Genomic DNA, 56,980 nt, shown 5'->3' on the forward strand with positions numbered 1-56,980 from the left:
TGGACGATCGCGCCGTCTGACGCTGAACTACCGGACCACAGCGCAGAATCTGCGCTTCGCTGTCGGCGTGCTCTCCGGCGCCGACTACACCGACCTCGAACAGGGGGCGGAGAAAACCAGCGACTACCGGTCGGCCCGCAACGGCCCCGTGCCGGAACTCGTCGCCTGCGAAAACCAGACCGCCGAGTTGGACACTGTGGCCGCGAAGATCAAAGCCTGGCTCGCTGAGGGCGACGTTGAGCCGGAGAGCATCGCCATTTTGACGCGCAGCCAAGACGATCGGGATCGCTTCGTCCGCGGCTTGGGGGAACGGGGTGTCACAGTCCGGGCTCTGGACAAGAATGCCGCATCTTCCGGGTACCCGCTGGTGCTGACCATGCACCGCGCCAAAGGCATGGAGTTCTCCAGGGTCATCTTGTCGGGAGCCGATGATAAGCATGTCCCGTCGCCGGCCACCTTCAGGAATGTGCCTGATGAGGAGCGGGCGGAGGCGCTCCTGCGGGAGCGATCGCTGCTTTATGTCGCCAGCAGCCGCGCACGCGACGCGCTGGTGGTGACGTGGAGCGGAAAACGGACTGAGCTTTTGGGGGCAGGGGAGTAAGGGGGCGAAGCGTGTCGAACGATGAACCGGAGAATCTGCCGGTCCGGCGTTCGGGTGAGCTTGTCATCGCAGTCAGCGAGGCCGGCTTGCTCGTTGATGGTGATCCCGGGGCCGTCGAGAGCTTCATAGACAGGATCCAGTCGGCGGCGGGACATGTTGTGGATACGGCCGGTGTTACCAAGGGCGCGGTGGGAAACCTCGCCGGCGGCCTGGCGGTCGGAGCTGCGTCGGCCTTCGCTCAGAGTGGACAATTCGTGCAGTTGTCAGCCAAGAGCATGGAGGCGATCCGCACCGGAAATCTGATTCCAGGGGACCCAGGTTTTTTCCGCATGACCACGGTGGGCAGTGGCGGACAGTTCCTCCAACAGCTGCAGTGGCGTCCTGTTTCGCTTGGGCCAACCCAGATGATGTCCGTCCAGATGATCGCGATCCAGATGGCCTTGAAGATGGCGATTGCCGAAGTCAACGAGTCCATCAAGCGGGTCGAAGGCAAGGTCGAATCTGTCCTCAAGCTGGCTGAAGCCGACCGAATCGGCGATGTCAGAGGGCAGTACGCGACCGTGGTTCGGATGACTCGAAATCTGGACCGCACCGGCGTGCTGCCGGCCACCGACTGGCAATCGGTTGCAGCACTCGGACCTGATCTGATCATCGTGGTCGAGAAGTTACGGGCCCACGTCGAAAGAACGCTGGATGACTTCGACGCGTCAAAACCCGTGCAGGAACGAGCCGATGTCTTGAAGCGAGCGGTTGAAGAAAAGAGCATCGGCGAGACGCTCAACCTTTTGGTCCTCGCGGAAGAGTCTCTGAACAACTGGCAACGCTTGCGGATCGCGCGGGTCCAGGACGTCGAACCGGAGCATCGCCAGCACGTGGTCGACGATGCTTTCGACTTATTGGCTACCCAGGTCGCACAAGACGGCGCCTTGTACCAGCGGGCCACCGAGGTGTTGGAGACATATCGGAAAACCAAGGCGATTGACGGATTCCGCTATTGGTCCGTGCGTGACATTGCCAAGCACAGCAAGACCCTCAAGGAAGACCTTGACGCTTTCGCCCGCGCACGGCGGCATCAACTCGAAGAGTGGCAGGAACTAGCTGTGCCGAGTATTGGGGATGCCGCCTCGCACGTGCTCGGAGTAGCAAGCGATCAAACCGATCGGGCGATCGAAGCTGCGGGCCAGAGTATTTCGAAGGCTTACAACTATTTCGCCGGCGATGGAACCGAGAAGACGCGGGAAGCCATCCGGCGTCGAATCGCCCGCGAGCGTGCTCAAAGCGACGAGAAGCAAGCCGAAGACGGGAAGTCCAAGGCACATGATGACTGAAGATGAATTCCTCGACTCGTGTGAGCGGCAATGGCGTGCCCGCGCAGAGCTGGTTTCGCTTGCTGCGGAGACGCTCGACGAAATCCCGACGGAAAAGCGCGAAGAGGCCCTCGCCGTACTCGGAAAAAAGTTCGGCCGGCTTTGGCCGGGCCTCGCTGCGGAGCGCGTTCTGTGGCGCTGGCCGGCAATTCATGTTCTGACGACAGCGGGTGTCGCAGCGGACCACTATTCAAAGGGCACATTTTGGCCCAAGTTGGCTCGTGTGCTCGACGTAAGGAACAGCCCTCAGTTCCAAACCGCCTGGGGCGACGCCTTCCTCCGAAACCTGGAGAAACTCAACCTTCCGACTTTCGAGCGCGATGGCGACGCAGGCGCGAGGTACGTCGGCCGGATCCTGCTCCACTCGGGGATGCCAACCTACTGCCTGGCTGATTTTTTCAGAATCATTTCGTGGAAACGCAGCCAGGTTCCAGGACTCACGCCTGCGGACTTTGTCGCCTGGGCTACAAACAAGATCGAAGGCTCCGGGTTCGCCAACGTGGACATGCCGGTCCAACGATTCATCCGCTACGGCGACGAATTCGCACTCGACGTTGCGGACCGGTCATTTGAACTTCTCGATGCCGTTGCGGCAGGCGCCTCGGAGGATGATGGTTTGTTACCGCGGCGGTTTTGGGCCGCGGCGCAGGAGCTTCACAACAAGAGAGGTATTGAGCGAGTCGCCGACGACGGGTCGCACCACGCCGGCGGCACAGTCGTCCGACCGCGGCTGGTAATCGACCCCTTCGGGCAAGGCTTACTTCTGCGGCTACCGCCGGTCGGTGATGCGCCCGACGGCAAGGCGGTGTGGGTGGTGACTCTCGACGAGGACGTCCAGCGGGTCGCGACCGATTCCCTGTGGCCGGGCTCCACAGAGCCAGCGCCGCAGACTGATATCGCAATCGGTCGACCGGTACGTGCCGCGTCAATTGCGTTGGCGGGTAGAGAACATCTGCAATTTCCGATGATGGTCATCGATGACCAAGATCCCCTGCTTGCGTTCGGCGAGGACGGTGAACTGATCGCACCCGGTTTACCCATGCCCGCCGCCAAGACGTGGCTGCTGTTTCCCGGTGAACCCGAAAAGCTGGAGGTGACGGGTTCCCTTGAGATTGTGGCGGAGAGCCCGCTGCCCCCTGGATGGACTGGCTTCTGTCTAATCCAAGCCGACCTCTCCAATGCGACGGCCGTAACCGTCCGCGGTGCTTGTCGGTCAGTGCGTAAATTCGAATCCGCGCGCATCGAGACCGAAGCCTCGGTTCCTGGGGTTCGCACCGCAAGCGGGCTTCCTGTCTTCGCTAAAATCCCCCGCGTCGTCGTGCCCGCGACCATGGAGAACGCCACCTGGGATGTGACCTTGCACGACAGCGAAGGAATAGTGATATCCCGTCGTCGCACAAGCGGTAGCGAAGACCCGAATACGCTGTGGGACAACATCTCTCGCCCGTTGGTGGGAACCTATTCGATCAAGGTACGAGGCCCCTGGGGCCGTGGTGCCACAAGGTCGCTGGCAATCGTCGAAGGTCTCTCGGTGTCATTTACACCGAACTGGCGCCGCTTCATCCCTGGAGGTCTCCAGCCCTGCCAAGCGAAAGTACGGGTCGCCGTGGGCGTGGACATAGCACGTTCTCAGGTCGACTTCGGCGAGCGGGATCGCGAACACACATTGCGGGCCACGGCCCACTCCCGATCTTGTTCGTTGGCAGTATCGCCGCCGCATATGACGGTCGCCTACCAGTCCAATGATTCGTCCATCAGCCCATCGGTGAGACCCCTCGCGCTCAGTTGCGAAGACATCATCGAATCCGCGGGTGAGCTCATTCTCGACGTGGGCGCGGCGGCGGAGCCGGTGTTGCACGTCATTTCGCGGGAACGCTCGGTTCAGACCATCGCCCCCCGTCTGGGTCGAGCCGGCGTCTATCGGTTCGACCTCGCGCAATTGGTCGACACGCTCAGGGAACAACCCCAGGTCGCCTTGGCGCTGAGCAACGAGGGCGAACTCGTCATAGCGACCATCAGACCTCGATCGTTGTTCAAGGGAATCACCCTCGACGGCGATGCGCTCCACTTCGGGGATTGCGTCGAAGCCGAGGGGCTGACCGCATACTTGTTTGCGCTGCGTGCTCCCTGGCGCGCCCCGGCATCAGTCCCGATCGTCGCCGGGAAGGCGCAGCTACCGGACTGGCTGATGGATGCCGGTCCAATCCGCGTGATTGCGCGCATCGAAGATCCGTGGATTCCACTGCCGCCACCCGACTGGTCGGATGTCGTCAGGTCAACGGTCCTTGAGAACGACGGTTGGATCATAGGCAGCGACGACGAAGAAAGCGCTGTCTCCATGTTCCTTGCCGGACATCGAACGATACCGGCCGAAGTCAAAAATTTTGCGCGACTTTGGACGGCCAGAGCTCTACTCCAGTTGCTCTGCCTTGGCTCACGAATTGAGCCTGCTGCCAAGGCGATTGACGAGATAATCTACTCGCGCCCTGCTGCCGCCCTCTCAGCACTGGCCAACTCGGAAGTGCCTGTCGATTTGATTCCTACCTTGATGGTGCGCTCCGGCCTCGCGTGGGCGAACCTCGCTGATGCCCACGCCAATACCGCTCCGCCATGGACGGTCCGAGGAGCACTGCCGGCCGCTCTGCTGTCCGCCGCCGATTCGCTGTGGTCAAATGAGGAAATCGAAGCGGCCGAAGTGATCTGCGGCGATTCCGTTAGTGGCATCCTCGACGGTCGCGACCCCTGCGCCTCATCGGGCTGCCTCGACGAGTCCGCCGACCTTCTGGACAGCAACCCAGCTCTCCGCGAGCAATGGGTCAGGACCGCCGGACTGATTCCGCAAGGCATCCTGTCTGCTGACTCGCGCGTCCTGGCCGCGATGGCATTTGTCGAGAAACGTCGCCATCCGCGACTTGAATGGCTCGTGAAACACGCCCGCAGCGTGCTGAAAGAGTCCGAGAGGCTGATGCGAATGATCGGCGACCGAGCTACCCAAGACGCATTCACGGCCCGTCTGCACCGAACACGTACCGGCGACTGGCATGTGGTGCCGGCTCTATCGATGGCTTTCGCTTTGGCCGCTCGTCACGCGTCTCGTGGCAACGCTGATGCACTGAGGTGGGTGATCAGAGAGCAGCGGCCATGGGAAGACCTGGCCCAAGTTGCGCCCGAGCTTGTCACTATCGACTTGATCATCGCCGAGTTGACTGTGGGCCGACGGGTAGAGGGAAAGACAGGAGCTCAGGGGTGACACCAACCAGCATCGATGCAGTCGCGACCTCGGAGGGGATCAAGGCTACCTACCGCCGATATTTGTCCTCACTGTTGGCGGTTCGCGACCCGAGAATTGATGCCGCACTTCGTAAGGCAATCGACAGCACCGACATGCTCGATCGCGGCCCCTACCTCGAGGCGACACCGCCGTACGCGCCCGGCAAGTCGCTGCAGGAGCTAATTTCCGAAGGCGTTCTGTCCCCGAAGTTCCCCGGGATAGTCAGCGATGCGCTGCCTTTGGACCGTCCGTTGTATATCCACCAGGAGGAGTCGATCCGTAAGGCGGCCGCGGGCCGAAACGTCGTCGTTGCCACCGGCACCGGTTCAGGCAAGACCGAGTCGTTCCTCATCCCCATTCTTGACAGCCTCATTCGTGAACATGAGGCCGGCACACTTGGACCCGGTGTTCGGGCTCTCCTGCTGTACCCAATGAATGCTCTTGCCAACGACCAGATGAAACGACTCCGTCAACTGCTGGCCGGCTACTCCGAAATCACATTTGGTCGCTACACCGGAGAGACTGAAGACGACCCACGCAAGGCACGGGAAATGTTCGCCGAACTGAATATCGGCGAGCCGCGAATCGAGAACGAGATTCTCAGCCGCGAGGAGATGCAGACTCAACCGCCGCACTTGCTGCTCACCAACTACGCCATGCTCGAGTATCTGCTTCTGCGGCCGCTCGACATGAAGCTCTTTGCGACGGGAGCCGATTCCAAATGGCGATTCATCGTCGTCGATGAGGCACACGTCTACGACGGAAGCCAGGGCGCTGAGATCGCAATGCTCCTTCGGCGCGTACGGGATAGGGTCGCGCCGGAACGCTCGATCCAGTGCATCGCGACTTCAGCAACAGTAGGCGGCGACACTGATCCCGCCGCTGTGACCCGGTTCGCATCTAATCTGTTCGGACAGCCCTTCAACTGGAACCCTCACGACAGGTCCCAGCAAGACGTCATCATGGCGCGCAGGGTGGGTTCGCCATCCGGGCCCTTCTGGGGCCCGCTCTCCGCCGCCGATTACGAGGAACTGCTGCGAACTGACGACCGCGAGGCCGCTGTGCTAAGGGCCGCAGGCCAAGCAGGATGGCCGGGAACCGGGGGTGGAACCCCAACCGCTGCAACAGCACTGTCACATGAGAAATCGCTCGCCACTATGCGGCAAACCCTCGCCGCAGGGCCTCAGCCCTTCAACAAAGTGGCAGCAGCGACTTTCGGCGACAACCCCTCCGGCACAGCCGGACTAGCCGCAATGGTGGAGCTCGCCAGCTCATTGAAGGAGCCCGACGGCACAACTCCCTTATCCGCCCGCTACCACCTATTTCTCCGCGCGACAGAGGGAGCCTTCACCTGCCTTTCAGCCCGCGGACCACATGTCCACCTGGCCCGCCACAACGTTTGTCCGGACTGTGAATCCCCTGTCTTCGAAATTGGATCCTGCAAGCGATGTGGTGCTGTCCACGTCTACGGCACCCCGTTGAACGAAGGTGGTGTCCTTTACCTGCGACCCCGCAAGGCAGCGAGCAAAGGCCACTGGCTTGTTCTCGGCGACCATGACGGACTTGAAGACGAGGACGAACTGGCCGCCGTTGACGGCGGCGACGAAGTATCCGGAGATCAGGCGAAACTCTGCACGCGGTGCGGCGCCCTTCTCAAACCGGACTCCCGCGAGTGCAAAGGGTGTGGCAACTCCGAACTGCGGCTCGTTCGCCGCCTCAAACAGCGCGGCGAGGAGATCGCCGGATGTCTGGTCTGCGGCGCCCGCGGGTCCGCCACTGTCCGGACCTTCGAGACGGGCCCCGACGCCAGCGGTGCAGTGATCACTACTGCCCTCTATCAGAACCTCCCGATCGCCGACGACCCACACGGTGCCTTGCTCCCCGGTCAGGGGCGCAAGCTGTTGGCTTTTAGCGACAGCCGGCAAGCAGCGGCGTATTTCGCGCCATACCTCGAGGACTCGTATTCCAGGTTGCAGCGACGGCGATTGATCTCCGAAGGCATGCTTGCGGCTCGGGCCGATGAGGAATCGATCGCTATCGACGACCTGGTCTTCCGGACGCAGAAGCAGGCGGTCAAAGTCAAGAACTTCCCGGCCCGCATGACCTCGCAACAGGCGGCACGCGTGGTCGCTCCGTGGGTGATGGCCGAAGTGCTGGCCACTGATGACCGACAGTCTCTGGAAGGCCTAGGCCTAATAAGCATCAGCCTTTACCGCGAGCCCAGCTGGGGGGCACCGGCTCCGCTCTTGCAGCTGGGTCTGTCAGAGGAAGAGGCTTGGGCGTTCTTGGAGGAGCTCGTCCGCACGCTGCGACAGCAGGGCGCGGTCACCATGCCAGAGGATGTCGCGCCGAACGACGAGATCTTCGCTCCCCGCCTCGGGCCGATCCGAGTAAGAGGCGAGGCACCTGAAGCCGTGAGGAAAGTCTTGTCGTGGATGCCTGGCCGGGGCACCAACCGCCGCGTCGACTACACCCGCCGGGTTCTCGCGGCATTGAACAGCGACGCCGATGCAGAAGCTTTCCTCAAGAAGATCTGGGGGTACCTCACCCACTCGCAGACGCCCGTCGACTGGCTGAAGTCCTCCGCTGAGGCAGGCCTAGGGCAGGTCTACCAGGTAAATCACGAATGTCTGCGGCTGCGATGGGTCAATGAAGAGGCGCCGGTGTATCAGTGCACTGTCTGCCGTCGAACAGCTCCTGCATCCGTCCGTCGCGTCTGCCCAGCGCTCGGCTGCGAGGGTGAACTCGAGCGCTTTGTCCCGCCAGTCGGAAACGCAGACCGGGATCACTACCGAACGATCTACCGATCGATGAACGCGGTACCGATGAAGGCCAAAGAGCATACGGCTCAATGGGTTAACACCGAAGCAGCGGCAATTCAGAACAAGTTCGTTCAGGGCGAGATTAATGCACTTTCCTGCTCGACAACATTTGAACTCGGCGTCGACGTGGGTGAGTTGCAAGCTGTGATGTTGCGGAACATGCCGCCCAGCACCGCGAACTATCTTCAGCGGGCGGGGCGTGCCGGTCGGCGAACAGGGTCTGCAGCCCTGGTCGTCACATATGCGCAGCGGCGTTCTCACGACCTGACGAGGTTCAACGAGCCCGAAGTCATGATCTCCGGTCAGGTTCGAGCGCCCTACGTGCCGTTGACCAACGTCCGTATCGACCGGAGGCATGCGCACTCGGTGGCGCTTGCAGCCTTCTTCCGATGGAACTTCGAGATGACCGGCCGTATCGATCGCAAAGCGGGCGAGTTCTTCCTGCCTCAGGACGGTAACGATCCCTCCGTCGATTTGGTCAAACCCTTCCTGACCCCGGTTCCCGATCAGATCCGTGAGGCACTGTCAAGGGTGTTGCCGCCAAACGTCGCGACGGAAATTGATCTTGCCGGCGGTCATTGGGCTCTTGCCCTGATTGAGTTGCTGGAGACCGTTCGCGACGAGCTTCGCAACGAAGTCGACACCATGAACGAGCTTGAACAGACTGCTTCCGCAAGTGGCAAACACGACTTGGCTTCTCGCTATCAGCGAGTGGGCAACACGCTGAGGCGGCGCGATCTACTCGGGTTTCTCGCCAACAGAAATGTTCTGCCCAAGTACGGCTTTCCCGTCGACTCGGTCGAACTCCGCACTAACTTCGGCATCGGCAAATCCGAAGGGGCGTTGCTGGACCTCAGCCGAGATCTGTCACAGGCGATCTACGAATATGCTCCAGACGCTGAAGTCGTTGCCGGAGGCAGTCTTTGGATCTCCCGAGGGATCTATCGCGTCCCGGGTAGAGACCTGCAAGAGTTCAAGTATCACGTATGTAGGCGCTGCGGAGGCTTCCGGTACGGAATCGAAGTCGTCGACGAAAAGTGCCAGTTCTGTGGCGAAGTCTCCCAGTCGGCGCCTAGAACGCTCACGATTCCTGAGTTCGGATTCGTAGCCGCCCCCGAGCCAAAGCGGCCGGGCCCCCGACCGCCGCGGCGGTCATGGGGCGGTGCTGTTCATGTCCTCGCCCAGCCTCCCGAGGCCCGGACGTACGAGGTTCCGATGAACGGTGGTTCGCTTGAGGTTTCCGTTGGTCCCCGAGGCCGGCTCGTGTCGCTAGCTGACGGTCCCAGCGGAATGGGTTACTGGATCTGCGAGTGGTGTGGGTACGGCTCTCCTCGCGTCAAGAGCCCGACCAAGCCGCCGAAGCATAATCACCTGCTAAAGAATCGAAGCTGCAGTGGTCGCCAACACATCCTTGATCTCGGCCATGCTTACGAGACGGACCTGCTGTCGATAAACGCCAACGTTTCGGGCATCCGAGTCTCGTACGCCAGCTGGCTGTCGCTGATGTACGCGATTGTCGAGGCCGCTTCGGAAATACTCGAGATAGCCCGTGAGGACATCGGCGGTACTCTCAACCCTGTTGGTGAGGACCGCTGGTCGATCATTCTCTTCGATGCCGTCCCGGGCGGCGCCGGACACGTCATCCAGGTCGAAGAAAATCTAGATCGAGTTCTGCGAGCGGCACTACGTCGGGTCAGTGATTGCGAATGCGGCCCGGAGACATCCTGTTACGGCTGCCTGCGGAGTTATCAGAACCAACGTGACCACGACTATCTCTCTCGCGGGACGGCCGAGCAGATTCTGCGGCGATTGATAGACAACGAGCTTGCCGAGCAATTCGAAATTTCGGAACCGGAAGAGACGCCAATTCCGGACTCAATACCGGAGGAGTGGAAAGATTTGTACCGCAACGCCTTCGGAGTTGAAAGAGAGCTGTTGACTGCACTGGCGGAGAGAGGAGCGCCGCGACCTGAAGTGGGAATTGAGAGCGGTGGAGGTACTCCGATTTCGATCGCCTGGCCCGATCGTCTGTTAGCACTGGACATCGGCCTTGAAGACGACGATAGACGCGACCTCAAGGCTGAGGGGTGGACCGTCCTAACACTCGAGAAGCTGTTGAAAACACTCAGTGGCTGAGAACCGTCCAACGGTGGCAACAGAAATCGATCCGCTGATCTTGGGACAGCGAGTTGTCGCTATCCTCGAAACCGGTCAACGTGATGCGACCTACAAGCTCGCGACGTTGACAGCGCTCATCGACCACTGCATCGAGAACCTGCCATCGAACCCCCGAGATGCTCTGTTCGTTCCACTCCCCGAGCTGGCACACCGGGTCCTCGCCCTGTATTGGCCTCAAGTCCGTCCCTTTCAAGGCCAGGACCTGCGGCAGCGGCGTACGGGGTCGATCGCGCGTATCACCGATGCGGCGCGCTCGCTGAGGGAAGCCGCAGGCGCGGGGGATAGCGGACTTTCGTTAGAGGTTGCAGTGCTGCGCGCACCGGCCGAATATCGTCGAGCCATAGCCAAGATCAACCTGGCCCTGGCCAAGCAGCCGCTGCCGCGACTGCAGAAGCTGCCAGGCTCCCCGGTGAGCGACCCGTTCTTGTACGACGATTCCTTCCTCGGTGAGAACATTTCGATGCGTCAACTTGAGGCGTGCGGAAATGCGATCACGCTACGGCCGGGAGTTGCGTTCGCGCTCGCCCGTCTGGCGGGATTGCTGAAGCCGGCGTTGGAGATCATGTGGGTCGACGATGTCCGTCAGATGAACAAGTTTCTGGACGACGAGGTACCCGACGTTGCAGGCCACCTGTTCGGCCGGGAGCGCATCCCACTCACACCCGTTCGCGACGCGTTCCGCGAGGCATTCGGGCCGCATTGCTTCTACTGCCGCGCCCATTTGCCCACCGGTAATCCGGTCGATCATGTGCTTCCGTGGTCTCTGGTGGGGATCGACGGTCTGGCCAACTTGGTCCTGGCCTGCGTGCGATGCAACGTTGACAAAAGCAGCGCTCTGCCGGCTGTCCAGATTGTTGACCAGGTGCTCGAGCGGGATCAGCAAGTACTCGAGGAGATCGGCCGCGACATCGAGTGGCCGAATCAGCGCGCTCGGGTGGTGGCAGCGGCCAGGGGTGTATTCCGCGCCCAACCCGGGGGAGCGGCAACCTGGGCGGGCTACCGTCGGACTATCCGATTTGATATCGCTTTCGCACCAGAGTGGATGCGTGCTGCTCAGGGCTGAGGGCCGCCGATCAGCTGTAGGACGATCGGGTGGCTAGAGCGGACGACGACGTCGGTGAACTGTGCCAACAGCGCCACGACGAAAGCAGAGCGCTTGACGTTGAGGTCGCCAAGCAACTCAGCGTGGGTCAAGACACCCTTCTGCTGCAGTTGCCGCCATCCAGCGACGATCATCCATGCCGGCACCAACTGTGGGCCAGATCGGCGGCGATCCGAGCGCAAGGTTTCGACCCAGATGCCATCAGGGCCGATCGCCGCAATAACGTTGGGGCGCTTGGTTGTCAGGGTTGAGATCTCGTCACCCGGTTGGACCACGGCGTGAATCCGTTGCAGGAGATCATCCTCCAACTCGACGTTGCGCGCCGCCCTCCCTATCTCTAGTCACAATTGCCGCACACGCCAGTAAGCGACTTCTGCTCACCGCATCGGTCACAGAAATCTGCTTCGCGCTGCACCTTGCGAGTGCGCTTTTCTCTGTGCTGAACACGGTTCTCTGGGTGGCTCACGTACCACGTACCCTTCAGCTTGCTACTGGGACCAACCGTGGCGCCTGTCCCGCCGACTCGGGTGGCTTCTTCCTCGGTGGTGAAGCCGGTCGTGTAACCCCAGTAGATGTGCAATTCGCGCAGGCCGTGCCTGCGGGTGGCGATGATGTAGGGCTCGGCGTTCGAAACGTGAGATCTCGACGGCCTCAACGATCCGACGGATGAACGCGTGGTTCTCCGAGGTGATGCGCGCCTTCTCCAGCGCCGATACCAGGGAATCAGTGTGGGTCGCTCGTCCCATGGCTCGAGCATAGGGATGCCGGTCTGGCAACAGGGGTAATCGTGTCCAGACAGTTCCATATCGAAGACCGAGCGCGTGGACGAATAGTCGCCACTGGCGAGATCGATGACAACGGCCTGGTGGTGTGGGATGGGACCGAGGACAGCGTGAACGGTGAACTCGCCGAACTGGCAGATCAGATCCAGCAGGATGTCGCAGCCGAGTAGTCAAGATGGGGGAGTAACTAGATCGCAGCAATCCCGCGACTGAACTTTGGTCGCCCAGTGGAAAAAAAGCCCGCGCAATCGCGGCGTGCCGAGCAGCCCTCGCATTCCTCCACGTAGGCGTTCTTCCAATCCGAGATCGATTGCACCGCGAAGGGTCGGATGCTGGGGTCAAGCACGCAGAGCGGCAGGTTGTAGATCGAGACGTTCACCCCAGCAGTCGAGAGCACGTCGATGCTGGCCTTCAATGGCTCCTTGTAGTCGAGTGGGTCGATCCACAACTTGTCGTCGTTCGCGATCGCAAAGCCGGTGTGTTCCATACCCATTAGGGCCACGTGATCCACGAACGGTAAGTTCCGGGCGATCCATGTGCAGGTCTCGCGTAGGCGTGGCGCGGTGACGGCGTGGAGCACGACACGAATTTCGACTCTTTGACCGCGGTCCTTGAGCCGCAGCACACCGAGCACCGTCTCGTCGAACGCGCCCTTCGCCTGAACCACGTAGTCGTGGATACTATCGACGGCCGCATAGAGCGGTATGCCAGCCGAAAGGTTCGGATCGTCAACTGCCGCCCAAGCATTCGTGACCTCGGGAGTGGCGAAGGCACGCCCATTGGTAAGCACGTGAACCGCCGTGTCGGGGAGCAGATCACGTGTCAGCTCGAGCAGACCGATGAATCGGCGCCATTCCGTCAGCGGTTCGCCGCCGGTGAACGTGAGAGCGGGCGTCGCTGGATCGACTAGTGGAAGCGCCTCCGCGATCAGGTCGATCAACCAACCGTCGTCGGCCTTCTTCGGCGGTTGCGAGCACATTAAGCAGTAGTTGTTGCAGCGTTCCGTTACGAGAAAGAAGTTGTGTCTGGAGGACCGACGGTAGAGCACCCACACCCGACCGGAGTGAGGTTCGATTGCCAGGACGTCGCCTTCACCCAGTTCGGCAAACCCTGCCGGCAAGCGGACGTAGCTCAACGTCATGCCATCCGGACGCGCATCGCGGCCGACAGCGAGCTGGAAACCACCTGCACGCGCCAGCTCCCAATCGTCGTGGCCCGCGATCAACGCGGCATCGCGAACACCCGGCCGGAAGCTGGTGGGGGAGCGAAGTCGCCAACACCGCTGCCTTCCAGTCGAGTCGGCGAGGTCGGTAGCCGGCGAAAGTCCGCTTAGCATAAGCGGTTTCACGACGACCACATCCGGAGAATGGCGGCGTCTTCGGGGAAATGTTCCAACAGTTCAAACAGGTGCGTAATGACGCCCTTTTGTCGTTCACAAAACTCCGACAACGGCTTGATACCCAACACGTCGTTCTGGGTTGCGTGGTGATACACGGGATCTGCGCCGCAGTTGGGTTCAAAAACACACGTCGAGCACTGTGGTGCCGTTTGCGTCAACGAATCCGCAACTGCCGAAACCAATGTGTCGGACAGCACCAGCTCTCGGTAACCGTGTTCGCGCACGTTGCCCAGTTCGAAGCTGCGGTCACCCATCTCCGCGAGCATTCTTGCCTCGTCGGACGCGAACACGGCGCCGTCGTAGTTGTAGACGAGCGCCCCAAGCCCAATCCCCGCCGGGCTTCTAAGATCGACGTAACCGATGGGCTCGTCACTCAGCATCCGGCGAAGGATCAGGGCCGAGTAGAACTCTGGGAAGCGGCGGCCGGACTTATTGATTTCGAGGATGTAGCGGAGACCACGTTTCCAGAATTGGAGCCATTCCCGGGCGCCGTACTTGTGAAACTGCTTGGTCTTGATCGCGAATCCGTAGGGGGAGAGTGGTCGAAGGAAGATGCCGTCAAGGCCCTGCCTCACGTACTCGTCGACGATCCCCTCGACTCGATCCAGGCTCGCCTCCGTGGTGGTCATCAAGGCGCCGACCTTGTCTGGACCGAGGCGTTCTTTGATACGAGCGATGCCCGCTACAGCGAGTTCATAACTGTTTTGGCCGCGACGCGGTCGATTCTTGTTGTGAAGGTCGCGAGGCCCGTCCAACGATGTACTGAAATGAACGTCGTGCTCGGCGCAAAAATCGAGCACCTCGTCGTTCAAGAGGGCTAGGTTCGTTGCGATCACGAACTGAAGGCGCTTCCCGATTGGGATGGCCCGCTCCTTCGCGGCCACAACGATCCATCGGATAAGTTCGAAATTCAGGAGCGGCTCGCCGCCTTGAAACTCAATCTTGATCAGCGGAGCCGGTGCTGAAAGGGCTATATCCAGTGCCTTCGAAGCCGTGGCCTGGTCCATGTCGTAGCGGACGCGGTCCTTGCTTTGACGGGATACTTGGCAATACGGACAGGAGTGCTCGCACCGTAGAGTGACCACGAAAAGGTGGAGTGGCGTAGCCGCTCGCAAAAAACTCAGACGGCTACGCAAGCGAAGCGCCAGGAGCTGCGGCTGTGCGCGCTGATCGGCCGACATGACGAAAAGCTTCTCGAATGCGCGCTCGCAGAGGCCGTCGCCGGGCGTGAGATCAAGCGCGCAAAGACGGTCCAATTCGATCGCCGTCATCTCCGCCATGTCGCCAACCATGTTCCCGACAAGGAATCGGTCCGGGCCAAGCCGTTCGAAGCGGATGGGAAGGAGTTGAAGCCCAGACGTTTCGGGAGAGAAGGCATCTGCTGAAGCGAAGCCGGCTATAGGGTCACGACTCCTCGGCCAAAGACCCAAACGCCAAGGCGACAATGACGTCTCGGAGTCGGTCAGTTTCGCCGCGCACTTTCGCGCGGAGGTTTTCATCTGTAACCAGATTCAAGAAATAGGAACGCAACTCGTCGCCTTGAAGCTGCGGCTGCGACGGTGAAAGTCGGCAAACGTATCGCCCATCCGCTTCGTCAATCTGGCAAGCAGCTTGTCCAATCAGGCGATAGGCGGCCTCCTGTAGCGCGCCGAGTTCTTGCAGCGTCGCACTGAAGTCAACGACAACGTCGGACGTTGAAAGTTCACTCATCGGCGCCGTCTGCCGGTATCGCACGACGTAGCAACGGTAATCCCTGTCGGTGCTCTTAGCGCTGATGGAAGCAACTTCATTGGTCAGTTACCAACCTGGCGAGGCCGGCGGAGAAGTCCTCGGCGTGGTGGTGGGTGTCGTCAGCGGTGTTGTGGGCGTCGTGGCTGTCGTGGCTGTCGTGGCTGTCGTGGCTGTCGTGGGCGTCGTCGGTGTTGTGGTTGTCGGTGTTGTGGTCGTGGTGGTCGGCGTCGTGGTCGTCGTGGTCGTCGTGGTCGTCGTGGTGGTCGGTGCGTACGTCGGATAAGGCAAATCTGGCACGTTCGGCATATTCGGCACGCCACCCGACACATGCGACACATGCGATACGTGGGACACGTGAGATCCATGCTGGGCGAGCATCATGCCGTCGCTTGTCTGGTGCACCGTGAAGCTCATCAGATCCGCCTCGGCCGGCAGCCCAATATCGGCCTCCGCCTGGATCGCCTCCTCGGTTTCCCCGAAGATCTGAGCCTCACCGGAGCCTGCTGCGTCCGTGATCGGCGGCGCGGCCGCCGGGCCTGCCAGGGCGGCAAGCGCCGAAGCCAGGCTCACGATTTTTGGACGGTCACCCATTTCCACCTCGGGGAACTAGTCCTCGAACCATTCCCTACCCCCAAGCGAGTCGCGTACGTCTAGATTCCCGACTGAGCAAAGGCTATCAATCAGTCTGTCTTGGCTGAAGGAAATCAATCCCGCAATACCCATGACAAGGAAGCAGCGCGAGCGCCGCTTCGCCCTCGTCGTGATAGCGCTTGACCAGTTGTTGGACCCAGTAGCGGGAGACGTGATATTCCCGCGCGACTTCGCTTTTGCTACGTCCTTCCAGCACGACGGCGGTGATGACGAGTTGCGCTATCGACATGGCTGACCTCCCGACCTGCAGAGGTGTCAACTATGTCGCGAGACAGCTGCCAACTATGTCGTGAAACCAGACACCGTCCCCGCTACAGCTGTCCCCGCTACAGCGGAAATGGCCCTCAAGGCGCAAGTCCGCAGGCCATTTTCATGCTCGTGAAGGCGCGGGGGAGCGCCGCGCTAGCGCTTGGACGGCCCATACCCCCGGTTGTGCCAAGAGTGTGCCAAGACGCGCTGGCACAGCCCAAACCTCTGTGGACAGAGTGGACGAAAATCCACCGCTGAACTGGGCATTCCCAGACTTCATGGCACCGCGTGAAACGCGGCGGACAGTTTGGCTCGGTTTTACACACCAGCGGTCGGCGGTTCGATACCGTCCGCGCCCACTTTTCACGTGGCGAACAGACGCAAAATCACCCATTTCGGGCCGAAATGAGGTGATTTTGCGCCTGCTCGCGCGGGTCAGGGGCGCCCGCGCGCTATCGGCACGCTCGGGCGGCGTGTTCCCGCGATCGGCGTCGGACGTAATGTCCGGTAGGACGCGATCTGTCTAAAGGAGCCCGATGACCGCACGCCACGATCTCGCCGGTGCCGCCCTTGAACAGCAGTGTTTCCGTGCCGAGTGCTCGCCGCAGAACTGGGAAGCGCTGGGCGCCTGGCTGCGTGGCGGCGGGATGGTGCTCGACGCCGTTGAGCCGCGTCAGTTCGCCAACGGTCTGGCCAATCTGAACTACCTGATCTCGGTGGACGGCCAACCCGTGGTGTTGCGCCGGCCGCCGGGCGGACAGCTGGCCGAGGGCGCCAGCGATATGGCGCGAGAATTCCGGGTGCTGAGTCGCCTGCACGCGCACTACCGCCGCGCGCCGCGGGCAGTGGCCTTCTGTGACGATGCCTCGGTACTCGGAGGACCCTTTCAGCTGATCGAATACCGCCCCGGCACCGTCGTGTCGGACACGATTCCCGAGCAACTCGCCGCCATCCCCAGCGCCAGGCTCGCCGACGAATTCGTGACGGCCCTGGCGGACCTGCATGCGATCGACCTCGACACCCACCCCGAGCTCGCCGAGCTCGGGCGGCCCCAAGGCTTCATCGCGCGACAGATCGCCGGCTGGAACCGGCGGGCACACAACGCGTTCGACGGATCACCGCCGACGTCGGTCGAGCACATCGTGACGTGGCTGGGCGCCGCTGCACCCGACCCGTCGATCAAACCCACTGTGCTGCACAACGATTTCAAGTTTGACAACGTCATCTTCGATGCCACCGGCGCGGCTGCCGCGGTGATCGATTGGGACATGTCGACGCTGGGCGATCCGCTCTTCGATCTCGGCGTCACGCTGTCCTATTGGGCGCAGGCCGACGACGCGGACGTCATTCGCGACCTCGGATTGGCCCCGTCCCTGCAGCCGGGCTTCCCGGACCGGAAAGCGCTCGCGGCGAAGTACTTTGTCGCGGCCGGACGGGAAGCGGTGCCGGTCGGCTTCTACCTGGTGTTGGGCCGGCTCCGCCTCGCGATCGCCTGGCAGCAGCTATTCGTGCTGCACCAACGTGGTGCGCTCGTCGGCCCGCAGTACGCCGCGTTCAACCGCATTGCCACATCTGTTCTGACGGTGACCGCCGATTCCCTTTCGGCAGAAGACATCTGATCGCCCTCAACCCAAAAGGATGGCTCCGTGATCGACTTCTCCGTACCCCCGGAACTGACGGCACTCGGCGAGCGGGTCCGCCGATTCGTCATCGACGCGATCGTCCCCTACGAGCGCGATCCGCGGCTCACCCAGCACGGCCCCAACGACGACCTGCGCCGCGAGCTCGTGGAATTGGCACGCAAGGAAGGACTTCTGACCCCGCAGGCGTCCACACGATTCGGCGGAAAAGGCATTTCGCACATCGAGCAGTCGGTGATCTACGAGGCGGCCGGGTGGTCCACGCTCGGGCCGGTCGCGATGAACTGCGCCGCGCCCGACGAGGGGAACATGTTTCTGCTCGACAAGCTGACGACCGACGAGCAGGCCGAGGTCTTCCTGAAACCCGTCCTGGACGGCACCGTCCGATCGGTGTTTGCGATGACCGAGCCCGGTGGAGCAGGTTCGGATCCGTCGCAACTGCGCACCGAGGCGCGACGCGACGGCGACTCCTACGTCATCAGCGGCCGCAAGTGGCTCATCACCGGCGCCAACGGCGCGGGAACCTGGATCGTTATGGCCAACGTGGTCGGTGACGAAAACCGTAACGGGCCAACGTTGTTCCTGGCTAAGGGTGATGACCCCGGCTCTGGAGGGATTGTCATCGAGCGGGTGATGAACTCCATGGACCGCAACTATGTCGAAGGGCACGGCGTCGTCGTCTTCGACGACCTGCGGGTGCCCGCGTCGAATGTGCTCGGCGAAGTCGGCGAGGCGATGCGCTACGCCCAGATGCGCCTGGCCCCGGCACGTCTCACCCACGCCATGCGCTGGCTGGGGGCCGCCTCACGTGCCCAGCACATCGCCCTGGAGCACGCGAAGACCCGGACGGCGTTCGGCGCCCCGATCATCGATCACCAGGGCGTCGGATTCATGTTGGCGGACAACGAAATTGCCCTCACCCAGTGTCGGTTGGCGATCTGGCACACGGCGTGGATCCTGGACCAGGGGCACAAAGGCCGGCACGAGAGTTCGATCAGCAAGGCATTCGTGTCCGAGGAGCTGTTCAAGGTCGTCGACCGTTGCATACAGGTCATGGGTGGAATCGGCGTCACCGACGAAACGCCGATCGAGATGATCTTCCGGGACATCCGGGGATTCCGGCTCTACGACGGGCCCACCGAAGTCCACAAGTACGCGATCATCCGGCGGATGAACCACGTCGGCTCGGCGGCGGCGCGGGTGCCCGGATCGGACACCGTCTGAGATCGGGCATCGGTTCCCTATCGAAACCTCAACGGCTTTGGCTGTTTGACCAAGAACCCGCGGTGCGGGGTCTAGCATCCTGTGGCGTGCGACGACTTCTGGTGCTGGTTGTGGTGGTGGTGACGATGCTCGCCGGCTGCGGGAACAAAGATGCATCATCGGGCAAACGTCCGGCCGCTCAGGCCGTGGTGATCGTCTCCGGGGGAGATGCCACCAGCCCGTTCACCACCCCGGACCAGGCATGCGCAACCGGACTGGCGGCGGGCAACACCGACACCGCGATCCGCGAATACCTGCTGAAGCAGGCGTACACCGTCTACACCTCGCCGGCGATGGCCGGGCGCGGGCAGGTGGTCGACCAAACCGGATTCGGCCCGTTCGCGATCTGCCCGGTGACGCTGCCGGAGAACATGACCGTCGACTCCACGGGAAGTATCGACACCGCCGGTGAGCACCTCGCCCGGTTCCTCACCTACCTGCACACCGAGAAAGGGGTCAACGACGTCGACCTGGTTGCCCACTCGATGGGCGGTCTCTACTCGCGTGCCGCGATCCGGGTGCTGTCGAGCACGAATTCCCCGCTGCATATCCGCTCGCTGACCACGATCGGCACCCCGTGGCAGGGCTCGTATCTGTCCGACTATGCCAACGGCATCCTTCCGCTCACCGATTGCCTCGGAGACACGTTCTGCGAGAAGGCTATGAACGGATTCAAGGACGAGGTGCTGCGGCTGATGGCCGGCTCGGGCCGTGAGGTGAACCAGGCTTTCCTGATGGGCAAGAACGGCTGGAACGACTTCCAGTCCGGTGTGCTGGACAAGATCCCTGTCGTGCTGATCGGCGGCAAGAAATTCACCAAGCCCGGTCAGGTGAACCCCGCGGTGTGGCCCAACGACGGTCTGGTGGCGTTGCAGAGCGCCCTGGCCAAGGACATCGGCGATCCGGTGCTGCCGCACCGGCGCTGTTACACCTTCGACGACACCCACAGCATCTTCGTGTCCAACGCCGCCGGGTTGGACTGGCCCACCGCGCTCACCTGGGATCCGCAGGTGCTCGACGTGGTGCACAAGGCGATCGAGGGCGCGCCCAAGGCGCTCGACGGGGTCAACCGCGAGGGTTGCCCGGCCAGTTGAGGCAACGTGCGCGCTACCGCCGTTTCAGTTTCAGCCACGTGCGGCGCGGCTGGGTCGCCCGGACCTCACGGATCTGCGGGTAGCGCGCCTGCACGCTGCGGGTCACCAGGTCACCCAGGGTGCGACCGCTCAGCGGGCAGCCCAGGCAGGCTCCGGTCAGTTCCACGGTGAGAACACCGTCGTGCACCGAGTGCACCTTGATCGCGCCTCCGTGCGAGGCGGCGATCGGCGACACGTCGCGCGCCAGAATCTCGTCGATCCCGTCGCGCAGCTCCTGTTCGCTGACGTCGGGGGTCTGACCGGACAGCGCATCGAACAGCGCCGAGCGCACCCGGGGGCCGTCGACCTCCCAGGATCTGTTGGCGCACAACCGCGTTCGCACCTCACCGGCGCCTACCTCCGCCCGTTCCAGCACGCCCTCGGTGATCAGCGCGGTCAACTGCGGCGGGACATCGGGCAGCTGCCGTGTCCCGGTCAGCCACCGCATCAGGCGGGGGTCGTCGGTGGTCTGCGGGTGCAGCAGCGGAACCGTCACGATCAACCCGTCAGCCACAAGGTGATGTGCCGGGCGGCGAACGCCGCCACCCAGGCGAGCACGAACATGTAACCCCACGCCACCAGCGGCCACCGCCACGAGTTGGTCTCGCGCCGCAGCGTGGCGATCGTCGACATGCACTGCAGGGCGTAGGCGAAGAACACGAGCAACGCCATGATCGTCGGCGCGGTGAACACCAGCTCCCCGTGATGCGGGCCGGAGGTGAAGACGGCCGAATGCGCGGCCGAGACCAGGTCGCCGGATTCGCCGGTGGCGAAGATCTGCCCCAACGTGGCCACGAACACTTCACGGGCGGCCATCGCGCCGATCAGGCCGACGCAGACCCGCCAGTCGAAACCCAGCGGCGCGAACAGCGGTTCGAGAATCTTGCCCAGGCCGGCGGCGAAGGAATGGTTGACGACGTAGGCCGAAGCCGCGGTCTGGTCCATACCGGCGGTCTCCGCGGTGCGCGTCGGCAGGTTGAGCAGAAACCACAACACGACAGAGGTGCCCAGGATGATGGTTCCGGCCTTGCGCAGAAACACCTTTGCCGAGTCCCACACGGTCATCACGACCGACTTGAGCGACGGGAATCGGTAGGGCGGCATCTCCATGTAGAACGGCAGCAGATCCCCGCCGAGCACCACCGATTTGAACAGCCAGGCGGTGAGCATCGCCGAGACGCCGCCGAGCAGGTACATGCCGAACATGACCACGCCCTGCATCGAGACCGGCCCCCACCTGTCCTGCGGACTGACCAGCATCCCGATCAGCAGGATGTACACCGGCAGGCGGGCCGAACATGTCATCAACGGCGCGGCCATGCAGGTGGCGAGCCGGTCTCGTGACGACGGAATGGTGCGGGTGGCCATGATGGCGGGCACCGCGCACGCCAGAGATGACAGCATCGCCACGAAGGCGCGGCCGTCCAGTCCGGTGGTCGCCATGATGCGGTCCACCAGGAACGCGGCGCGCGTCATGTAGCCGATGTTTTCCAGCAGCGAGATCAGCAGGAACATCAGCACGATCTGCGGGATGAAGACCAGGACGGCGCCAACTCCGCCGATCACCCCGTGGCCGAGCAGTCCCGCGATCGCGCCGTTGCTGATGTGGTCGTCCACCAGGGTGCCCAGCCAGCTGAACGACTTCTCGATCAGGTCCTGCAACGGCGCGGCCAGGGTGAAGACGATCTGGAAGAACGCGAACATCACCGCGACGAAGAACAACGAACCCCACACGGGGTGCAACAGCACCCGGTCGATCCGCGCGCTGCGGCGGTCCGGCTCAGGTGCCCGGTACCGGCCGGCATGGAGGATCGAGGCGATCCAGCTCTGGTATTCGGCGTCGTCGGACGGTGGCGGGATGGCGACGCGCTGCCAAGTCTGCGGCGCGGCCAGCAGTGCCCGTAGCGGTTCGAACCCTTTGCCGCGGCTGCCGATCACGCTGACCACCGGGATGCCCAGCGCGGCGGCGAATTTTTCGGTGTCCAGCTGGCCGCCGCGGGCCGCAAGTTCGTCTCCCATGGTGAGGATGAGCAGGGTGGGCTTGCCCAGTGCGAGTACCTGCGACACCAGCGACAGCGACCGCTCCAGGACGGTGACATCGACGACCACAGCGAGCGCATCCGGTGCGGTGATGCCAGGCAATTCCCCGCGCAGCAGGTCGGCGACCACCTGTTCGTCCGGGCTGACGGGGTGCAGGCTGTAACACCCCGGGACGTCCTCGACGAGGAACGTCGTCGTTTCGTCCTCGCTGCGGAACTTCCCGGTGCCTACCCGGCGGGCGACGGTGACACCGGGGTAGTTGCCGGTGCGTGCCCTCATCCCGGTGAGCTGGTTGAACACGGTGGTCTTGCCGGCGTTGGGGCTGCCGATCAGCGCCGTCCGGGACAGGCCGGGCGGGGCGGCGACCGCACCCCCGTCGTCGTGGCAGGACGCGGTCATGACTGCTCGGTGATCTCGATCTGGGCGGCTTCCCGGCGCCGCAAGCACGTGTCGTAACCCAGCAGCCGGTACACCGCAGGGTCGCCGAGCGGGGCGGTGCGCAGCTTAATGACTTGGACGCCGGGTCGGAAACCCAAGTGGCGCAGGCGATTTGCGATATCCGGGGCAATCGCTGGGTCGAACGCGACGATCTCGGCGCCGGTTCCGGGAGCCAGGTCGGCGAGGGTCGGCCGGCGGTCCTGACCAGGCCGGGACTTCGGCGCTGATCGCTCCAACCGGCTGTTGGGCATCGTTGGTACCTCCGGATTGCCGACACGCCCGCACGCGGGTGATAACCAAGAGTATCCGTAGTTAGGTCAGCCTCACCAAGGGCAAGGGCGCCAAGGGCTCAGCGGCATATCACGCACAGGAGTTTCGAGGCCGACTCAGCGGTGTTGCGCCCGATGGCTTCGGATGCCACCGCACTCTCGGCGCGTTACCATGGCCGTTGCCCTGCACGGGTTGTTGTGGGCCGACGACGGCCGCGTGAACGAACGTACTCCCGAGGCCACACAGAGTAGGCGGGTGCGCGATGAGCAAACACTACGGTCTGATCGCGTTCACCGATGACGTCCGAGCCGTGCAGCATCAGTACGGCAGCGATGCCTTCTACGATCGCAAACGGGTTCAGGCCAAGGCCGTCCCCGGCGCCGACCCGCTGACCGATGACGAGCGGGATTACCTCGGCGAACGCGACAGCTTCTATCTGGCCAGCGTCGGAGCGACGGGCTGGCCCTACGTCCAGTTCCGGGGTGGGCCGCCCGGTTTCCTTCGCGTCATCGACGACCACACCATCGGCTGGGCGGACTTTCGCGGCAACCTGCAGTACATCAGCACCGGCAATGTCGCCGGGGACAACCGGGTCGCGATCATCGCAATGGATTACGCGCACAAGCGGCGCCTGAAGATCTTCGGGCGAGCCCGTGTCGTTGCCGCCGACGACGACCCCGTCCTGATCGCCCAGCTTGCCGAAGTCAGTTATGACGCGGTCGTGGAGCGCGCCGTCGTCGTCGACGTCGAGGCCTACGACTGGAACTGTCACCAGCACATCACTGCCCGCTTCACCGCCGCGGAGCTCGAACCGCAGCTCGCCTCGTTGCGCCAACGACTTTCAGCCCTGCAGGCCGAGAATGCGGCGCTTCGTGAACAGTTGCGCCCAGATCGGTGACCCGCCACGAAAAGCTGCCCTTCGTGGACGTGCCTAACCGGGTATGGCACGCTCGACACCGTGGGTGACCTACCTGGTTCTCAGAGCGACAGCGCAGCACGCAAGACATCGGGGCCGCCGGTGCGGCCGTTGTCGTCGGACCAGCAGCCGGCAACCAAGGCCGACCTGTACGCGGCGGTGGATGCCATGCGCGCCGACATGCGTGAACTGCTCGAGCAGATCAGCACGCTGATCAAGGACGCGACACAAAAGTAGGGTCGATCGGGTGAAGCCGTTTCGCATCGACGTTCCCGACGACGTACTCGACGATCTGCGCCTTCGGCTGCAGCGCACCCGGTGGCCGGAAGCCGAATGCGTGGACGACTGGAGCCAGGGCATCCCGTTGCGCTACACCCGGGATCTGGCCGCGTACTGGTCCACCGACTACGACTGGCGCGCTCGCGAGGCGGCGCTGAACCGCTTCGACCACTTCGTGGACCAGTTCGACGGTCTGGACATCCACTTCATCCACCAGCGTTCGCCGCACGACGACGCCTTCCCGCTGCTGATCACCCACGGCTGGCCGGGGTCGATCGTGGAGTTCCACAAGGTGATCGAGCCGCTGACCAACCCGACCGCCCACGGTGGACGGGCCGAGGACGCCTTCCACGTGGTGTGTCCGTCGCTGCCGGGGTACGGGTTCTCGGGTAAGCCGGGCCGCACCGGCTGGGGTGTGGAGAAGATCGCGCTGGTCTGGGAAGAGTTGATGCAGCGGTTGGGCTACGACCGCTACGGCGCGCAGGGTGGTGACTGGGGCTCGGCGGTCACCAGTCAGATCGGTCGCAATGCCGGTTCGGGGGGCGGCAACTGCGCCGCGATCCATCTGAACATGCCGTTGGGTACGCCCACCGCCGAGACGATGGCCAACCCGACGCCCGAGGAGCAGCAGGCGCTGGCCGCGCTGGCTGAGCACCGCAAGAACGGGACGGGGTATTCCAAGCAGCAGTCGACGCGGCCGCAGACGGTGGGGTACGGGCTGGTCGATTCGCCGGTGGGTCAGCTGGCCTGGATCGTCGAGAAGTTCCAGGCGTGGATGGACTGCGACGGGCACCCGGAGAACGTTCTTACGCGAGATGAGTTGCTGGACAACGTGATGCTGTACTGGGTGACCGAGACGGCGGCGTCCTCCGCGCGGCTGTACTGGGAGAGCTTCAAGAAGTGGGGGGACACCACCCGCGTCGAATTGCCCACGGGCGTCGCGTCTTTCCCGAAAGAGATCCTGCGGGCTCCGCGCCGCTGGTGCGAACCGAACTTCAACATCACCCACTGGACCACCATGCCGCGCGGCGGGCACTTCGCCGCGTTCGAGCAGCCCGAGCTGTTCGTGGACGACGTGCGGAAGTTCTTCGCGACCGTACGTTGACGTGCGTTGCCGCCGGCTAGACCACCCGCCAGCCGCGGCGTGCGCGAAACCTCATGTCCCACAAGTACATCCGATAGACCAGAAGCCAGGCCCGGTGCGGTATCAGCCGGTCGGCCACCCGCAGCGTCGAGAGCAGCAGCTCGAACCGGTACTGCTGTGACTCCGACCAGTCCAGCCGCATCATCGCCCGGAACTCCGGCGCCAGAAACCCCGTCGTCGCAAACAAGTTGAACGGTCCGGCCAGCGTGCGCAGCGGCCACGGCAGGAACGCCATCGAGGCCACCCCATGCAGGTGTTCCCGCACCGGCGGGTCGATCTGCAGTTCGTCCAACGACCGCTTCCAGTACTCATCGAAGGCGACCCGGTCGGCCGGCCAGAGCCGCTCGGGCACCTGCAGGGTGGTGCCCAGTCGTTTGGCGTCCTGGTAGACGGCGTCGGCGGCCGCATCATCGAGCGGCCCGTGCAGGAACTCGTGCTGCTCGACGTAGTAGCGGTACAGGCAGGCGGCGACCCACAGCTGCAGCGCGGGATCGAAGGCGCGATAGGCCACCGGGCTCGACGCCGTGGAGCGGACCTGCCGGTGGGCGACGTCGACGGCCTTCCTGATCAGTTTGCGATCGGAGTCCGTGCCGATGGTGGCCACCGCGAGATACGTCCCGGTGGTACGGGCCCGTTTGAAGGGGTGCTTGTAGACGTTGCCGCTGTCCACCGGGCTTTCCAGGACGCCGTACCCGACGCCCGGCCGGGACAGCTGCATGATCACATTCGCCGCCGGCAGCAAGAACGCCGCCGGGTTCAGCAGGTCGGCGACGCGGCTGACCGGGCGCTTCATCGCGGGTCCTGGCTCATGTCTTCGAGTAGACCACGCGCGACAGCGCCTCGGGCCGAGATCGTCCACGCACGGCACGGTCACTGGCAGACATGGTGTCGGGCGATCCGACGGTTGCGGACCACGCCGTAAGCCAGGGTGACAACCCTAGTTGACAAAAGCTAGCTGAGACCTACGATAGTTAATGTCAACTGGGGTTGACAATATGGTCAGCTCTCCCGGAGAAGAGGGTGAATATGCTCGACGAGCAACTGTTGCTAGCGGCCGGCAGGGACGCTGGAGATGCACACTTCGATGTCGCCGATCGACTTGCGGTGATCAACCTGTTGGGCGCCTACGCCTACACCTATGACCACGACCGCCTCGATGAATTCCGCGCTTTGTTCACCGAATCACCGGAACTGGTCCTGTTGCATGAAGGTCGAGTGTTATCCGAGCACATCGACGTCGTCATGAAACTGCTCGCCGCCAGGAAGTCAGCGTTCAGGGCCGAACACAACACACGACGCCACGCGGTGAACTCGCTCTGGATGACAAGTCAGACCGACGGGGAAGTGACCGGACACTGTTATGTCCAGGTGTTTGCGATCCGGGGTGGCGGTTCGCCGGTGCCCGATCTGACGGGTTGCTACGACTTCACGGCCGTCAAGCGGCACGGCGTATGGCGGCTCGACCGGTGGGTCGTGACGGTGGACCAGACCACCACCGGTTTGCCCAGCGACCGGCACTCCGGTGAACCCGGCCGATTAGACGCTCCCAGCGGGAGGAGCGAGGCGTGACCGCGTGCGCAAAAGGGGTGGTTGAGGCCCGTCGCTGCTCGTGATCTGCGTCATTTCATCGGCGCGAGCTGGGCCTGCGCCTGGACCTGTGACCGAGTTCACCGCCGATTAAGGTTAGATCGGCTAGAAACGGGCATCTTGCACACATGTCAATCGAACCGTCAGTCGGCGAGCCCGATGTCTCGGCGGCCAAGTTGGCGAATTTTTTCCAGCTCGGACGCTCTCAGGCCGCGTTCAACTCCGTCCCGGAGATGTGGTGGATGCTGGCTGCGCAGTTCATCGTCCTGATCACCCTGCTCGTCGTCGTGGTGGTCATCTAGCCGCTCATCTGCGGTGTGAGACGCTGCCCGGGTGTTCGTGAAGGCGGGGCAGGCCCGGGTACTCGGCGTCGTCGCGGGTTATCTGGCCGACTTGATGTTCGCAGACCCAATGTGGGCCCATCCCGTCGCATTATTCGGGACAGCAGCAGCCAAGCTGGAACAGGTCAGCTACCGCGACAGTGAAACGGCCGGAGTAGTGCACGTCGGCCTGCTGGTGGGCGGCGTCGGACTGCTCGGTATGGCCCTGCAGCGTCGCGCGGGCCCCGCGACGGCCGCCGCGCTGGCAACCTGGGTGTCGTTGGGCGGTACGTCACTGGCCCGTACCGGCAGTCGCATGGCAGAGCTGCTGGACGGCGGCGATATCGACGGTGCACGACGCTTACTGCCGTCGCTGTGCGGACGGGATCCGGCCGCGCTGGATGAGGCGGGACTGGCCCGCGCGGCGCTGGAGTCGGTAGCCGAGAACACCTCCGACGCCCAGGTGGTGGCGCTGCTGTGGGCCGTGGCCGGCGGAGCGCCCGCGGTGCTGGCCTATCGCGCGGTCAACACCCTCGATGCGATGGTCGGATACCGATCGCCCCGGTATCTCCGATTCGGTTGGGCCGCAGCACGATTGGATGATCTGGCGAATTTCCTCGGAGCGCGGGTGACCGCCGCGCTGGTGGTCGTGTGCGCGCCGTTGATCGGCGGCTCGCCCGTCGCGGCGGTGCGGGCCTGGCGACGCGACGCGAGCCGGCATCCCAGCCCTAACGCCGGGGTGGTCGAGGCCGCGTTCGCGGGCGCGCTCGGGGTGCGACTCGGGGGCCCCACCCAGTACCGCCACGAATTGCAGATCCGGCCGACGCTGGGCGACGGGCGGACGCCGACGGCAGGCGACCTGCGCCGCGCGGTGCGATTGTCACAGCTGGTGCAGGCGGGTGCCGTTGCGCTGGTCGCGCTGGCCGGTATTGCACCGAACATGTTCCCAGGGAGAAGATTTCGTGGTTCTTCCGCCGTCAGGACACGCTCGTCGACCGCGCTTCAGCGCCGTCGGCCGTAGCGGTCGGCGAGCTTGTCCTCCACGGTCATCGCGGTCGGCTTCGGCTCGGCAACCGCCAACCCCTGCTTGTCCCGGCGCCGTGCGCGTACCTCCGAATAGACGAAATATCCCAGGGCGATCGGTGCGAGGACGCCGAAGAGCACCCATTGAATGCCGTACGAGAGATACGGTCCGGCGTCCAGATGCGGCACTCCGATGACGCCGAGTCCACCGGGCTGGTTCTCGATCAGCTGCAGATAGGACCCCGCCAGCGGCACTCTGGTCAGAGCCGAGACCTGTGCCGTGTTCACCGAGTACACCTGCTGGTAGCCGTCCCGGGTGAACGGGTCCTTGCCCTGCACCGCCGGCTCCGAATCGCGCAGCCGCGCGGTGATGGTCACCGACTGGGTGGGCGCCGGTGGGATCGGCGGCACGTGGGAACCCTGCTCGGGCCGCACGTAGCCGCGGTCGACGAGCACGGTCGGGCCGTCATCGACGACGAACGGCATCAGCACCTCGAAGGCCTGATCGCCGTCCACCACCCGCAACCGGGCCAGCACGTGCACGTCCGACAGATAGTGTCCGGTGGCCGTCACCTGCCGCCACTGAGCGCCAGGTGCTGTCGAATCTTGCTGAGGAAGAAGGGTTTTCAATGCAACGGCCGGCGTGTTCAGGGAGTCGGCGATCTGCTGATTCTCCCGTGAGGTCCTGGTGTTCTTCCCCAGCTGCCACGGCGCGAGCACGGTGAAACACAGGTAGGTGAACGCGACACACACCAGAATCAGCGCCACCCAGCCCGGCCGCAGCAGGAACCGCAAGCGCCTGACCATCAGCCGTAACCGTTCTGCGCAAGTCTCTCGTCGACCCACGCGTGCAGGCCCGGCAGCGCGGCCTCGATGACGACGAACGCCGTCTCGAAGTCGCTGTGGTCTCCGTAGTAGGGGTCTTCGACGTCGGGGGTGTGGGCGCCCGAGCGGGGATCGAACGAGCGCAGCATCCGCAGCCGGTCGTCCTCCACCCCCAGATCACGGAGCAGTCGCTGATGGTTGCGCCCGAGCGCGATCACCAGGTCGGCGGAAAGGTGGTCGTCGTCCACCTGAGCTGCGCGGTGGTCGGTGGGGTAGCCGTGGTCGCGCAATACCCGCTTGGCGCGCCGGTCGGCCCCTTCGCCGGCGTGCCAGTTGCCGGTGCCGGCACTGGTGACGCGTACGACGTCGCCGAGACCGCGTTCGGAGATCTGATGGGCGAACATCTTCTCGGCCATCGGCGAACGACAGATGTTGCCCGAGCAGACGAACGTCACGTGCAGCCGTGGATCAGACACCCAACGCCCTCCGGAGTTCGTCGATCGTCTCGACGTGGGTCACGCCGGTCAACGCGATCGGGCCGGCGAAGTCGCCCCGCCCGTAGCCCCAGCCCACGACCACCGTGTCGATGCCGTGCGCGGCCGCCCCGTGCACGTCGTGACTGCGGTCACCGACCATCAGAACGCGCTCGGGAAGTGGCTGCAGCTGCGCCAGCGCGTGAGCCAGGACGTCGGTCTTGGACTTGCGGGTGCCATCGGGACTGGCGCCGGCGATGACTTCGAAGTGCTGGTCGAGTGCGAAGTGGGCGAGGATGCGGCGGGCCGTCGGCTCCAGCTTGGAGGTGGCCACGGCCAGCCGCACCCCGGCGGCCTCGAGATCGGCCAGCAGCGGCGCGATGCCGTCGAACAGGCTGTTGATCGCCCAGCCCCGGCTGCCGTACTCGGCGCGGAAGGCCGCGAATGCCTCATCGGCGCGCCCGTCGAGTTCCATGGCGTGGAACGTTTCGTCCATCGGCGGCCCGACGATCTGGGCGGCCAGATCACCCTCGGGAATCGCGGCGCCGATGTGGGTGAGCGCATGCCGGAAGCTGGCCACGATTCCGGCCGCCGAATCGGTCAGGGTGCCGTCGAGGTCGAAGATCACCAGTTCGGCCTTCTGGCCTGCGATCGAGCGTGTCACGGTGTCCATTGTCGTTGATCGCGGGCGGGCGCCGCCCGGGAGGCGACTCGGCGCGAAAACCGGGCGCGCGGGCTGACCGTTTGTCAGAATTGTGTCGCAACACGCGGGGGCCTGATTTCGGAGGTGCCCCCAGAGCGCGGAGATCGCCTCGCTCGAAATGCGACAACTCGTGGCACTGGGCGCCGGCGCACCGAGCCCCGCCGACCTGGACTTCGTCCTGATCGGTGACCCGATGAATCCCAACGGCGGCCTGCTGCAACGCTTCGTCGGCCTCACCCTGCCGTCGCTGGGCGTGAGCATGGTCGGGGCGACCCCGGACAATGTCTACACCACCACCATCTACACCCGCGAATACGACGGTTTGGCCGACTTCCCCCGGTATCCCCTCAATATCGTCTCGGACCTCAACGCCTTCTTCGGTATCGGCGCGGTGCACTTCGGCTACCCGCACCTGACCCAGGCTCAGGTCGACACCGCCGTCACACTCGGCACGCAGGGCCCGACGATGACCACCTACAAGATGATTCCGACGCCCAACCTGCCGCTGCTGGATCCGCTGCGCGCCCTGCCTTTCATCGGCACACCGTTGGCCGACCTGTTGCAGCCTGACCTGCGGGTCATCGTCAATCTCGGTTATGGCGACCCGGCCTACGGCTGGTCCACGACCGCGGCCAACGTGCCCACACCGTTTGGTCTTTTTCCGTCGGTGAATCCGGCCACCGTGCTGAATGCTCTGGCGCTCGGTACCCAACAGGGTGTGCACGACTTCCTGGTGGATCTGTCCACCGTCTTCACAGCGCCGCCGTCTGCTCAACCCTTGTGGCCCGATCTGCTGCCCGCGCTGCTGGGTCCGGCGCCGGGTGCACTGGCGCCGACGCCGGCCAACGTCGTCAATACGGTCGCGTCGATCATCTCAACGGACTACGCCGTCCTGCTGCCGACGGCCGACATCCTCACCGCCGCCGCACTGAGCCTTCCTGTTCACGACGCCGGCCTGTTCTTCAGCGGAATCGAGCAAGGCAGCCTGATTCACGCGATCGGTGACCCGATCGCGGCCAACACGGCGATCCTGACAATGGCCGGACTGTTGGAAGTGCTCTCCATCGCCGAAGCGGGGTATCTCAACGTCGCCGATATCCAGAGCCTGCTGCGCTGATGCCAGGCGGTACTCGGCGCTTGGGCCTTCGCTGCGCGCACTAGTGTTTCTGTGATGGCAGGTCTTGACCCCGTCGCGTCGAGTCGTGTTGCCCGCGCGCGCTATCACGGCGATCAGGACGCCATGCCCGGGATGCTGGATTTCGCCGTCAACGTCCGTCGCGCCCAGCCGCCGTCATGGCTGATGCAGGAGTTGAGTGCGCGGCTGCCAGACCTGGCCCGCTACCCGAGCGCTGACGACGTGCGCAGCGCGCAGGATGCGATGGCCGCCCGGCACCGTCGGGCCCGCGACGAAGTATTGCCGCTGGCCGGCGCAGCCGAAGGTTTCGCGTTGCTGAGCAACCTGCGCCCGCGCCGTGCGGCAATCATCGCGCCGTCCTTCACCGAGCCCGAGGCGGCGCTGAGCGCGGCCGGGATTCCAGTGCACCATGTCGTCCTGCAACCCCCGTTCACCCTCGACGCGGCCTCGCTCGCCACGAAGGTGCCCGACGACGCCGACCTGGTGGTGATCGGGAACCCCACCAACCCGACGTCCGTGCTGCACTCGCGTGACCAGCTGCTCGCGCTGCGCCGGCCCGGACGGATCGTGGTGGTCGACGAGGCGTTTGCCGACTCGATTCCCGGTGAGCCGCACTCGCTGGCCGGTGACGCCCTGCCGGACGTGCTGGTGCTGCGCAGCCTGACCAAGACATGGGGGCTGGCCGGGTTGCGGGTGGGTTATGCGCTCGGGGAGCCCGGTTTGCTGGCCCGGCTGACCGCCCAGCGTGCGCATTGGCCAGTCGGCACCCTGCAACTCGCAGCCATCGCGGCCTGCTGCACCCCCCAGGCCGTCGCCGAAGCCGCCGCCGACGCCGCCCGGTCGGTGGCCGTACGCGCGGCGATGGCGACTGGCCTGCAAGCGGCGGGACTCGAGGTGGTCGACGGCTGCGCGCCCTTCGTGTTGTTCCGTAGCCCCGATGCTGGTCAGATCAGAAATCGGTTGCGGGACAAGGGAATTGCGATAAGGCGCTGCGATACTTTCGTTGGGCTGGACGAAACTTATCTGCGGGCCGCGGTGCGTCCGGAGTGGCCGGAGCTGGTCGAGTCGATCGCTCCCGCAGCTGTGCGCAGCGGTGGCTGCCGATGAGCGTGCGACTGGCCGACCTCATCGAGGTGCTGGACGCGGCGTACCCCCCGCGTCTGGCTGAGTCGTGGGATTCGGTGGGCCTGGTGTGCGGAGACCCCGCAGACGAGGTGCAATCGGTGACCGTCGCGATCGACGCGACGGCCGAAGTGGTCGACGAGGTGCCCGACAACGGACTGCTGCTGGCCCATCACCCGCTGCTGTTGCGCGGTGTCGACACGGTTGCCGCCAGCACGCCCAAGGGCGCGCTGATCCACCGGCTGATCAGGACCGGGCGTTCGTTGTTCACCGCCCACACCAACGCGGACTCGGCCGCGCCCGGGGTGTCCGACGCGCTGGCGGACGCGCTGGGCCTGACCGTCGAGGGAATTCTCGACACCTCACCCGGCGTTTCCAATTTGGACAAATGGGTCATCTACGTCCCGGTGGACAACGCAGAAGGGGTGCGCGAAGCGGTGTTTGCCGCGGGCGCCGGACACATTGGCGATTACTCCCACTGCAGCTGGACCGTCACCGGCACCGGCCAGTTCCTGCCCCACGAGGGCGCCGCTCCGGCGATCGGCAGCGTCGGTGCCGTCGAGCACGTCGTCGAGGATCGGGTCGAGGTGATTGCGCCGGCCCGGGCACGCGGGGCAGTGCTGGCGGCAATGCGCGCCGCGCACCCCTACGAAGAGCCGGCATTCGACATCCTCGCGCTGGAGCCACCGCCGGCCGGGACCGGACTGGGCCGCATCGGCTCGCTGTCGCGGCCCGAGCCGTTGCGTGACTTCGTCACGCGCGTCAACGCCGCCCTGCCACAGACGTCGTGGGGGGTGCGCGCGGCCGGCGACCCGGATCTCCCGGTATCGCGAGTGGCGGTCTGCGGGGGCGCCGGCGATTCGTTCCTGGGTGCGGTAGCCAAGGCGGACGTGCAGGCTTACGTCACATCCGACCTACGGCACCATCCTGCCGACGAGCATCGCCGGGCCTCAGCGGTGGCCTTGATCGATGTCGCGCACTGGGCCAGTGAATTCCCGTGGTGCGCCCAGGCGGCCGAAGTGCTGCGATCCAGATTCGGATCGTTGCCGGTGCGGGTATCCACCGTCCGCACCGACCCTTGGAACGTGATAACTGAGTGCTGAGAAAGAGACGTGGAGATCAGTGATGAAGGCCGATGTAGCACAGCAGCGTTCGCTACTGGAACTGGCGAAGCTCGACGCTGAGCTGTCCCGGCTTGCGCACCGCAGCACTCATCTGGCCGAGCGCGCCGCCTATGAGCGGGTGCGCGGCGAACACACCGCGGCCAGCGACCGGCTCGGTGCCGTCCGAATCGCGTTGGAGGACTTGGACGCTCAGATAGCACGTCTCGAGGCCGAGGTCGACGCGGTACGCAAGCGGGAAGACCGGGACCGCTCGTTGCTCAGCTCGGGTGCCACCGACGCCAAGCATCAGGCCGACCTGCAGCATGAGCTGGAATCCCTGCAACGTCGTCAGGCCACCCTGGAAGACTCGCTCTTGGAGCTGATGGAGCGCCGTGAGGAGTTGCAGGCGCAGCAGGACGCCGAGACAGGGACCACCGATCTGCTGCAGTCCGAATTGGCCACCGCCCAGCAGGCTCTCGACGCCGCACTCGCCGAACTGGAAGCGACCCGCGCCGAGCACGGGTCGCGCCGAGACGCCCTGAGCGCCGCCCTGAACTCCGACCTCTCGGCGTTGTACGAGCGGTTGCGTGCCGGAGGAGGGCCGGGAGCCGGGCAGTTGCAGGGTCACCGGTGCGGCGCGTGCCGGATCGAGATCGGTCGCGGCGAGTTGGCCCGCATCACCGCGGCCGCCGAGGACGAGGTGCAGCGGTGCCCGGAGTGTGGCGCGATCTTATTGCGCATCAAGGGTTTTGAACAATGAAAGTGGTACTCGAGGCGGACGGCGGGTCGCGGGGTAATCCCGGGCCGGCCGGGTACGGAGCGGTGGTGTGGAGCGCCGATCGCCGGACCGTGCTGGCCGAGACCAAACAGGCGATCGGACGCGCCACCAATAACGTCGCTGAATACCGGGGCCTGATCGCCGGCCTGGACGACGCCCTGAACCTGGGTGCCGTCGAGGTTCAGGTGCTGATGGACTCCAAGCTGGTGGTCGAGCAGATGTCAGGGCGGTGGCGGGTCAAGCACCCGGATCTGGTGGAGTTGCACGGCCAGGCGCGCACCCTCGCGACACAGTTTCGCCGGATCAGTTTCTCCTGGGTCCCGCGCGAGCAGAACGCCTATGCAGACCGGCTCGCGAACGAGGCGATGGACGCGGCGGCGCTGACTGATCGCCGGGTGGACAAGGTGGCCGTGCCGGTCACCGAAGCGGCGCGGCAGGCCGCGGCGGAGGAGGTCCCGTCCGACGCGAACAAGGGCCCGGGTTGGACCGGCGCGCTCGGCAACCCCACCCGGTTGCTGTTGTTACGGCATGGGCAGACCGAGTTTTCGGCGCAGCGCCGCTATTCCGGGCGCGGCAATCCGCCGTTGAACGAAATCGGTTGGCGGCAAGCTGGTTTGGCCGCGCGCTACCTTACCCAGCGGCGCGGGATCGCGGCGGTGATCTCGTCGCCGTTGCAGCGGGCCTACGACACCGCGACGACGGCGGCCAGGGCGCTCGGCCTGGAAGTCACCGTCGATGAGGACCTGATCGAGACCGACTTTGGAGCGTGGGAAGGCCTCACTTTTACCGAGGCCGCCGCGCGCGACCCGGAATTGCACCGGCGATGGTTGTACGACACCGGTGCGTTGCCGCCGGGTGGTGAGAGCTTCGACGACGTGCTGCGGCGGGTCCGGCGTGGCCGCGACCGGATCATCGCCAACCACCCGGGCGCCAATGTGCTGGTGGTCTCCCACGTCACGCCGATCAAGTCGATGCTGCGCATGGCGCTGGACGCCGGGTCGGGCATCTTGTACCGGCTGCATCTGGATCTGGCCTCGTTGAGTATCGCCGAGTTCTATCCCGACGGCGCTTCGTCGGTGCGCCTGGTGAACCAGACGGGATATCTCTAACCGACCTCGACGCGCGGGTAGGACTCGACATACTGCTCGCCCGCCACGCCCGTGTAGGTACAGGTGCGCCCCAGCAAGTCGACGTCGTAGTGCACCACGCCGGCCTCCCAGCATGATTGGGCGAACTGCGGGTAGGTGCTGTCGCCGGCCTGATCGGTGCGGATCGCGGTGACCACCGCATCCCGGTTCCAGGGCGCCACGTCGGCGATGCCCGCGACGACCGGGTCTCCTTGCATCACGACCGGTCCGTCGTCGGTGAGGTAGAGGGTGGAGCCCGACGGGATCGAGTGGTGGTATCGCTTCACCCCAGCCTGGCGCAGCACCTCGGCCAGGTAGGGAAACCCGTGTGATCGCGGCCGCAGTGCCGCCGCCCGCTCGTGTGCGTTCTGAAGATTAATGATTGCGCTGCTCACGTTTCTGCTCCAATCTGGCAGTGACACCATATTGCTAAATTGACAACATATTGTCAAAGGAGTGCGATGGCCGACGATATCGCCCTGCTGGTCGCCGACATCTACGAGGCGGCGGGTGCGCTGCGCAAGTCCGGCGAGGCTGTCGCCAAAACAGCAGGCCAGACGCAGGCTCGCTGGCAGCTACTCAGCGCGATCTCCGATGATGCGACGCCGGTGCCCCGTGCCGCCCGCCGGCTCGGCGTCTCACGGCAGGGAGTGCAACGCATCGCCAACAACCTGGTCGACGACGGGCTGGCGCAGTGGGCGCCCAACCCCGACCACCGCTCGTCGCCGCTGCTGATGCTGACCCCCGACGGTCGACGGACATTGGCGGCCATCACGGACCGGTCGTGGGCGGCGCACCGGGCACTCACCTCCGACATCGCGGAAGCTGATATCGCGGTTGCCCGGAATGTGTTGCAGCGCTTGGCTGCTGCGGTCCGCCAGATCTAATGAGCTAGGTGGCGTCGTGAAAGATCAAGCCGAGTGCAAAACGTTCACCGGAACGAACCGTCGAAATGCCGTGGCGCACGGGTGCGGCCGACCAGCCGCGGCTGGAGCGCACCGGCCGGTCGCGAGTGGTGAAGACGTACCCGTGCCCCTGAGGCAACTGCGTTGCGGTGCCTCGGGATTGCGCCCGGAATCGCTGTTCGACGAGCAGGAATTCCCCACCGGTGTAATCGACAGCGGGTTCACTGAGATTGATCACCACCTGGAGTGGAAAAACCAAGTCCCCATAGAGATCTTGATGTAGTGCGTTCCAGTCGTCGGCGCCGTAGCGCAACATCAGGGCCGTCGATCGCGTCTGGCCGGCGTGGTGGCAAGCCGTCAGCCAATCGTCGAGGCTGTCCGGCCACGGGGTGGCACGGGCCAACTTGGTCCACCAGTCGCGGGCAATCGGCAACAGCCGGGGATAGAGGGCATGCTTGAGCGCTTCGATCGGTTCGGGGTACGGAGCGCTGAAGTAGCGGTACTGTCCGGCGCCGTACCGTTTCGGCGCCATGTCGATCGTCTTGCGGAACAGGCTGTCGTCGGCGTAGAGGGCACGCAGAGTGTTCGCCTCGCCGGCCGTTACCAGTCGCGGCAACAGCGCGCCGCCGTATTCGTCGAGTTCCGTTCTGATCGCGCCCCAGTCCGCGGAGTCGACACGGGTGTCCCACCGGGTCATTGGGCCGCCTCCCGTCGTCGCGTGCGTGGTCGAACCGCGCTGTCCACGATAGGAGACCGGACCTGGCCTGTGCCCTGTTCAAGGGGTACCGTGTTCGTCGCGGACGAGTTGGCTGGACGGCCGCGGCTCGAGTCGGTCCGAGAGGTGCCGATACGAGTCGAGGAAAGTCCGGACTTCACAGAGCAGGGTGATTGCTAACAGCAATCCGAGGTGACTCGCGGGACAGTGCCACAGAAAACAAACCGCCACCGCTGCGGTGGTAAGGGTGAAACGGTGCGGTAAGAGCGCACCAGCATCCCGGGTGACCGGGGTGGCTAGGCAAACCCCACCCGAAGCAAGGCCAAGAAGGCCGCACCAAAAGTGCGGCCGCGCAGACGTTCGAGGGCTGCTCGCCCGAGTCTGCGGGTAGGCCGCTCGAGGCACCCGGCAACGGTGTGTCCAGATGGATGGTCGTCGCCGTGCCGCCGTGGATTAAAGCCGCGGCGGTGGGGAACAGAATCCGGCTTACAGGCCAACTCGTCCGCCTTCTGCGCTCGATGCCGGCTGTCTCTCAATGCCGGCTCTTGCGCACCGCCTTGTCCAGCTTGTGCAGTGCCGAACCCAGCTGTTCGCGACTGACTTCGGCGATCTCGCTCTCCTGCCGGTAGAGCAGGCCGTAGGTGAAGGTGTCTTCGCCCGCGAGGTGCGCCGCGTGGGCCTGGGACAGCAGGTGTTCGCGGCTGACCACGCTGTCCTGGTGATCGCCGAGTACGGTCTGAATCGCCTTGGCTTGCTGCGCAACCTGACTCGCACCGGTGGCGGAAGCGGTGTAGCGCAGGCGCTTGGCCCGCTTGCGGATCACGTGCAGCGTCTCATCGGCGTCTTCGGCGTGTGCGGCTTCGGCGGCCTTGAAGGCTTTGGTGGCCTTGCGGACGCGCTTGTAGGCCGCATCGATGGTCACCGGACGCGGTTCCTGACCGAACGCGGTGGCCGGAGGCTCGGCCACCATCGCGTCGAGTGCGTCCAGCAGGCGGAAGTACCGCTTGGAGCGCATCGCGGCCAGCGAGCGCCGAAGACCGAGCTGGTAACGGCGCTGGGCTCCGTTGACGAGCCGCTCGGCCACCGGTCCGCGAACCAGTTCGGGCGCCAACTGACTTAGCTGGCGCTCGTAACGCTCGGCGAGTACTTCGGCGTCGCGCGCCACACCCAGGATCCCGGCCAGCTCGCGCAGTTCGTCGAGAACCCATGCGCCGTCGGCCAGTCCGAACGAGTCCTGGGAATCCTTGAGCAGGCTGCGGATCTTGCGGATGGTGACCCGCATCTGGTGGACGGAGTCGTGCGCGTCCGCGCGCACGGCACGGTCCCACTTCAGCAGCTCCTCTACCTGCTCGGCCACCGCGCGGTGCACCGGATCGGATGGGGGAGCGGGCGTCTGCTTGGCCGGACCATCCGAGTCCAGCACCCGGCTCAGCTTCGAGCCGTGTCCGGCGGGGGAGGCGCCGGCGTCCAGCAACCGATTGCTCAGCCGATTCAGCAGCTCATGGCCGGCCGAGCGCTTCTTGTCGGAGTCGGCATCGAGGACCTCGACTTCCCATTCGCGCCACTGCTGCTCGGCGGGGCCGGTGTCGGAGTCGCTGGAGGCTGACCATGCGGTGACGTGGTCGTCGGAGAACTCCGCCAGCGCGTTGCCCTTGTCGTCGTAGAGGACCTGGCTTTCGCGCCGGGTGGTGATGCGTGCGACGGGTGCGACCGGGTGGTCGCGCACGATGGCGAGCACCACGTCAAGCAACTCGGCCGGCACCGTGTCTTTGACGTCGGATGCGTCGATCGGGGCGTGCACCTCGGTGCGCGCGTCCGCTCCCGCAGGCAACTTCAGGTGCCAGCCGGCGTCGTGTCCACCGGTGCGCCGGCGCAGGGTGATGCGGTTGCGCGCCAGGTCCTGCGTCGCGGTGTCGAAATAGACCGCGTCCAGTTCATGGGTGGGGGATTTGTCCACGCTGGACACCGCTGCGATGCCCTCGAACGAGGGGGAGACCGTCGACTCGACCACGTCGAACTTTCGCTCGACCTCCAGATGTCGCGCCGTCTTTGGCGCTTTAGCAGGCATTTCTTCTCCGTGAGAACACGTTGCGGCCGAGCAGAGTGGCTTGTCGGCGCCGAACGATAGGCCCCCATAGCCTGCCACACGGAGGTTGCCGCGCCGCCTACGGCATGTTCGTATCGACGTGCCGGACGTACCACCTATCGTGTGCGATGTGGTACCGGTCGTCGGGACGCCGGTCGCGAGTGTGAAGGAGCTTTCCATGTTGATGACCCGCGTGGTCGCCGGCGGAATCGCTGCCGGCGCGGTAAGTGCCGCAATGCTTTTCGGTGCCGCAGGATCGGCAGGAGCGGACCCGGAGCCGGCGCCGCCGAACTGTACTGCGGCCGACCTCGCCGGAATATCGGCCGGTGTGGCCGCGTCCACCTCGGCCTACCTGTTCGCGCATCCGGACGTCAACGACTTCTTCACCAGCCTGAAGGGTCTCACCCGCGAAGAGATGCGCGACAGGCTGCAGCAATACATGGATGCCAATCCGGATGTGCACGCCGACCTGCAGGGCATCCGGCAGCCGGTCACGGACTTCCGGGCCCGGTGCGGGGCGCCGGCGCCCACGTCCTAGGTACTGATGGCGGCGACCCGCGGCGCGCGGCCGGGGGCCGCGCTTGCGATCGCCGCGGGATCGATGGCGGCGACCCGCGGCGCGCGGCCGGGGGCCGCGCTTGCGATCGCCGCTAGAAGCAGTGCTCTTCGGCCGGGAACGCGCCGGTGGCCACTTCCTCGGCGTATTGCCTTGCGGCGCGGCCTAATTCGGCACCCACATCGGCGAACCGCTTGACGAAGCGGGCAGACTTGCCGCCGCTCATCCCGGCCATGTCCTGCCACACCAGGACCTGGCCGTCGCAGTTGGGCCCGGCGCCGATCCCGATCGTGGGGATGGTGAGCTTGCCGGTGATCTGAGTGGCCAGTTCGGCGGGCACCATCTCCATGACCACGGCGAATGCGCCGGCTTCGGCGACGGCGATGGCGTCGGCGATGGTCTGTTCAGCGGCGTCGCCGCGGCCCTGGACCTTAAATCCGCCGAGGGTGTTGACGCTCTGCGGGGTGAAACCGATGTGGGCCATGACCGGGATGCCGGCCGCGCTCAGGCAGGCGATCTGCTCGGCGACCCGCTCGCCGCCTTCGAGCTTGACGGCGTGGGCGCCGCCTTCCTTCATGAACCGGGTGGCGGCCGCCAGCGCGGCCGCGGGCCCCGCCTCGTAGCTGCCGAACGGCAGGTCAGCGACAACCAGCGCGTGTGGGGCACCCCGCACCACGCCGCGGACCAGCGGGATGAGTTCGTCGATCGAGATCGGCACCGTGGTGTCGTAGCCGTAAACGACGTTGGCCGCCGAGTCGCCGACCAGCAGCACCGGAATGCCTGCCTCGTCGAAAACCCGCGCGGTCGAGTAGTCGTACGCCGTCAGCATGCCCCAGCGGTGACCTTCGGCTTTCCACTTCTGCAGATGGTGGGTGCGAATCTTGGGCCGGGGCGCTTGAGGGGCTGAAGCGGGGCCGGAGCCGTAAACGTTTTCAGACATCATTGTCCTCAGGTGATGGTCGGGTCGATCCTCGTGGCCCTTGGCTGGGTCCCCGGGTTCGTCTGACGTCCCCAGTCTGCCATCTTGTCAAGATCGATGCATCGTGTGGTGCGCCACGGGTCTTGATCGCAGCCGACCGGACGCAGCCGATGGAGCCAATCCTCGGCCTCGGTTGGTCTTCGGAGGAGCGGGAATTCGGTTCGAATTGCCGGCCGTTCTCGTTGTCGACCCGTCGCAACGGGTGATATAAGAGAATCGCACCAGCAGCCCGCATGGCCGGGTGCAGAATGGAGAGTCGCTACCGCGCTGCTTTGAATACATGACGTCTGAGTATCTGCTGGTCGGTTCTCACGCCGCCGCTCAGGGGGAAACGTCTTGCTCCGGCCTGTGTCTATGTCCGGACTGGGCGTTGAAAGCGAAATTGCGCGAAGTTACCTGCCGGGAGCCTTTTCGGTACGACCGCACCAATCGGTCGCAGAGTCTGTCGCCTGGCTTGCTGCTATGTCGAGGCAAAAGCCGCCGGTCAGAATCGCATGATGGCGGGTCAACAGGGTCCTTTCGGATTGGCCACCTGCCGTTATCGATGCCAGTCGAATCTGAATATGTGGTGTACAGACTGGGCTGGGTAAATTGACCCATTGTGATGTATTCATGGGCATCAAAGCGCAGGTTGGAGTACCTATCTTCGATTCTTGAACGCAAACGAAGAGGCCGTCCGAGTTGAACAAAATAAAATGAATTTTTCTCGCATCATTTCCCAGTTCATCGAGTAAAGTGCCGACTCGATTGAGAATGTGCTCAGCTTTGAGCTGAGCCTGGCGAAGGGAAACTCCCGATGACCTCTTTCGTGTTGGCCTTACCCGCAGACATCAGCGCGGCATCTGCTGATCTGACCCGCGTCATGACGACGATCGGGCAGGCCAAAGCGGCGGCGGCCAGCTCGACAACGCAGATCGCCGCTGCCGCACAAGATGAGGTGTCGGCGGCGGTCGCGAACCTGTTCGGCGAATTCGGTCAGGAGTTCCAGGCTCTCAGTGCGCAGGCGACGTTGTTTCACGAGCGATTCGCGGCAGCGGTGAGCTCTGCGGGGCTGGCCTACGCGGGCGCCGAGGCCGCCGCGGCATCGCCGCTGCAGACGTTCGAAGACGTTATTTTGGGTGTGATCAACGCGCCGACCAACGCTTTGTTGGGGCGTCCGCTCATCGGCAATGGCGCAAATGGTGCGCCGGGTCAGCCCGGTGGCGCCGGGGGCCTGCTGTACGGAGACGGCGGCAATGGAGGTTCCGGTGCCGCGCCGGGGCAGGCTGGCGGGGCCGGCGGGGCTGCGGGCCTGTTCGGCAACGGTGGTGCCGGTGGGGCCGGTGGTACCGGCGCCAGCGGGGGAGCAGGCGGCTCCGCGCTGCTCTTCGGCAATGGTGGTGCAGGTGGTGCCGGTGGCGTCGGGCCGGGTGGCGGCTCCGGCGGGGTCGGCGGCAGCGGGGGCGCCGGCGGGTACCTGGGCGGTTTCGGTGGAGCCGGTGGTGTCGGCGGCGCTGGCGGCGCAGGCACCGGCCCTACGGGTGCCGGGGGTACCGGCGGAGTGGGCGGCGCTGGTGGTGCCGGCCGGACACTGATCGGTTGGGGCGGCGGTGCGGGCGGCGCGGGTGGCGTAGGCGGCGGGGGCGCGTTGGGCAATGCAACGACCGGCTTGGCCGGTGGCGTCGGTGGTGCGGGGGGTCAGGGTGGCGCCGGTGGCAGTGAATTCGGATTGTTCAGCACCGCCGGCGCGGGCGGCGCGGGCGGCAACGGTGGTCTGGGCGGCGACGGCCTTGCCGGAGTCAACGGTGCCGCATTCGGAATACCGGGCGGCGTTGGTGGCAACGGCGGAGCCGGTGGTGACGCCGGCCTGGGTGGTGCGGGCGGGTCCGCCGTTCTGGGATCCGCTGGGGCGGCAGGCTTGGCGGGTGTCGGTGGGAACGGGGGTCATGGCGGCGGCGGTGGCGCCGGCGGTACGACCGCCACGGGTGTCGCGCTGGATGGCGGTAGAGGTGGTGACGGCGGTGCGGGCGGTGCGGGCCGGATCGGCGGTACCGGCGGCGACGCCGGTGATGGTGGTGCCGGGGCGGCCGGCCAGAACAGCGGTGTGAAACCTTTCGGTGGCACCGGTGGCGACGGCGGAGTCGGTGGCAAGGGGGGCAACGCATTTGCAGGCGGAACAGGCGGTACGGGCGGTCACGGCGGCGCCGGTGGCCAGGGCGGGGCCGGCGGTGACGCGAGCCCGGCCATCGTTACCACGTTCAGCGGCGACGGCGGTGATGGCGGTAACGGCGGGGCCGGAGGCGCCGGCGGCGGCACACCTAACGGCGGGACAAACGGCACTGGCGGCATCGGCGGGAGTGGCGGTAACGGCGGCAGGGGTGGCGACAATTACGACCCGACGATCTCCATCGTCGCCGGGGGCGGTGGTGGCGGAGGTGCTGGGGGCATAGGCGGTAGTGCCGGCACGGGTACCGGTGGTGGCGGCAGCAGCGGTCTGGGCGGTGGCGGCGGCACCGGCGGCACCGGCGGTTCAGCGCTTGTCAGCCTCCTCGGCAATACGAGCTTTGCCGCCGGCGGCGCCGGAGGCACCGGCGGTAGCGGAACCCTGACATCTGCCGGGACCGGTGGCGGCGGTGGCGGTGGTGGTGTGACTCAAGGCACCGGGAGTATGACGGCCGGTGGTGGCGGTGGTGGCGGCACTGGCGGCATCGCCGGCAATGGCGGAGAAGGCGGCAATGTTCAAACGGCAACCAAGACGTATGTCGGCGGCGTCGGCGGAACTGGCGGAAACGGCGTTGGTGGCGGTGGCGGGAGCGGTGCGTACTCCTCCACGTTCAACAGCAATGGTGGCCTTCCGGGCAAGGATGGATCGGTCGGCGGGGCAGGCGGCCTCCCCGCTGGCCCACCCCAAAACCCCGGCGGCAACGGCGCCACAGCCGGTAACGGAGGTAGCGGCGGCGGAACGGTTTCCGCCCTCGGGGGCAAAGGACACGATGGACGATCGTGATCAAAGTCTGTCGATTTTCCGCGGCAAACGGTGCGCCGTATCTGATGCTGCTCGGCGCCCGGTAATCGGCCGCTAACCTGCGTCTTGTGTCGGCTCTGGCAGCATATGGTGCCATGTGCCCAACTCGCCGCGACAAGTTCGCGCGCACGCTGCTGATCTGGACCGCGCTGGCCTCCGTGGTGCTGGTCCTGACGGGTTGTGTGCGCGTCGTCGCCGGCAAGGCGCACATGTCCGAGCCGCGGCTGGGCCAGCCCGTGGTGTGGACGCCGTGCCGCAGCTCGAATCCGAACGCGAAGATTCCCGGCCACGCCATGTGCGGCAAGCTCGCCGTACCCGTCGATTACGACCACCCCGACGGTGACGTGGCGTCGCTGGCGTTGATCCGGTTTCCGGCCAGCGGCGAGAAGATCGGCTCGCTGGTCATCAACCCCGGCGGTCCCGGCGAATCCGGAATCGAGGCCGCGCTGGGCGTCTTCCAGAGCCTGCCCAAGCGGGTGCACGAACGGTTCGACCTGGTCGGCTTCGACCCGCGCGGCGTGTCCAGCTCGCGCCCGGCGATCTGGTGCAACTCCGACGCCGACAACGACCGGTTGCGGGCCGAACCCCAGGTCGACTACAGCCAGGCCGGGGTGGCCCGCATGGAAAACGAGACCAAGCAGTTCGTGCAGCGCTGCGTCGACAAGATGGGCAAGAACTTTCTGGCCAATGTGGGAACCGTCAACGTCGCCAAGGACCTCGACGCCATCCGCAAGGCGCTGGGCGACGCGAAACTGAGCTACCTCGGCTACTCGTACGGGACCCGCATCGGGTCGGCCTACGCAGAGGCCTTCCCGCAGAACGTGCGGTCCATGATCCTCGACGGCGCGGTCGACCCCAACGCCGACCCGATCGAGGCAGACCTGCGGCAGGCCAAGGGATTTCAGGACGCGTTCAACGACTATGCCGCCGACTGCGCCAAAGACTCGAGCTGCCCGCTGGGCAACGACCCGAACAAGGCCGTCGAGGTCTACCACAACCTGGTCGACCCGCTGGTCGACCCGGACAACCTGGCGGTGAGCCGCCCGGCGAAGACCAAGGATCCGCGCGGACTGAGCTACAGCGATGCCATCGTCGGCACCATCATGGCGCTGTACTCGCCGAACCTATGGCATCACCTGACCGACGGTCTCAAGGAGCTGGCCGACGAACAACGCGGCGACACGATGCTCGCGCTGGCCGACATGTACATGCGCCGCGATTCCAAGGGGCATTACAACAACTCCACCGATGCCCGCGTGGCGATCAACTGCGTTGACCAGCCACCGATCACCGATCGCGCCAAGGTCATCGACGAAGACCGCCGGTCCCGGGAGCTGGCACCGTTCATGAGCTACGGCAAGTTCACCGGCGACGCCCCGCTGGGCACCTGCGCATTCTGGCCGGTGCCGCCGACCAGTCGGCCGCACGCCGTCTCCGCACCCGGCCTGGCTCCGACGATCGTCGTATCGACCACCCACGACCCCGCCACGCCGTACCAGGCCGGCGTCGACCTGGCCTCCCAGTTGAAGGGTTCGCTGTTGACCTACAACGGAACCCAGCACACGGTGGTGTTCCAGGGCGAGAACTGCGTCGACGACTACATCACGTCCTATCTGATCAACGGCACCACACCACCCAGTGGCGCGACCTGCTGACCTGTCCACTGTGACGTCTGCGACGACCCGTCGGCGTGTCCGGTCGCGAAATTCACAGTCGGCGCAAGGCGCTGGGAGATCGACACCCGGCCAGACGCGCCGTCCCCTGCGACACCCGGCGCGACGCGCCGTCCGTATCGATTAGTGACCAAGGCGTAATTGTTCCGCGTCCAACCGGCCTATTTGAAGTGAGACGATTTCCGCCATGTTGCGCCTGAGACTGGTGAGCTCGGCGCTGTTGTCGTCCGGACTGGTTCTTCTGCAGTCGTCGGCACTCCCGCTCGCCGCAGCGACCCCCGAACCCGACACCGGCACCGGTCAGGCCCAGGTCCCCGCGGCCGCCACGACCCCGCAACAGAGTTGGGGTCCCTGCAACGCATTCGTCGGCGACACCGCAGACATCCCCACCGCGCGCTGCACGACAGTGTCGGTTCCCGTCGATTACGACAAACCCACTGGGGCACAGGCGAAGTTGGCCGTGATCCGCGTCCCGGCGACCGGTCAGCGGATCGGCTCCCTGTTGGTCAACCCCGGCGGACCCGGAGCCTCGGCCGTCGACATGGTGGTGGGCATGGCGCCCGATCTCAAGAACTCCGAGATCAGCCAGCACTTCGACCTGGTGGGATTCGACCCACGCGGAGTGGGTCATTCGACACCGGCATTGCGCTGCCGCTCGGACGTGGAGTTCGACGCCTACCGGCGCGACCCGATGGTCGACTACAGCCCGACCGGGGTGGCCCACATCGAGCAGGTGTACCGCGAGCTGGCCCAGCACTGTGCCGAACGGATGGGACTGCCGTTCCTGGCCAACACCGGCACCGCGTCGGCCGCGCGCGACATGGACATGGTGCGGCAGGCGCTCGGCGACGAGCAGATCAACTACCTCGGCTACAGCTACGGCACTGAGCTGGGAACCGCCTATATCGAGCGGTTCGCGCCCCATGTGCGGGCCATGGTGCTCGACGGTGCCATCGACCCGACGATCAACCCCATCGACGAGACGGTCAACCAGATGGCCGGATTCCAAACGGCTTTCAACGATTACGCGGCCGACTGCGCCAAATCGACGGCCTGCCCGCTGGGCACGGATCCGGCTCAGTGGGTCACCCGCTACCACGCCCTGATCGATCCGCTGGCGACCCGGCTGGGCAAGACGTCCGATCCGCGCGGCCTGAGCTACGCAGACGCCACCACCGGCACCATCAACGCGCTCTACACGCCCCAGCACTGGAAGTACCTGACCAGCGGCCTTTTGGGACTGCAGCGCGGAACCGACGCGGGTGACCTGCTGTTGCTGGCCGACGACTACAACGGCCGCGACAAACAGGGTCACTACGACAACGGTCAGGATGCGTTCAACGCGATTCGATGTGTCGACGCGCCGACGCCGACAGATCCCGCGTCCTGGGTCTCAGCGGATCAACGCATCCGTCAGGTGGCTCCCTTCCTGAGCTATGGCCAATTCACCGGCGCCGCCCCGCGCGACATCTGCGCGCTGTGGCCGGTGCCGGCGACCTCGGCCCCGCATGCCGCGTCGCCGGCCCCGCCCGGCAAGGTCGTCGTGGTCTCCACCACCCACGATCCGGCCACTCCCTACCAGGCGGGCGTGGATCTGGCCCGGCAACTGGGCGGCTCGCTGATCTCTTTCGACGGGACCCAGCACACCGTGGTCTTTGACGGCAACCAGTGTGTGGACAGCGTGATCGTGCGTTACTTCCTGGATTTGACGCTGCCACCGCCGAACCTTCGCTGTCAGGCCTGAGTATCCGCAACGTGTCTGGCGTGGCATCGGTAACACGGATTTAACAGAGCGTGCCTAGTGTGCGGGTATGGATCGGCAGAAGGAATTCGTCCTGCGCACACTGGAAGAGCGCGACATCCGTTTCGTGCGGCTGTGGTTCACGGATGTGCTCGGATTCCTCAAGTCGGTCGCGATAGCGCCGGCTGAACTCGAGGGCGCCTTCGAGGAAGGCATCGGCTTCGACGGGTCCTCCATCGAGGGCTTCGCACGCGTCTCGGAGTCCGACACCGTCGCGCACCCGGATCCCTCCACGTTCCAGGTGCTGCCCTGGGCCACCCGGACCGGCCACCATCACTCCGCGCGGATGTTCTGCGACATCACCATGCCCGACGGGTCGCCGTCGTGGGCCGACCCGCGCCACGTGCTGCGCCGTCAACTGCAAAAGGCCAACGACCTCGGCTTCTCCTGCTACGTGCACCCCGAAATCGAGTTCTTCTTGCTCAAGCCGGGCGCCGAGGACGGCACCGAACCCGTTCCGATCGACAACGCCGGGTATTTCGACCAGGCCGTGCACGAGTCGGCATCCAAGTTCCGTCGCCATGCGATCGAGGCGCTGGAGTTCATGGGTATCTCGGTGGAGTTCAGTCACCACGAGGGCGCGCCCGGTCAGCAGGAGATCGACCTGCGGTTCGCCGACGCGCTGTCGATGGCCGACAACGTGATGACCTTCCGGTACATCATGAAAGAGGTTGCGCTGGAAGAAGGTGTGCGGGCCACGTTCATGCCCAAGCCGTTCGGCCAGCACGCGGGTTCTGCGATGCACACCCACATGAGCCTTTTCGAAGGCGACGTCAACGCTTTCCACAGTGACGACGATCCGCTGCAGTTGTCGGAGGTCGGTAAGTCGTTCATCGCCGGGATCCTCGAGCACGCCTCGGAGATCAGTGCCGTGACCAACCAGTGGGTGAACTCCTACAAGCGGCTGGTGCACGGCGGCGAGGCCCCCACCGCTGCGTCTTGGGGCGCGGCCAACCGCTCGGCGTTGGTGCGGGTACCGATGTACACGCCGCACAAGACGTCCTCCCGGCGGATCGAGGTGCGCAGCCCCGACTCCGCGTGCAACCCCTACCTTGCCTTCGCGGTGCTGCTGGCCGCCGGCCTGCGCGGGGTGGAGAAGGGCTACGTGCTGGGCCCGCAGGCCGAGGACAACGTCTGGGACCTCACGCCCGAGGAACGCCGCACCATGGGCTACCGCGAGTTGCCGTCCAGCCTGGACAACGCGCTGCGCGCCATGGAGGCGTCCGAACTGGTCGCGGAGGCGTTGGGAGAGCACGTCTTTGACTTCTTCCTGCGCAACAAGCGCAGCGAATGGGAGAACTACCGCAGCCACGTCACACCATTCGAGCTGCGCTCCTACCTGTCGCTGTAACCCGGGCGGCAATCACGCCGGAGCGGTTGCGCTACCGTCAGTATCGTGGGCGCCACTCCTTCTCATCGCTTCGCGATGCATCGTCGTCGGCGGGAGTCGTGACCAAGCCCGCGACGCAGCGACCCAGGTTGCCCAGCGTCGGCCGGCTCGGCTTGATGGATCCGCCCGCGGGCGACCGGCTGGCGCAGCTGGGTTGGGACAAACACGACGACCAGGCGCACGTCGATCTGCTCTGGGCGCTCTCGCGTGCCCCCGATGCCGACGCCGCACTGCGCGCCCTGGTCCGGCTGTCCGAGAACCCTGACATCGGCTGGGACGAGCTGAGCATTGCGCTGCTCACCGAGCGCAGCCTGCGCGGTCGGCTGTTCGCCGTGCTGGGTTCCTCGCTGGCGCTGGGTGACCATGTCATTGCCAACCCACATTCCTGGAAGTTGCTGCGCGGCAAGGTCAAACTGCCCAGCCGCGAGAAGCTGAACCAGACCTTCCTGCGCTGCGTCGAGGAATGCTCGGGTGCGCCGGGCACGATCGTGCACCGGCTGCGCTCGGTGTACCGCGACCAGCTGCTGGTGCTCGCGGCACTCGACCTGGCCGCGACGGTCGAGGACGAGCCGGTGCTGCCGTTCGTCACCGTCGCCGCGCAGCTGGCCGACACCGCCGACGCCGCGCTGGCCGCGGCACTGCGGGTGGCCGAAGAGTCGGTGTGCGGCGACCGCACCCCACCCCGGCTGGCCGTCATCGCGATGGGTAAATGCGGTGCGCGCGAACTGAACTACGTCAGCGACGTAGACGTGATCTTCGTCGGGGAGCGCGCGGACGCGATCACCACCAGGGTGGCCAGCGAGATGATGCGGCTCGCGTCGTCGGCGTTCTTCGAGGTGGACGCCGCGCTGCGCCCTGAGGGGCGCCACGGTGAATTGGTCCGGACGGTCGAGTCGCACATCGCCTACTACCAGCGCTGGGCGAAGACCTGGGAGTTCCAGGCGCTGATGAAGGCGCGGGCCGCGGTCGGTGACGCCGAACTCGGCCGGCGCTACCTCGAGGCGCTGACGCCGATGGTGTGGACGGCGTGCGAGCGTGAGGATTTCGTCTCCGAGGTGCAGGCCATGCGGCGCCGGGTGGAGCAACTGGTGCCCGCCGACATCCGCGGCCGCGAACTGAAGCTCGGCAGCGGTGGCCTTCGTGATGTCGAGTTCGCCGCCCAGCTGCTGCAGCTGGTACACGGACGCGGCGACGAATCACTACATGTCGCGTCCACGGTGGACGCGCTGGCCGCGCTGGGCGAGGGGGGCTACATCGGCCGCGAGGACGCGGCGAACATGATCGCCTCCTACGAGTTCCTGCGGCTGCTCGAGCATCGGCTGCAGCTGCAACGGCTCAAGCGCACCCACCTGCTGCCGGAGCCCGGAGACGAGGAGGCGGTGCGCTGGCTGGCGCGCGCCGCGCACATCCGGCCCGACGGCCGCCACGACGCGGCCGGGGTGCTGCGCGAGGAACTCAAACACCAGAACGTCCGGGTGTCCCGGCTGCATGCCAAGCTGTTCTACCAGCCGCTGCTGGAGTCGATCGGCCACGCCGGGCTGGAGATCGTCGGCGGCCGCATGACGTCCGAGGCGGCGGAGCGTCAGCTGGCCGCGCTCGGTTACGAGGGCCCGCAAATTGCCCTGAAGCACATGTCGGCGTTGGTGAATCAGAGTGGGCGGCGCGGCCGGGTGCAATCCGTGCTGCTGCCGCGCCTGCTGGACTGGCTGTCCTATGCCCCAGATCCGGACACCGGGCTGCTGGCGTATCGGCGGCTCAGCGAGGCGCTGTCCTCGCAGAGCTGGTACCTGGCGACGTTGCGCGACAAGCCGACGGTGGGCAAGCGCCTCATGCATGTGCTGGGCACCTCCGCCTACGTGCCGGATCTGCTGATGCGCGCACCTGAGGTGATCCAGAACTACGGCGACCGGCCCTCTGGCCCGATGCTGCTCGAGGCCGAACCCGCCGCGGTGGCGCGGGCGCTGGTTGCCTCTGCGGGACGCCACGCCGACCCGGCCCGGGCCATCGCCGCCGCCCGCACCCTGCGCCGTCGGGAGCTCGCGCGCGTCGGCTCGGCGGACCTGCTGGGCATGCTCGAGGTCACCGACGTGTGCGCCGCGCTCACCTCGATCTGGGTGGCCGTGCTGCAGGCCGCGCTGGATGCGACGATCCGGGCCAATTTGCCCGAGGACGGCCGCGCCCCCGCGGTGATCGCGGTGATCGGGATGGGTCGCCTCGGTGGTGCCGAGTTGGGCTACGGCTCGGATGCCGATGTCATGTTTGTCTGCGAAACGGCCAACGGCGCCGCGGATTCGCACGCGATGAAATGGGCCAACTCGATCGCCGAGCAGGTCCGAAAGCAGTTGGGCCAGCCCAGCGTCGACCCGCCGCTGGAGGTCGATGCCAACCTGCGACCGGAGGGTCGCAACGGTCCGCTGGTCCGCACGCTGGCGTCCTACGAGGCCTATTACGCGCAGTGGGCGCAGCCGTGGGAGATTCAGGCGCTGCTGCGGGCCCACGCCGTGGCCGGTGACCTGGAACTGGGTCAGCGCTTCCTGCTGATGGTCGACAAGACGCGCTACCCGCCCGACGGCGTGTCGGCCGAGGCGGTGCACGAGATCCGCCGCATCAAGGCGCGCATCGAGTCCGAGCGGTTGCCGCGCGGCGCCGATCCCAACACCCACACGAAGCTGGGGCGCGGGGGACTGGCCGACATCGAATGGACGGTTCAGTTGCTGCAGCTCCGGCATGCGCACGAGATCCAGGCTCTGCACAACACGTCCACGCTGCAGTCCCTGGATGTCATCGCCGAATACGGTCTGGTCGACCAGGAAGAGGTCGAACTGTTGCGCCAGGCGTGGCTCACGGCGACGCGGGCCCGCAATGCCCTGGTACTGGTCCGCGGCAAGCCCACCGACCAGTTGCCCGGGCCGGGGCGTCAGCTCAACGCCGTCGCCGTGGCGGCGGGCTGGCACAACGACGACGGCGGCGAATTTTTGGACAACTATCTTCGGGTGACAAGGCGGGCAAAAGCCGTGGTGCGCAAGGTGTTCGGAAGTTGACCCAGGATGCCGGAGCGCTGGGCGCCCTGTTCGAGGTGCTCAGTGCGCCCGAAGCCGACCGGGTGACCGCCCTGTACGCACCGCTGGCCGACGCCGTCCGCGACCTCCTCGACGCCACCGTTCGCACCGAGGTCGACGCCGACACCGTCGCCCAGGCCCAGGCCGCGATCGAGGCGGTCACCCGGTCGCTGCGGCAACGCACCCGGCCCGTCGGGGTGAGCTACCGCTTCGACGGCCGTCCGCTGCCGTTGGGCAACGCCGTCGTCGGCGCATGCAACCCGATCGCGCCCCCGCTGGTGGTACACCACGACGGCGGCGGACGATGCTGGGCCGACTTCGTGCTCGGCCAGGCCTACGAGGGGCCGCCGAAGCTGGTGCACGGCGGAGTCAGCGCCCTGGTGCTCGACCACATGCTCGGTGAGGCGGCCAGCGAGGGCCTCTCCAAGGCACGGTTCACCGGAACGATCACCGTGAAGTATCTGCGCGGCACGCCCTTGGGTCCGCTGCGCTCCGAAGCCTGGATAGACCGCAGGGAGGGCGTCAAAGTGTTTGCGCGCGGGTTCATTTCAGATGCCGAGGGAATCACCGTCGAATCCGAAGGCGTCTTCATCGAACCGGCATGGGCGCGCGACGGCGGGAACGGACAGTGAGGTTCTACGTCAGCAGCGCCTTCCTGAACACGCCCGACATCATCGAGATCGCCAAGGCCGCAGACGAACTCGGCTACGACGGGTTGGGCATACCCGATCACGTCGTCAACCTGGAGACACTGCAGACGCCCTACCCGTACACCAAAGACGGGTCGCGTCGCTGGCAGCCCTTCACCGACTGGCCCGACCCGTGGGTGCTCGTCGGTGCCCTCGCGCAGGTCACGACGCGGCTGAAGTTCGTCACCACGGTCTACATCCCAGCCATGCGCAATCCGTATTCAGCGGCGAAAGCCATTGGCACCGCGGCACTTCTGGCGTCGGGCCGGATCGAACTCGGAATCGGGGTGGGCTGGTGCCGCGAGGAGTTCGAGCTGATGGGGGAACAGTTCGCGGCGCGCGGCAAGCGGACCGAGGAAATGATCGACCTGATGCGCGAGCTGTGGTCGCCGGGCTGGACCGAGTTCGACGGCACGTTCTACCACGCGCCGCGCCTGGAGATGCAGCCGACGCCACCCCCGATTCCGGTCTACGTCGGCGGGCTCAGCGACATCGCGTTGCGCCGCGCCGCCCGCTACGACGGGTGGATCGGGGACCTGATCAACACCGAACGTGCGATCGAGGCGGTGGACAAGCTGCGGAAGCTGCGCGCCGAAAACGGTTTGTCGATGGAGGGTTTCACCATCCTGACCCCGCTGACCGACGCGTTCACCGTCGAGCACTACCGGCGCGCCGAGGAAGCGGGCATCACCGGCATCATCACCATGCCGTGGATGTTCTACGCCGGCCCGGAAGCGACCCTGTCCGAGAAGATCGACGGGCTGCGGCGCTTTCGCGAGGACCTCGCGCTCGACGGCTGAGGCCGCCCGCGATACTCCCAATATGGCTTTCACGGTCGTTTTCGCCAACGGAGAAGCCCGTGACTACAGTGCCTTCGACACCTTCGAGGTGACCGACGCGGGCGTGCTGGTCATCTCGATGAAGCGCGAGGACATCAGCCGGCACTTCGTGGCCCCGGGCGCCTGGCTGGAGGTTGTGGAGGTGGTGGACGGAACCCCGGTGCGGATGTCCCGCGGCATCATCGCGCATCGCCCCAAATTCTGAGGCTCCCGGCGTCACTGCCGATACGCCGTCGCGACGGCCAGCCAGTCATCGGTGGCCAGCCGGCTCCTGTTCGCCGGGTCGTAGCGCCTCAGCAGCCCGGCGACACCGATGTGTTCGGTCGATCGGAATCCGTGGCGAGCGAGGAGAGCATCGAGACCGTCTTCGGTGAAGTCGGAGCGATAGGGCTCGCCGCGCCGGGCCACCAACCGGGTGATGCGGTTGGCGCCCGGCCACGGTGTGCGAGCCGAGACGACACCGTCGCGGAGGTAGTCGACGATCAATCGACTGCCGGGTGCGCAGAGCTTCTGCAGGTCGCTCAAAGTCGCGTCGATGGCCTCGGAGGTGAGATACATGCTGACGCCGAGCCAGACGATCAGACTGGGCCGGACGGGGTCGAAGCCGGCCTCCAGCAGCCGCCGGTGTAGCACGTCGTGCTCGAAATCGCAGGATACCCAGACTGTTTGGGCACGTGGCGCGAGCCGCTCGACCACCGGCCGTTTATGCGCCTGGGTGGCGGGTGCGTCGACCTCGAACACCGTCACCGCGGCGTCGGCGAGCCGCAAGCAGGAGGTGTCGAAACCCGCGCCGAGCAGCACCAGCTGGTCGAGGCCCGCGTCGACCGCAGCGGAGCAGGCGTCGTCGGCGTAGCGCACCCGCAGCGCGATGTGGGCGTGCAGGCCGCCCCATACCCGGTCGAACACCCGAAGTGCGGCATCGGCGGTAACCGGGTGCGCCAGTGCGGCCCGCAACGCCGGATGCTCGACGAAGTGGCGGGACTGTGGGTCCTCGATGAGCCGGCGACTGGGTGGGCGCATGGATTCCGCGGCGCGCTGAGCCGCGTTGACCTGCGCCGTCAGGCTTGCCGTCCGGTCGAGACGTCGACGTGTTGCGGTGGGTGCCGTCATGTCTGCGACCTTACGAAAGAACCAGTTCATCGATAAGGTCCAATTCGATGTCTATTTCATGGACCAGTGAGCCCGGAGGGCTTGATCTCCACCTGGACCTGCCACCCGGCCGGGGCCGCCGGGTGGCGCTGGAAAGTGCGCTGCGACAAGCGATCCGGGACGGTCGTCTGGCTCCGGGACAGTGGTTGCCGTCCTCGCGGGCGTTGGCGACGCAACTCGAGATCGCCCGCGGAACCGTCGTGGAGGTGTACTCGCAACTCGCGGCCGAGGGATACCTGCGGACCCGGCCGGGCGCGGCAACCGAAGTGGCACAGGGTTCGTTGGCGCCGGCCCGTGCCAGCGCCCAACCTGCCGCGCCGCGTGTCGTGGCTGATTTCCGGTTGGGCCGTCCGGATCTGAGTATGTTCCCGCGCGAGGAGTGGCTACGTGCGCTGCGGCGCGCTCTGCACGTCACCGCACACGCCGAACTCGGCCCGGGTGACCCGCGCGGGTCCGCGCGTCTGCGTGCGGTACTGGCGGACTATCTGGGCCGGGTTCGGGGCGTGCTCACCAGCAGCGAGCACATCGTGATCTGCAGTGGATTCACCCAGGGCTTACGGCTGGTATGCGACGCGCTGGCCTGCCGTGGTGCCCGATCGGTTGCGCTGGAGAACCCCTGTCTTCCCGACCACCGCGCGATCGCCGAGTCGGCCGGACTCACGGTCCATCCCCTCGATGTCGACGGAAGTGGCGCGAACCCGGACGAATGGCCGGTATCGGCGGCAGCGGCGGTGCTCACCCCGGCTCACCAGGCTCCGCTGGGGATGACGCTCGACGCCCGCCGGCGCACCGCGTTCACCCGGATCGCCGCGGAGCGCGGCGCATATCTCATCGAGGACGACTACGACGGTGAGTTCCGGTATGACCGCCACCCCGTCGGCGCACTGCAGGGCCTTGCCCCCGAACAGGTCGTCTACGCCGGAAGCGCCAGCAAGAGCCTGGCACCGGGGCTGCGGCTGGGCTGGCTGGTGGTGCCCGGCGGGCTGGTCGAGGCGGTGACCGAGGCCAAGCGGCGGGCCGACCGAGGCACAGATGTGTTGGCGCAGTTGGCGCTGGCGGAGCTGATCGAGTCTGGTGCGCTGGACCGCCACGTGCGGCGCATGCGTCGCCGATACCGCGATCGCCGCGACGCGCTGGTGGAATGCCTGGCCGGCTGCGCACCCGAGATGGCGGTGCAGGGCATTTCCGCCGGACTACACGCCGTGATCTCGCTGCCGGCGGATCGCGCCGAGACCGCTGCGTTGCAGCTCGCGCGCAGGCGCAACGTCGCACTGACGGGTCTGGCCCCGTTCTGGCACGGCGCCGGATCGCGTAGCGCAGGAATCGTGGTCGGCTACGGCACCCCGCCCGAGCACGAATATGCCGGCGCGCTCGACCATCTCGGTCAATTGATGCGGGCTGTCACTTCTTGCTGGTGACCTGACGCAGATGCGCAATCTCGTTGCCCCACACCGAGCGGGCGCCGGTGTCACCGACCCGGTAGATCTGGATCATCGACGCGATGCCCACCACCACCGCGAGCACTGAGACGGCAGCTTTGGCGACCCGCCGTGGCTCGTCGGATCGGCGTTCGACCACGTGCAGCACGGCCAGCGCGATGGCGACGACCAGTAGGGCCACGGCGAAATAGACCATCCAGCTGCCGCGCTCCGCGTGTTGCTCCAGGATCGGGTCGGGGTTGCGGCGCAGATCGTAGAGCCACTCACCGGCCTCGACGGTGATCGGCGTCAACACCATGACGACGATCGACAGCGCCACATTGAGCCATACGATCTGCCCGCGGCGCACGGCCGGCCACAACGCGCAGAGGATCTCGAGCACCGCGGTCAGTGGCACCAGCACGACCAGGAAATGAACGAGCAGCACGTGCGCCGGCAACCCGCTGAATACGGTCATGGGGACTCCTGCCGTCGGGGTGTGGGTGGGCCTCCGATCCTGTCAGCCGTCGCTGTGCGGAAACTGTGGGGGTCAGGTGGGGGACTAAGGACTCTTGGCGAGCCTGCCCAGCGGGGCTGACGATTGAATTCGTCTCTGACATGGTGGCGGGAGGATTGGCCATGAATCGCGAAGTCTGCAAATTCCTATCGGGCTTCTTCGGGGCATTGGGCTGGGCGCACGCGGGGTACGCGATGGCGACGTCGGCCGGCCTCGTCAGCGAGCCGACTTTTCTCGGCAGAAGGTGGGGCGTCGGGTACATGTGGACCGAGGCCGCTGTTTACACCGCGATCGGTGCCGGGCTGGGATATCTCGGCTGGTTCGCTGCGGCTGAGGAGGCGCTGCCGCAGCCGGCCGATGAACTGACCCGCACCGCTTAGCTGTTCAGCGGGTAAAGGCGGATCACCGCATTCATCGGCTTAGTTGGCGGTGCAGGAATTCGGCTTGCGTGCAAGCAATCTCGTTGCGCAGAGGTTCCAGGTAGACGTCGAAGTGGCCGACCGGATAATGATGGATCTCCACGTTCGGCATGCGCGCCGCGAGCTTGGCCGCGAAGGTGGCTGAAGCCTGTAAATCCCGGTCTGCGAGACACATCAGAACCGGCATGTGCAGTCTTTCAGCAGTCCCGGTGCGGTAGCGAGGCAGGTCGAAGATCATGCGTGGCGCCAACGCGTTACGCCAGCCTACGGATTCGCCGCCGAGTTCGTCGAACGCTGCCTTCGCGTCGG

Annotated in this window: 52 protein-coding genes and 1 other RNA gene (2 of these 53 only partly in view); 34 read left to right on the forward strand and 19 right to left on the reverse strand. The window is 65.5% G+C overall.

Annotated elements, in window-relative coordinates; genetic code table 11:
- The 5 genes in view from QXK92_RS01635 to QXK92_RS01655 are tightly spaced (at most 13 nt apart) and all read left to right on the forward strand, a layout consistent with a single transcriptional unit that may run on beyond the window.
- Positions 1 to 601, forward strand: partial view of a 3'-5' exonuclease gene (locus QXK92_RS01635; RefSeq protein ID WP_306239931.1) — the 3' portion only. Its footprint begins 1,622 nt before the window's first position; only the last 601 of its 2,223 coding nucleotides appear in the window; its start codon lies beyond the left edge, outside the window; it ends in the stop codon at positions 599 to 601.
- Positions 602 to 612: 11 nt separating this feature from the next.
- Positions 613 to 1,929: a hypothetical protein gene (locus tag QXK92_RS01640; protein ID WP_306239932.1), complete on the forward strand. Its 1,317-nt coding sequence runs from the start codon at positions 613 to 615 to the stop codon at positions 1,927 to 1,929.
- Positions 1,922 to 5,218, forward strand: coding sequence for a hypothetical protein (locus QXK92_RS01645; RefSeq protein WP_306239933.1), 3,297 nt, complete (start codon positions 1,922 to 1,924; stop codon positions 5,216 to 5,218). Before QXK92_RS01640 ends, QXK92_RS01645 begins: the two co-directional genes overlap by 8 nt.
- A complete protein-coding gene (locus QXK92_RS01650; protein ID WP_306239934.1) occupies positions 5,215 to 10,197 on the forward strand; it encodes a DEAD/DEAH box helicase in 4,983 nt (1,660 codons plus the stop codon). The genes QXK92_RS01645 and QXK92_RS01650 overlap by 4 nt, the downstream gene beginning before the upstream one ends.
- Positions 10,198 to 10,210: 13 nt before the next feature.
- Positions 10,211 to 11,302, forward strand: a complete 1,092-nt coding sequence (locus tag QXK92_RS01655; RefSeq protein WP_306239935.1) for an HNH endonuclease — start codon at positions 10,211 to 10,213, stop codon at positions 11,300 to 11,302.
- Here QXK92_RS01655 and QXK92_RS01660 read toward each other — a convergent pair.
- Positions 11,293 to 11,616, reverse strand: coding sequence for a hypothetical protein (locus QXK92_RS01660; protein ID WP_306239936.1), 324 nt, complete (start codon positions 11,614 to 11,616; stop codon positions 11,293 to 11,295). The genes QXK92_RS01655 and QXK92_RS01660 overlap by 10 nt on opposite strands.
- A 512-nt stretch (positions 11,617 to 12,128) precedes the next feature.
- Here QXK92_RS01660 and QXK92_RS01665 point away from each other — a divergent pair.
- Positions 12,129 to 12,293 (forward strand): hypothetical protein, encoded by a 165-nt coding sequence (locus QXK92_RS01665; protein WP_306239937.1) that lies wholly within the window; start codon positions 12,129 to 12,131, stop codon positions 12,291 to 12,293.
- A 17-nt stretch (positions 12,294 to 12,310) separates the two neighbouring features.
- On the opposite strand, the gene hxsC is transcribed toward QXK92_RS01665, so the two are convergent.
- The 3 genes from hxsC to QXK92_RS01680 all read right to left on the reverse strand — a co-directional run bounded on the left by hxsC (position 12,311) and on the right by QXK92_RS01680 (position 15,232).
- Positions 12,311 to 13,348, reverse strand: a complete 1,038-nt coding sequence (gene hxsC / locus QXK92_RS01670; protein WP_306239938.1) for a His-Xaa-Ser system radical SAM maturase HxsC — start codon at positions 13,346 to 13,348, stop codon at positions 12,311 to 12,313.
- 119 nt (positions 13,349 to 13,467) lie between these two features.
- Entirely contained in the window at positions 13,468 to 14,967 is a 1,500-nt protein-coding gene (gene hxsB, locus QXK92_RS01675; RefSeq protein ID WP_306244101.1) for a His-Xaa-Ser system radical SAM maturase HxsB, read from the reverse strand.
- Positions 14,927 to 15,232 (reverse strand): hypothetical protein, encoded by a 306-nt coding sequence (locus QXK92_RS01680; RefSeq protein ID WP_306244552.1) that lies wholly within the window; start codon positions 15,230 to 15,232, stop codon positions 14,927 to 14,929. Before QXK92_RS01680 ends, hxsB begins: the two co-directional genes overlap by 41 nt.
- A 64-nt stretch (positions 15,233 to 15,296) precedes the next feature.
- On the opposite strand from QXK92_RS01680, the gene QXK92_RS01685 reads away from it, so the two are divergent.
- Entirely contained in the window at positions 15,297 to 15,536 is a 240-nt protein-coding gene (locus tag QXK92_RS01685; RefSeq protein WP_306239939.1) for a hypothetical protein, read from the forward strand.
- A 393-nt stretch (positions 15,537 to 15,929) separates the two neighbouring features.
- Here the strand turns inward: QXK92_RS01685 and QXK92_RS01690 are convergent, their stop codons facing one another.
- Positions 15,930 to 16,133 carry a helix-turn-helix domain-containing protein gene (locus tag QXK92_RS01690; protein ID WP_306239940.1) on the reverse strand — a complete coding sequence of 68 codons (204 nt, stop codon included), beginning with the start codon at positions 16,131 to 16,133 and terminating at the stop codon, positions 15,930 to 15,932.
- A gap of 556 nt (positions 16,134 to 16,689) precedes the next feature.
- Between QXK92_RS01690 and QXK92_RS01695 the strand changes: the two genes are divergently transcribed.
- The 3 genes from QXK92_RS01695 to QXK92_RS01705 all read left to right on the forward strand — a co-directional run bounded on the left by QXK92_RS01695 (position 16,690) and on the right by QXK92_RS01705 (position 20,150).
- Positions 16,690 to 17,772, forward strand: coding sequence for a phosphotransferase family protein (locus QXK92_RS01695; RefSeq protein ID WP_306239941.1), 1,083 nt, complete (start codon positions 16,690 to 16,692; stop codon positions 17,770 to 17,772).
- A gap of 27 nt (positions 17,773 to 17,799) precedes the next feature.
- A complete protein-coding gene (locus QXK92_RS01700) occupies positions 17,800 to 19,017 on the forward strand; it encodes an acyl-CoA dehydrogenase family protein (protein WP_306239943.1) in 1,218 nt (405 codons plus the stop codon).
- Between the two features lie 86 nt (positions 19,018 to 19,103).
- Entirely contained in the window at positions 19,104 to 20,150 is a 1,047-nt protein-coding gene (locus QXK92_RS01705; protein ID WP_306239944.1) for a triacylglycerol lipase, read from the forward strand.
- 13 nt (positions 20,151 to 20,163) lie between these two features.
- Here the strand turns inward: QXK92_RS01705 and QXK92_RS01710 are convergent, their stop codons facing one another.
- From QXK92_RS01710 to QXK92_RS01720, 3 genes are read right to left on the reverse strand one after another with little or no spacing between them, the layout of a single operon-like run.
- Positions 20,164 to 20,685, reverse strand: coding sequence for a NifU family protein (locus tag QXK92_RS01710; RefSeq protein ID WP_306239946.1), 522 nt, complete (start codon positions 20,683 to 20,685; stop codon positions 20,164 to 20,166).
- Between the two features lie 2 nt (positions 20,686 to 20,687).
- Complete coding sequence (gene feoB / locus QXK92_RS01715; protein WP_306239947.1) at positions 20,688 to 22,628, reverse strand: ferrous iron transport protein B; 1,941 nt, start codon at positions 22,626 to 22,628, stop codon at positions 20,688 to 20,690.
- Positions 22,625 to 22,918 carry a FeoA family protein gene (locus QXK92_RS01720; protein WP_306239948.1) on the reverse strand — a complete coding sequence of 98 codons (294 nt, stop codon included), beginning with the start codon at positions 22,916 to 22,918 and terminating at the stop codon, positions 22,625 to 22,627. The genes feoB and QXK92_RS01720 overlap by 4 nt, the downstream gene beginning before the upstream one ends.
- A gap of 281 nt (positions 22,919 to 23,199) precedes the next feature.
- On the opposite strand from QXK92_RS01720, the gene QXK92_RS01725 reads away from it, so the two are divergent.
- The 3 genes from QXK92_RS01725 to QXK92_RS01735 are packed head-to-tail and all read left to right on the forward strand — an operon-like array spanning position 23,200 to position 25,237.
- Complete coding sequence (locus QXK92_RS01725) at positions 23,200 to 23,835, forward strand: pyridoxamine 5'-phosphate oxidase family protein (protein WP_306239949.1); 636 nt, start codon at positions 23,200 to 23,202, stop codon at positions 23,833 to 23,835.
- Positions 23,836 to 23,895: 60 nt separating this feature from the next.
- Positions 23,896 to 24,090 carry a hypothetical protein gene (locus QXK92_RS01730; RefSeq protein WP_055577209.1) on the forward strand — a complete coding sequence of 65 codons (195 nt, stop codon included), beginning with the start codon at positions 23,896 to 23,898 and terminating at the stop codon, positions 24,088 to 24,090.
- 10 nt (positions 24,091 to 24,100) lie between these two features.
- On the forward strand, positions 24,101 to 25,237 hold the full coding sequence (locus QXK92_RS01735; protein ID WP_306239950.1) for an epoxide hydrolase family protein: 1,137 nt from the start codon (positions 24,101 to 24,103) through the stop codon (positions 25,235 to 25,237).
- Between the two features lie 16 nt (positions 25,238 to 25,253).
- Here QXK92_RS01735 and QXK92_RS01740 read toward each other — a convergent pair whose 3' ends face one another.
- Positions 25,254 to 26,069 (reverse strand): oxygenase MpaB family protein, encoded by an 816-nt coding sequence (locus QXK92_RS01740; RefSeq protein ID WP_306239951.1) that lies wholly within the window; start codon positions 26,067 to 26,069, stop codon positions 25,254 to 25,256.
- Positions 26,070 to 26,302: 233 nt separating this feature from the next.
- Between QXK92_RS01740 and QXK92_RS01745 the strand changes: the two genes are divergently transcribed.
- The 3 genes from QXK92_RS01745 (at position 26,303) to QXK92_RS01755 (ending at position 28,204) form a co-directional block, all read left to right on the forward strand.
- A complete protein-coding gene (locus QXK92_RS01745; protein ID WP_306239952.1) occupies positions 26,303 to 26,845 on the forward strand; it encodes a nuclear transport factor 2 family protein in 543 nt (180 codons plus the stop codon).
- Between the two features lie 146 nt (positions 26,846 to 26,991).
- The gene (locus QXK92_RS01750) at positions 26,992 to 27,165 is read left to right on the forward strand and encodes a hypothetical protein (protein ID WP_306239953.1); all 174 of its coding nucleotides are present in this window, start codon (positions 26,992 to 26,994) and stop codon (positions 27,163 to 27,165) included.
- A 94-nt stretch (positions 27,166 to 27,259) separates the two neighbouring features.
- Positions 27,260 to 28,204, forward strand: a complete 945-nt coding sequence (locus tag QXK92_RS01755; RefSeq protein WP_371934281.1) for a cobalamin biosynthesis protein — start codon at positions 27,260 to 27,262, stop codon at positions 28,202 to 28,204.
- Here the strand turns inward: QXK92_RS01755 and QXK92_RS01760 are convergent.
- The 3 genes from QXK92_RS01760 to QXK92_RS01770 are packed head-to-tail and all read right to left on the reverse strand — an operon-like array spanning position 28,186 to position 30,177.
- Positions 28,186 to 29,013, reverse strand: a complete 828-nt coding sequence (locus QXK92_RS01760; protein WP_306239956.1) for an SURF1 family protein — start codon at positions 29,011 to 29,013, stop codon at positions 28,186 to 28,188. The genes QXK92_RS01755 and QXK92_RS01760 overlap by 19 nt on opposite strands.
- The gene (locus QXK92_RS01765) at positions 29,013 to 29,507 is read right to left on the reverse strand and encodes a low molecular weight protein-tyrosine-phosphatase (protein WP_306239957.1); all 495 of its coding nucleotides are present in this window, start codon (positions 29,505 to 29,507) and stop codon (positions 29,013 to 29,015) included. Before QXK92_RS01765 ends, QXK92_RS01760 begins: the two co-directional genes overlap by 1 nt.
- Positions 29,500 to 30,177 carry an HAD-IA family hydrolase gene (locus QXK92_RS01770; RefSeq protein ID WP_371934480.1) on the reverse strand — a complete coding sequence of 226 codons (678 nt, stop codon included), beginning with the start codon at positions 30,175 to 30,177 and terminating at the stop codon, positions 29,500 to 29,502. The genes QXK92_RS01765 and QXK92_RS01770 overlap by 8 nt, the downstream gene beginning before the upstream one ends.
- A 133-nt stretch (positions 30,178 to 30,310) precedes the next feature.
- Here QXK92_RS01770 and QXK92_RS01775 point away from each other — a divergent pair, with 133 nt between their 5' ends.
- Genes QXK92_RS01775 through QXK92_RS01795 form a run of 5 tightly spaced genes read left to right on the forward strand, consistent with a single transcriptional unit; the run spans position 30,311 to position 35,454 of the window.
- Complete coding sequence (locus QXK92_RS01775; RefSeq protein WP_306244105.1) at positions 30,311 to 31,324, forward strand: PE-PPE domain-containing protein; 1,014 nt, start codon at positions 30,311 to 30,313, stop codon at positions 31,322 to 31,324.
- A 54-nt stretch (positions 31,325 to 31,378) separates the two neighbouring features.
- Complete coding sequence (gene cobC, locus QXK92_RS01780) at positions 31,379 to 32,449, forward strand: Rv2231c family pyridoxal phosphate-dependent protein CobC (protein WP_306239958.1); 1,071 nt, start codon at positions 31,379 to 31,381, stop codon at positions 32,447 to 32,449.
- Positions 32,446 to 33,567: a Nif3-like dinuclear metal center hexameric protein gene (locus tag QXK92_RS01785; protein WP_306239960.1), complete on the forward strand. Its 1,122-nt coding sequence runs from the start codon at positions 32,446 to 32,448 to the stop codon at positions 33,565 to 33,567. Before cobC ends, QXK92_RS01785 begins: the two co-directional genes overlap by 4 nt.
- A gap of 22 nt (positions 33,568 to 33,589) precedes the next feature.
- Complete coding sequence (locus tag QXK92_RS01790) at positions 33,590 to 34,327, forward strand: zinc ribbon domain-containing protein (RefSeq protein WP_306239961.1); 738 nt, start codon at positions 33,590 to 33,592, stop codon at positions 34,325 to 34,327.
- Positions 34,324 to 35,454, forward strand: a complete 1,131-nt coding sequence (locus tag QXK92_RS01795; RefSeq protein ID WP_306239962.1) for a bifunctional RNase H/acid phosphatase — start codon at positions 34,324 to 34,326, stop codon at positions 35,452 to 35,454. The genes QXK92_RS01790 and QXK92_RS01795 overlap by 4 nt, the downstream gene beginning before the upstream one ends.
- Here QXK92_RS01795 and QXK92_RS01800 read toward each other — a convergent pair.
- A complete protein-coding gene (locus tag QXK92_RS01800; RefSeq protein WP_306239963.1) occupies positions 35,451 to 35,867 on the reverse strand; it encodes a DUF1398 family protein in 417 nt (138 codons plus the stop codon). The genes QXK92_RS01795 and QXK92_RS01800 overlap by 4 nt on opposite strands.
- A 66-nt stretch (positions 35,868 to 35,933) precedes the next feature.
- On the opposite strand from QXK92_RS01800, the gene QXK92_RS01805 reads away from it, so the two are divergent.
- Positions 35,934 to 36,359: a MarR family winged helix-turn-helix transcriptional regulator gene (locus QXK92_RS01805; protein WP_306239964.1), complete on the forward strand. Its 426-nt coding sequence runs from the start codon at positions 35,934 to 35,936 to the stop codon at positions 36,357 to 36,359.
- 4 nt (positions 36,360 to 36,363) lie between these two features.
- Here the strand turns inward: QXK92_RS01805 and QXK92_RS01810 are convergent, their stop codons facing one another.
- Positions 36,364 to 37,074 carry a 2OG-Fe(II) oxygenase gene (locus QXK92_RS01810; protein ID WP_306239965.1) on the reverse strand — a complete coding sequence of 237 codons (711 nt, stop codon included), beginning with the start codon at positions 37,072 to 37,074 and terminating at the stop codon, positions 36,364 to 36,366.
- 104 nt (positions 37,075 to 37,178) lie between these two features.
- Here QXK92_RS01810 and rnpB point away from each other — a divergent pair.
- Positions 37,179 to 37,597, forward strand: an RNA gene (gene rnpB, locus QXK92_RS01815) — RNase P RNA component class A.
- 27 nt (positions 37,598 to 37,624) lie between these two features.
- Here the strand turns inward: rnpB and QXK92_RS01820 are convergent.
- Positions 37,625 to 39,160, reverse strand: a complete 1,536-nt coding sequence (locus QXK92_RS01820) for a CYTH and CHAD domain-containing protein (protein ID WP_306239967.1) — start codon at positions 39,158 to 39,160, stop codon at positions 37,625 to 37,627.
- 196 nt (positions 39,161 to 39,356) lie between these two features.
- Here QXK92_RS01820 and QXK92_RS01825 point away from each other — a divergent pair, with 196 nt between their 5' ends.
- On the forward strand, positions 39,357 to 39,716 hold the full coding sequence (locus tag QXK92_RS01825; RefSeq protein ID WP_306239968.1) for a heme-binding protein: 360 nt from the start codon (positions 39,357 to 39,359) through the stop codon (positions 39,714 to 39,716).
- 112 nt (positions 39,717 to 39,828) lie between these two features.
- Here QXK92_RS01825 and panB read toward each other — a convergent pair whose 3' ends face one another.
- Entirely contained in the window at positions 39,829 to 40,677 is an 849-nt protein-coding gene (gene panB, locus QXK92_RS01830; protein WP_371934481.1) for a 3-methyl-2-oxobutanoate hydroxymethyltransferase, read from the reverse strand.
- A gap of 832 nt (positions 40,678 to 41,509) precedes the next feature.
- On the opposite strand from panB, the gene QXK92_RS01835 reads away from it, so the two are divergent.
- The 8 genes from QXK92_RS01835 to QXK92_RS01870 all read left to right on the forward strand — a co-directional run bounded on the left by QXK92_RS01835 (position 41,510) and on the right by QXK92_RS01870 (position 53,373).
- Complete coding sequence (locus QXK92_RS01835) at positions 41,510 to 43,699, forward strand: PE family protein (protein ID WP_306239972.1); 2,190 nt, start codon at positions 41,510 to 41,512, stop codon at positions 43,697 to 43,699.
- A 113-nt stretch (positions 43,700 to 43,812) separates the two neighbouring features.
- Entirely contained in the window at positions 43,813 to 45,372 is a 1,560-nt protein-coding gene (locus QXK92_RS01840) for an alpha/beta hydrolase (protein WP_306239973.1), read from the forward strand.
- Between the two features lie 196 nt (positions 45,373 to 45,568).
- A complete protein-coding gene (locus tag QXK92_RS01845; protein WP_306244108.1) occupies positions 45,569 to 47,134 on the forward strand; it encodes an alpha/beta hydrolase in 1,566 nt (521 codons plus the stop codon).
- Positions 47,135 to 47,201: 67 nt separating this feature from the next.
- Positions 47,202 to 48,542, forward strand: coding sequence for a glutamine synthetase family protein (locus QXK92_RS01850; protein ID WP_306239974.1), 1,341 nt, complete (start codon positions 47,202 to 47,204; stop codon positions 48,540 to 48,542).
- Between the two features lie 155 nt (positions 48,543 to 48,697).
- Positions 48,698 to 51,622 carry a bifunctional [glutamine synthetase] adenylyltransferase/[glutamine synthetase]-adenylyl-L-tyrosine phosphorylase gene (locus QXK92_RS01855; RefSeq protein WP_371934530.1) on the forward strand — a complete coding sequence of 975 codons (2,925 nt, stop codon included), beginning with the start codon at positions 48,698 to 48,700 and terminating at the stop codon, positions 51,620 to 51,622.
- Complete coding sequence (locus QXK92_RS01860; protein WP_306239977.1) at positions 51,619 to 52,272, forward strand: PaaI family thioesterase; 654 nt, start codon at positions 51,619 to 51,621, stop codon at positions 52,270 to 52,272. Before QXK92_RS01855 ends, QXK92_RS01860 begins: the two co-directional genes overlap by 4 nt.
- Entirely contained in the window at positions 52,269 to 53,129 is an 861-nt protein-coding gene (locus tag QXK92_RS01865) for a TIGR03619 family F420-dependent LLM class oxidoreductase (RefSeq protein ID WP_306239978.1), read from the forward strand. The genes QXK92_RS01860 and QXK92_RS01865 overlap by 4 nt, the downstream gene beginning before the upstream one ends.
- A 22-nt stretch (positions 53,130 to 53,151) precedes the next feature.
- Complete coding sequence (locus QXK92_RS01870) at positions 53,152 to 53,373, forward strand: hypothetical protein (RefSeq protein WP_306239979.1); 222 nt, start codon at positions 53,152 to 53,154, stop codon at positions 53,371 to 53,373.
- Between the two features lie 11 nt (positions 53,374 to 53,384).
- Here QXK92_RS01870 and QXK92_RS01875 read toward each other — a convergent pair whose 3' ends face one another.
- Complete coding sequence (locus QXK92_RS01875; RefSeq protein WP_306239980.1) at positions 53,385 to 54,278, reverse strand: SAM-dependent methyltransferase; 894 nt, start codon at positions 54,276 to 54,278, stop codon at positions 53,385 to 53,387.
- Between the two features lie 47 nt (positions 54,279 to 54,325).
- On the opposite strand from QXK92_RS01875, the gene QXK92_RS01880 reads away from it, so the two are divergent.
- Positions 54,326 to 55,735: a PLP-dependent aminotransferase family protein gene (locus QXK92_RS01880; protein WP_306239981.1), complete on the forward strand. Its 1,410-nt coding sequence runs from the start codon at positions 54,326 to 54,328 to the stop codon at positions 55,733 to 55,735.
- On the opposite strand, the gene QXK92_RS01885 is transcribed toward QXK92_RS01880, so the two are convergent.
- Complete coding sequence (locus QXK92_RS01885; protein ID WP_306239982.1) at positions 55,719 to 56,213, reverse strand: DUF2231 domain-containing protein; 495 nt, start codon at positions 56,211 to 56,213, stop codon at positions 55,719 to 55,721. The genes QXK92_RS01880 and QXK92_RS01885 overlap by 17 nt on opposite strands.
- A gap of 161 nt (positions 56,214 to 56,374) precedes the next feature.
- On the opposite strand from QXK92_RS01885, the gene QXK92_RS01890 reads away from it, so the two are divergent.
- A complete protein-coding gene (locus QXK92_RS01890) occupies positions 56,375 to 56,632 on the forward strand; it encodes a hypothetical protein (protein ID WP_306239983.1) in 258 nt (85 codons plus the stop codon).
- Positions 56,633 to 56,663: 31 nt separating this feature from the next.
- On the opposite strand, the gene QXK92_RS01895 is transcribed toward QXK92_RS01890, so the two are convergent.
- Positions 56,664 to 56,980, reverse strand: partial view of an alpha/beta hydrolase gene (locus QXK92_RS01895; protein ID WP_306239984.1) — the 3' portion only. It continues 586 nt past the right edge of the window; the window shows 317 of its 903 coding nt (coding positions 587–903); the start codon falls outside the window, past its right edge — the gene reads right to left on this strand; it ends in the stop codon at positions 56,664 to 56,666.

The organism is Mycobacterium sp. TY815 (genome assembly GCF_030755135.1).
Lineage (GTDB): Bacteria > Actinomycetota > Actinomycetes > Mycobacteriales > Mycobacteriaceae > Mycobacterium.

Excerpts from the sequence above, each read along its gene's own strand:
- QXK92_RS01825 (WP_306239968.1), top strand. The coding sequence starts at position 39,357 with ATGTTGATGACCCGCGTGGTCGCCGGCGGAATCGCTGCCGGCGCGGTA.
- QXK92_RS01680 (WP_306244552.1), bottom strand. The coding sequence starts at position 15,232 with ATGAGTGAACTTTCAACGTCCGACGTTGTCGTTGACTTCAGTGCGACG.
- QXK92_RS01740 (WP_306239951.1), bottom strand. The coding sequence starts at position 26,069 with ATGAAGCGCCCGGTCAGCCGCGTCGCCGACCTGCTGAACCCGGCGGCG.
- QXK92_RS01685 (WP_306239939.1), top strand. The coding sequence starts at position 15,297 with ATGGAAGCAACTTCATTGGTCAGTTACCAACCTGGCGAGGCCGGCGGA.
- QXK92_RS01725 (WP_306239949.1), top strand. The coding sequence starts at position 23,200 with ATGAGCAAACACTACGGTCTGATCGCGTTCACCGATGACGTCCGAGCC.
- QXK92_RS01885 (WP_306239982.1), bottom strand. The coding sequence starts at position 56,213 with ATGACCGTATTCAGCGGGTTGCCGGCGCACGTGCTGCTCGTTCATTTC.
- QXK92_RS01880 (WP_306239981.1), top strand. The coding sequence starts at position 54,326 with ATGTCTATTTCATGGACCAGTGAGCCCGGAGGGCTTGATCTCCACCTG.
- QXK92_RS01645 (WP_306239933.1), top strand. The coding sequence starts at position 1,922 with ATGACTGAAGATGAATTCCTCGACTCGTGTGAGCGGCAATGGCGTGCC.
- QXK92_RS01810 (WP_306239965.1), bottom strand. The coding sequence starts at position 37,074 with ATGACCCGGTGGGACACCCGTGTCGACTCCGCGGACTGGGGCGCGATC.
- QXK92_RS01790 (WP_306239961.1), top strand. The coding sequence starts at position 33,590 with ATGAAGGCCGATGTAGCACAGCAGCGTTCGCTACTGGAACTGGCGAAG.
- QXK92_RS01840 (WP_306239973.1), top strand. The coding sequence starts at position 43,813 with ATGTGCCCAACTCGCCGCGACAAGTTCGCGCGCACGCTGCTGATCTGG.
- cobC (WP_306239958.1), top strand. The coding sequence starts at position 31,379 with ATGGCAGGTCTTGACCCCGTCGCGTCGAGTCGTGTTGCCCGCGCGCGC.
- QXK92_RS01820 (WP_306239967.1), bottom strand. The coding sequence starts at position 39,160 with ATGCCTGCTAAAGCGCCAAAGACGGCGCGACATCTGGAGGTCGAGCGA.
- feoB (WP_306239947.1), bottom strand. The coding sequence starts at position 22,628 with ATGACCGCGTCCTGCCACGACGACGGGGGTGCGGTCGCCGCCCCGCCC.
- QXK92_RS01745 (WP_306239952.1), top strand. The coding sequence starts at position 26,303 with ATGCTCGACGAGCAACTGTTGCTAGCGGCCGGCAGGGACGCTGGAGAT.
- QXK92_RS01755 (WP_371934281.1), top strand. The coding sequence starts at position 27,260 with ATGTTCGCAGACCCAATGTGGGCCCATCCCGTCGCATTATTCGGGACA.
- QXK92_RS01855 (WP_371934530.1), top strand. The coding sequence starts at position 48,698 with ATGGATCCGCCCGCGGGCGACCGGCTGGCGCAGCTGGGTTGGGACAAA.
- QXK92_RS01760 (WP_306239956.1), bottom strand. The coding sequence starts at position 29,013 with ATGGTCAGGCGCTTGCGGTTCCTGCTGCGGCCGGGCTGGGTGGCGCTG.
- QXK92_RS01720 (WP_306239948.1), bottom strand. The coding sequence starts at position 22,918 with ATGCCCAACAGCCGGTTGGAGCGATCAGCGCCGAAGTCCCGGCCTGGT.
- QXK92_RS01890 (WP_306239983.1), top strand. The coding sequence starts at position 56,375 with ATGAATCGCGAAGTCTGCAAATTCCTATCGGGCTTCTTCGGGGCATTG.
- QXK92_RS01785 (WP_306239960.1), top strand. The coding sequence starts at position 32,446 with ATGAGCGTGCGACTGGCCGACCTCATCGAGGTGCTGGACGCGGCGTAC.
- QXK92_RS01870 (WP_306239979.1), top strand. The coding sequence starts at position 53,152 with ATGGCTTTCACGGTCGTTTTCGCCAACGGAGAAGCCCGTGACTACAGT.
- panB (WP_371934481.1), bottom strand. The coding sequence starts at position 40,677 with ATGATGTCTGAAAACGTTTACGGCTCCGGCCCCGCTTCAGCCCCTCAA.
- QXK92_RS01750 (WP_306239953.1), top strand. The coding sequence starts at position 26,992 with ATGTCAATCGAACCGTCAGTCGGCGAGCCCGATGTCTCGGCGGCCAAG.
- QXK92_RS01875 (WP_306239980.1), bottom strand. The coding sequence starts at position 54,278 with ATGACGGCACCCACCGCAACACGTCGACGTCTCGACCGGACGGCAAGC.
- QXK92_RS01835 (WP_306239972.1), top strand. The coding sequence starts at position 41,510 with ATGACCTCTTTCGTGTTGGCCTTACCCGCAGACATCAGCGCGGCATCT.
- QXK92_RS01690 (WP_306239940.1), bottom strand. The coding sequence starts at position 16,133 with ATGTCGATAGCGCAACTCGTCATCACCGCCGTCGTGCTGGAAGGACGT.
- QXK92_RS01850 (WP_306239974.1), top strand. The coding sequence starts at position 47,202 with ATGGATCGGCAGAAGGAATTCGTCCTGCGCACACTGGAAGAGCGCGAC.
- QXK92_RS01695 (WP_306239941.1), top strand. The coding sequence starts at position 16,690 with ATGACCGCACGCCACGATCTCGCCGGTGCCGCCCTTGAACAGCAGTGT.
- QXK92_RS01805 (WP_306239964.1), top strand. The coding sequence starts at position 35,934 with ATGGCCGACGATATCGCCCTGCTGGTCGCCGACATCTACGAGGCGGCG.
- QXK92_RS01770 (WP_371934480.1), bottom strand. The coding sequence starts at position 30,177 with ATGGACACCGTGACACGCTCGATCGCAGGCCAGAAGGCCGAACTGGTG.
- QXK92_RS01795 (WP_306239962.1), top strand. The coding sequence starts at position 34,324 with ATGAAAGTGGTACTCGAGGCGGACGGCGGGTCGCGGGGTAATCCCGGG.